The organism is Natrarchaeobius chitinivorans (assembly GCF_003841505.1).
Classification (GTDB): domain Archaea; phylum Halobacteriota; class Halobacteria; order Halobacteriales; family Natrialbaceae; genus Natrarchaeobius; species Natrarchaeobius chitinivorans.
In genome coordinates this window covers 1-54,998 of record NZ_REGA01000023.1, presented here as the reverse complement: position 1 = coordinate 54,998, position 54,998 = coordinate 1, and the positions used below count along the sequence as shown (strand labels likewise).

The 54,998-nt window shown below is 55.7% G+C and carries 56 protein-coding genes and 12 pseudogenes (1 of these 68 running past the window's edge); 25 read left to right on the top strand and 43 right to left on the bottom strand.

Going from position 1 to position 54,998, the window contains the following annotated elements:
* Both EA473_RS19595 and EA473_RS19590 read right to left on the bottom strand, forming a co-directional pair.
* Positions 1-755, bottom strand: partial view of a homing endonuclease associated repeat-containing protein gene (locus EA473_RS19595; protein ID WP_165875339.1) — the 5' portion only. 208 nt of this gene lie to the left of the window's left edge; only the first 755 of its 963 coding nucleotides appear in the window; the start codon lies at positions 753-755; its stop codon lies off the left edge, out of view.
* Between the two features lie 224 nt (positions 756-979).
* The gene (locus EA473_RS19590) at positions 980-1,846 is read right to left on the bottom strand and encodes a DNA-binding protein (RefSeq protein WP_124197316.1); all 867 of its coding nucleotides are present in this window, start codon (positions 1,844-1,846) and stop codon (positions 980-982) included.
* Positions 1,847-2,520: 674 nt separating this feature from the next.
* Here EA473_RS19590 and EA473_RS19585 point away from each other — a divergent pair.
* Together EA473_RS19585 and EA473_RS19580 are read left to right on the top strand one after the other, a co-directional pair.
* Positions 2,521-3,695: pseudogene (locus tag EA473_RS19585) on the top strand (type B DNA-directed DNA polymerase); the annotation flags it as partial.
* A gap of 834 nt (positions 3,696-4,529) precedes the next feature.
* Entirely contained in the window at positions 4,530-6,029 is a 1,500-nt protein-coding gene (locus EA473_RS19580) for a Cdc6/Cdc18 family protein (RefSeq protein ID WP_243645322.1), read from the top strand.
* Positions 6,030-6,322: 293 nt separating this feature from the next.
* Here the strand turns inward: EA473_RS19580 and EA473_RS19575 are convergent, their stop codons facing one another.
* Positions 6,323-6,646: a hypothetical protein gene (locus tag EA473_RS19575; RefSeq protein ID WP_124197315.1), complete on the bottom strand. Its 324-nt coding sequence runs from the start codon at positions 6,644-6,646 to the stop codon at positions 6,323-6,325.
* A gap of 140 nt (positions 6,647-6,786) precedes the next feature.
* Between EA473_RS19575 and EA473_RS19570 the strand changes: the two are divergent.
* Positions 6,787-7,709: pseudogene (locus EA473_RS19570) on the top strand (transcriptional regulator TrmB).
* Positions 7,710-7,746: 37 nt separating this feature from the next.
* On the opposite strand, the gene EA473_RS19565 reads toward EA473_RS19570, so the two are convergent.
* The 8 genes and pseudogenes from EA473_RS19565 to EA473_RS23125 all read right to left on the bottom strand — a co-directional run bounded on the left by EA473_RS19565 (position 7,747) and on the right by EA473_RS23125 (position 12,642).
* Complete coding sequence (locus EA473_RS19565) at positions 7,747-8,181, bottom strand: PIN domain-containing protein (protein ID WP_124197314.1); 435 nt, start codon at positions 8,179-8,181, stop codon at positions 7,747-7,749.
* Positions 8,182-8,433 carry an AbrB/MazE/SpoVT family DNA-binding domain-containing protein gene (locus tag EA473_RS19560; protein WP_006432873.1) on the bottom strand — a complete coding sequence of 84 codons (252 nt, stop codon included), beginning with the start codon at positions 8,431-8,433 and terminating at the stop codon, positions 8,182-8,184. It lies immediately after the preceding gene.
* 91 nt (positions 8,434-8,524) lie between these two features.
* A pseudogene (locus tag EA473_RS19555) lies at positions 8,525-9,335 on the bottom strand (hypothetical protein).
* A 97-nt stretch (positions 9,336-9,432) separates the two neighbouring features.
* A pseudogene (locus EA473_RS22905) lies at positions 9,433-9,797 on the bottom strand (DUF955 domain-containing protein); the annotation flags it as partial.
* Positions 9,798-10,016: 219 nt separating this feature from the next.
* Positions 10,017-11,114, bottom strand: coding sequence for a transposase (locus EA473_RS19545; RefSeq protein ID WP_243645321.1), 1,098 nt, complete (start codon positions 11,112-11,114; stop codon positions 10,017-10,019).
* Between the two features lie 330 nt (positions 11,115-11,444).
* Entirely contained in the window at positions 11,445-11,840 is a 396-nt protein-coding gene (locus EA473_RS19540; RefSeq protein WP_124197313.1) for a hypothetical protein, read from the bottom strand.
* The gene (locus EA473_RS19535) at positions 11,837-12,349 is read right to left on the bottom strand and encodes a winged helix-turn-helix domain-containing protein (RefSeq protein WP_124197312.1); all 513 of its coding nucleotides are present in this window, start codon (positions 12,347-12,349) and stop codon (positions 11,837-11,839) included. The genes EA473_RS19540 and EA473_RS19535 overlap by 4 nt, the downstream gene beginning before the upstream one ends.
* A 161-nt stretch (positions 12,350-12,510) precedes the next feature.
* Entirely contained in the window at positions 12,511-12,642 is a 132-nt protein-coding gene (locus tag EA473_RS23125) for a hypothetical protein (protein ID WP_279387678.1), read from the bottom strand.
* A gap of 53 nt (positions 12,643-12,695) precedes the next feature.
* On the opposite strand from EA473_RS23125, the gene EA473_RS19530 reads away from it, so the two are divergent.
* Positions 12,696-13,970, top strand: coding sequence for an RNA-guided endonuclease InsQ/TnpB family protein (locus EA473_RS19530; protein ID WP_124197311.1), 1,275 nt, complete (start codon positions 12,696-12,698; stop codon positions 13,968-13,970).
* A 32-nt stretch (positions 13,971-14,002) separates the two neighbouring features.
* Here the strand turns inward: EA473_RS19530 and EA473_RS19525 are convergent, their stop codons facing one another.
* Positions 14,003-14,941 carry a transcription initiation factor IIB gene (locus EA473_RS19525; protein WP_124197310.1) on the bottom strand — a complete coding sequence of 313 codons (939 nt, stop codon included), beginning with the start codon at positions 14,939-14,941 and terminating at the stop codon, positions 14,003-14,005.
* 151 nt (positions 14,942-15,092) lie between these two features.
* Between EA473_RS19525 and EA473_RS19520 the strand changes: the two are divergent.
* Positions 15,093-15,318, top strand: a pseudogene (locus tag EA473_RS19520) (IS6 family transposase); the annotation flags it as partial.
* A gap of 74 nt (positions 15,319-15,392) precedes the next feature.
* On the opposite strand, the gene EA473_RS19515 reads toward EA473_RS19520, so the two are convergent.
* The gene (locus EA473_RS19515) at positions 15,393-15,992 is read right to left on the bottom strand and encodes a DUF7437 domain-containing protein (RefSeq protein WP_124197309.1); all 600 of its coding nucleotides are present in this window, start codon (positions 15,990-15,992) and stop codon (positions 15,393-15,395) included.
* A 44-nt stretch (positions 15,993-16,036) separates the two neighbouring features.
* Here EA473_RS19515 and EA473_RS23285 point away from each other — a divergent pair, with 44 nt between their 5' ends.
* Positions 16,037-16,549 carry an outer membrane protein assembly factor BamB family protein gene (locus EA473_RS23285; protein WP_165875338.1) on the top strand — a complete coding sequence of 171 codons (513 nt, stop codon included), beginning with the start codon at positions 16,037-16,039 and terminating at the stop codon, positions 16,547-16,549.
* Between the two features lie 10 nt (positions 16,550-16,559).
* On the opposite strand, the gene EA473_RS19505 is transcribed toward EA473_RS23285, so the two are convergent.
* The 6 genes and pseudogenes from EA473_RS19505 to EA473_RS23280 all read right to left on the bottom strand — a co-directional run bounded on the left by EA473_RS19505 (position 16,560) and on the right by EA473_RS23280 (position 19,200).
* Entirely contained in the window at positions 16,560-16,901 is a 342-nt protein-coding gene (locus tag EA473_RS19505) for a type II toxin-antitoxin system PemK/MazF family toxin (protein WP_124197308.1), read from the bottom strand.
* The gene (locus EA473_RS19500) at positions 16,898-17,257 is read right to left on the bottom strand and encodes a MarR family transcriptional regulator (RefSeq protein WP_124197307.1); all 360 of its coding nucleotides are present in this window, start codon (positions 17,255-17,257) and stop codon (positions 16,898-16,900) included. Before EA473_RS19500 ends, EA473_RS19505 begins: the two co-directional genes overlap by 4 nt.
* An 83-nt stretch (positions 17,258-17,340) precedes the next feature.
* Positions 17,341-17,676: a DUF7558 family protein gene (locus EA473_RS19495; protein WP_124197306.1), complete on the bottom strand. Its 336-nt coding sequence runs from the start codon at positions 17,674-17,676 to the stop codon at positions 17,341-17,343.
* Positions 17,676-17,966 (bottom strand): hypothetical protein, encoded by a 291-nt coding sequence (locus EA473_RS19490; protein WP_124197305.1) that lies wholly within the window; start codon positions 17,964-17,966, stop codon positions 17,676-17,678. Before EA473_RS19490 ends, EA473_RS19495 begins: the two co-directional genes overlap by 1 nt.
* A 73-nt stretch (positions 17,967-18,039) precedes the next feature.
* On the bottom strand, positions 18,040-18,585 hold the full coding sequence (locus EA473_RS19485; RefSeq protein WP_124197304.1) for a hypothetical protein: 546 nt from the start codon (positions 18,583-18,585) through the stop codon (positions 18,040-18,042).
* Positions 18,586-18,757: 172 nt separating this feature from the next.
* Positions 18,758-19,200 (bottom strand): annotated as a pseudogene (locus tag EA473_RS23280) (hypothetical protein).
* Between the two features lie 122 nt (positions 19,201-19,322).
* On the opposite strand from EA473_RS23280, the gene EA473_RS22900 reads away from it, so the two are divergent.
* Complete coding sequence (locus tag EA473_RS22900) at positions 19,323-19,538, top strand: hypothetical protein (protein ID WP_124197303.1); 216 nt, start codon at positions 19,323-19,325, stop codon at positions 19,536-19,538.
* A 524-nt stretch (positions 19,539-20,062) separates the two neighbouring features.
* Here the strand turns inward: EA473_RS22900 and EA473_RS19465 are convergent.
* The 4 genes from EA473_RS19465 to EA473_RS19455 form a co-directional block, all read right to left on the bottom strand.
* A complete protein-coding gene (locus EA473_RS19465) occupies positions 20,063-20,290 on the bottom strand; it encodes a hypothetical protein (protein ID WP_124197301.1) in 228 nt (75 codons plus the stop codon).
* A gap of 166 nt (positions 20,291-20,456) precedes the next feature.
* Positions 20,457-20,609, bottom strand: coding sequence for a DUF7837 family putative zinc-binding protein (locus tag EA473_RS23420; RefSeq protein WP_449289220.1), 153 nt, complete (start codon positions 20,607-20,609; stop codon positions 20,457-20,459).
* A gap of 215 nt (positions 20,610-20,824) precedes the next feature.
* Positions 20,825-21,133: a hypothetical protein gene (locus EA473_RS19460; protein WP_124197300.1), complete on the bottom strand. Its 309-nt coding sequence runs from the start codon at positions 21,131-21,133 to the stop codon at positions 20,825-20,827.
* Between the two features lie 92 nt (positions 21,134-21,225).
* Entirely contained in the window at positions 21,226-21,501 is a 276-nt protein-coding gene (locus tag EA473_RS19455) for a PadR family transcriptional regulator (protein ID WP_124197299.1), read from the bottom strand.
* A gap of 290 nt (positions 21,502-21,791) precedes the next feature.
* On the opposite strand from EA473_RS19455, the gene EA473_RS19450 reads away from it, so the two are divergent.
* A complete protein-coding gene (locus EA473_RS19450; RefSeq protein ID WP_165875337.1) occupies positions 21,792-22,106 on the top strand; it encodes a HalOD1 output domain-containing protein in 315 nt (104 codons plus the stop codon).
* 126 nt (positions 22,107-22,232) lie between these two features.
* Positions 22,233-22,511, top strand: coding sequence for a hypothetical protein (locus EA473_RS19445; RefSeq protein ID WP_124197298.1), 279 nt, complete (start codon positions 22,233-22,235; stop codon positions 22,509-22,511).
* 379 nt (positions 22,512-22,890) lie between these two features.
* Here EA473_RS19445 and EA473_RS19440 read toward each other — a convergent pair whose 3' ends face one another.
* Entirely contained in the window at positions 22,891-23,163 is a 273-nt protein-coding gene (locus EA473_RS19440) for a DUF7344 domain-containing protein (protein WP_243645320.1), read from the bottom strand.
* A 283-nt stretch (positions 23,164-23,446) separates the two neighbouring features.
* Positions 23,447-23,797, bottom strand: a complete 351-nt coding sequence (locus tag EA473_RS19435; protein WP_124197297.1) for a winged helix-turn-helix domain-containing protein — start codon at positions 23,795-23,797, stop codon at positions 23,447-23,449.
* Positions 23,798-24,057: 260 nt separating this feature from the next.
* On the opposite strand from EA473_RS19435, the pseudogene EA473_RS22895 reads away from it, so the two are divergent.
* Positions 24,058-24,280: pseudogene (locus tag EA473_RS22895) on the top strand (hypothetical protein).
* Between the two features lie 70 nt (positions 24,281-24,350).
* Here EA473_RS22895 and EA473_RS19425 read toward each other — a convergent pair.
* Complete coding sequence (locus EA473_RS19425; RefSeq protein ID WP_124197296.1) at positions 24,351-24,629, bottom strand: PadR family transcriptional regulator; 279 nt, start codon at positions 24,627-24,629, stop codon at positions 24,351-24,353.
* Between the two features lie 385 nt (positions 24,630-25,014).
* Between EA473_RS19425 and EA473_RS19420 the strand changes: the two genes are divergently transcribed.
* From EA473_RS19420 to EA473_RS19400, 5 genes are all read left to right on the top strand, one after another.
* Complete coding sequence (locus EA473_RS19420) at positions 25,015-26,418, top strand: DUF1565 domain-containing protein (protein WP_124197295.1); 1,404 nt, start codon at positions 25,015-25,017, stop codon at positions 26,416-26,418.
* A 3-nt stretch (positions 26,419-26,421) separates the two neighbouring features.
* Positions 26,422-27,342, top strand: a complete 921-nt coding sequence (locus EA473_RS19415) for an ABC transporter ATP-binding protein (protein ID WP_124197294.1) — start codon at positions 26,422-26,424, stop codon at positions 27,340-27,342.
* Position 27,343: 1 nt separating this feature from the next.
* On the top strand, positions 27,344-28,255 hold the full coding sequence (locus EA473_RS19410) for an ABC transporter permease (protein WP_124197293.1): 912 nt from the start codon (positions 27,344-27,346) through the stop codon (positions 28,253-28,255).
* 262 nt (positions 28,256-28,517) lie between these two features.
* Complete coding sequence (locus EA473_RS19405) at positions 28,518-29,645, top strand: ComEC/Rec2 family competence protein (protein ID WP_124197292.1); 1,128 nt, start codon at positions 28,518-28,520, stop codon at positions 29,643-29,645.
* Positions 29,645-29,920, top strand: a complete 276-nt coding sequence (locus EA473_RS19400; RefSeq protein WP_124197291.1) for a DUF3006 domain-containing protein — start codon at positions 29,645-29,647, stop codon at positions 29,918-29,920. Before EA473_RS19405 ends, EA473_RS19400 begins: the two co-directional genes overlap by 1 nt.
* 13 nt (positions 29,921-29,933) lie before the next feature.
* Here the strand turns inward: EA473_RS19400 and EA473_RS19395 are convergent, their stop codons facing one another.
* From EA473_RS19395 to EA473_RS19380, 4 genes and pseudogenes are all read right to left on the bottom strand, one after another.
* On the bottom strand, positions 29,934-30,464 hold the full coding sequence (locus EA473_RS19395) for a hypothetical protein (protein WP_124197290.1): 531 nt from the start codon (positions 30,462-30,464) through the stop codon (positions 29,934-29,936).
* A gap of 9 nt (positions 30,465-30,473) precedes the next feature.
* Positions 30,474-31,196: a DUF7437 domain-containing protein gene (locus EA473_RS19390; RefSeq protein ID WP_124197289.1), complete on the bottom strand. Its 723-nt coding sequence runs from the start codon at positions 31,194-31,196 to the stop codon at positions 30,474-30,476.
* A 585-nt stretch (positions 31,197-31,781) separates the two neighbouring features.
* Entirely contained in the window at positions 31,782-33,062 is a 1,281-nt protein-coding gene (locus EA473_RS19385) for an RNA-guided endonuclease InsQ/TnpB family protein (protein ID WP_124197288.1), read from the bottom strand.
* A gap of 52 nt (positions 33,063-33,114) precedes the next feature.
* A pseudogene (locus EA473_RS19380) lies at positions 33,115-34,113 on the bottom strand (transposase).
* A gap of 191 nt (positions 34,114-34,304) precedes the next feature.
* Between EA473_RS19380 and EA473_RS19370 the strand changes: the two are divergent.
* A complete protein-coding gene (locus tag EA473_RS19370) occupies positions 34,305-34,553 on the top strand; it encodes a hypothetical protein (protein ID WP_124197286.1) in 249 nt (82 codons plus the stop codon).
* A gap of 65 nt (positions 34,554-34,618) precedes the next feature.
* Here EA473_RS19370 and EA473_RS19365 read toward each other — a convergent pair whose 3' ends face one another.
* The 3 genes and pseudogenes from EA473_RS19365 to EA473_RS19355 all read right to left on the bottom strand — a co-directional run.
* Positions 34,619-34,957 carry a DUF7344 domain-containing protein gene (locus EA473_RS19365; protein WP_124197285.1) on the bottom strand — a complete coding sequence of 113 codons (339 nt, stop codon included), beginning with the start codon at positions 34,955-34,957 and terminating at the stop codon, positions 34,619-34,621.
* A 141-nt stretch (positions 34,958-35,098) separates the two neighbouring features.
* Entirely contained in the window at positions 35,099-35,767 is a 669-nt protein-coding gene (locus EA473_RS19360) for a helix-turn-helix domain-containing protein (protein WP_124197284.1), read from the bottom strand.
* A 246-nt stretch (positions 35,768-36,013) separates the two neighbouring features.
* Positions 36,014-36,187, bottom strand: a pseudogene (locus EA473_RS19355) (ATP-binding protein); the annotation flags it as partial.
* 84 nt (positions 36,188-36,271) lie between these two features.
* Between EA473_RS19355 and EA473_RS19350 the strand changes: the two are divergent.
* Entirely contained in the window at positions 36,272-37,156 is an 885-nt protein-coding gene (locus EA473_RS19350; protein WP_124197283.1) for an IS1595 family transposase, read from the top strand.
* A gap of 387 nt (positions 37,157-37,543) precedes the next feature.
* On the opposite strand, the gene EA473_RS19345 is transcribed toward EA473_RS19350, so the two are convergent.
* Entirely contained in the window at positions 37,544-37,846 is a 303-nt protein-coding gene (locus tag EA473_RS19345) for a DUF7344 domain-containing protein (protein ID WP_124197282.1), read from the bottom strand.
* A 124-nt stretch (positions 37,847-37,970) separates the two neighbouring features.
* Complete coding sequence (locus tag EA473_RS19340; protein ID WP_124197281.1) at positions 37,971-38,657, bottom strand: helix-turn-helix domain-containing protein; 687 nt, start codon at positions 38,655-38,657, stop codon at positions 37,971-37,973.
* A gap of 222 nt (positions 38,658-38,879) precedes the next feature.
* On the opposite strand from EA473_RS19340, the gene EA473_RS19335 reads away from it, so the two are divergent.
* Positions 38,880-39,080, top strand: a complete 201-nt coding sequence (locus EA473_RS19335; RefSeq protein WP_124197280.1) for a hypothetical protein — start codon at positions 38,880-38,882, stop codon at positions 39,078-39,080.
* Positions 39,081-39,115: 35 nt separating this feature from the next.
* On the top strand, positions 39,116-39,316 hold the full coding sequence (locus tag EA473_RS19330; protein WP_279387677.1) for a HalOD1 output domain-containing protein: 201 nt from the start codon (positions 39,116-39,118) through the stop codon (positions 39,314-39,316).
* Positions 39,317-39,660: 344 nt separating this feature from the next.
* Here the strand turns inward: EA473_RS19330 and EA473_RS19325 are convergent, their stop codons facing one another.
* Positions 39,661-40,038 (bottom strand): response regulator, encoded by a 378-nt coding sequence (locus EA473_RS19325; RefSeq protein WP_124197279.1) that lies wholly within the window; start codon positions 40,036-40,038, stop codon positions 39,661-39,663.
* A gap of 222 nt (positions 40,039-40,260) precedes the next feature.
* Between EA473_RS19325 and EA473_RS19320 the strand changes: the two genes are divergently transcribed.
* The gene (locus tag EA473_RS19320) at positions 40,261-40,743 is read left to right on the top strand and encodes an Lrp/AsnC family transcriptional regulator (RefSeq protein ID WP_124197278.1); all 483 of its coding nucleotides are present in this window, start codon (positions 40,261-40,263) and stop codon (positions 40,741-40,743) included.
* Between the two features lie 99 nt (positions 40,744-40,842).
* The gene (locus EA473_RS19315; RefSeq protein ID WP_124197277.1) at positions 40,843-41,094 is read left to right on the top strand and encodes a HalOD1 output domain-containing protein; all 252 of its coding nucleotides are present in this window, start codon (positions 40,843-40,845) and stop codon (positions 41,092-41,094) included.
* Positions 41,095-41,223: 129 nt separating this feature from the next.
* Here the strand turns inward: EA473_RS19315 and EA473_RS19310 are convergent, their stop codons facing one another.
* Positions 41,224-41,460, bottom strand: a complete 237-nt coding sequence (locus EA473_RS19310; RefSeq protein ID WP_124197276.1) for a hypothetical protein — start codon at positions 41,458-41,460, stop codon at positions 41,224-41,226.
* 288 nt (positions 41,461-41,748) lie between these two features.
* Between EA473_RS19310 and EA473_RS19305 the strand changes: the two are divergent.
* Positions 41,749-42,408, top strand: a pseudogene (locus EA473_RS19305) (IS4 family transposase); the annotation flags it as partial.
* A 44-nt stretch (positions 42,409-42,452) separates the two neighbouring features.
* Positions 42,453-43,553, top strand: a pseudogene (locus EA473_RS19300) (IS630 family transposase); the annotation flags it as partial.
* Here EA473_RS19300 and EA473_RS19295 read toward each other — a convergent pair.
* From EA473_RS19295 to EA473_RS19275, 4 genes are all read right to left on the bottom strand, one after another.
* Positions 43,548-44,798 (bottom strand): RNA-guided endonuclease InsQ/TnpB family protein, encoded by a 1,251-nt coding sequence (locus EA473_RS19295; protein ID WP_124197275.1) that lies wholly within the window; start codon positions 44,796-44,798, stop codon positions 43,548-43,550. The pseudogene EA473_RS19300 and the gene EA473_RS19295 overlap by 6 nt on opposite strands.
* Positions 44,799-45,331: 533 nt before the next feature.
* The gene (locus EA473_RS19285; protein WP_124197274.1) at positions 45,332-47,134 is read right to left on the bottom strand and encodes a hydantoinase B/oxoprolinase family protein; all 1,803 of its coding nucleotides are present in this window, start codon (positions 47,132-47,134) and stop codon (positions 45,332-45,334) included.
* Positions 47,127-49,208 (bottom strand): hydantoinase/oxoprolinase family protein, encoded by a 2,082-nt coding sequence (locus EA473_RS19280; RefSeq protein WP_124197273.1) that lies wholly within the window; start codon positions 49,206-49,208, stop codon positions 47,127-47,129. The genes EA473_RS19285 and EA473_RS19280 overlap by 8 nt, the downstream gene beginning before the upstream one ends.
* The gene (locus EA473_RS19275; RefSeq protein WP_279387676.1) at positions 49,205-50,410 is read right to left on the bottom strand and encodes a Xaa-Pro peptidase family protein; all 1,206 of its coding nucleotides are present in this window, start codon (positions 50,408-50,410) and stop codon (positions 49,205-49,207) included. The genes EA473_RS19280 and EA473_RS19275 overlap by 4 nt, the downstream gene beginning before the upstream one ends.
* Before the next feature lie 155 nt (positions 50,411-50,565).
* On the opposite strand from EA473_RS19275, the gene EA473_RS19270 reads away from it, so the two are divergent.
* Both EA473_RS19270 and EA473_RS22890 read left to right on the top strand, forming a co-directional pair.
* A complete protein-coding gene (locus tag EA473_RS19270) occupies positions 50,566-51,708 on the top strand; it encodes a Cdc6/Cdc18 family protein (RefSeq protein WP_124197271.1) in 1,143 nt (380 codons plus the stop codon).
* 59 nt (positions 51,709-51,767) lie between these two features.
* A pseudogene (locus tag EA473_RS22890) lies at positions 51,768-52,033 on the top strand (DUF3006 domain-containing protein).
* 457 nt (positions 52,034-52,490) lie between these two features.
* Here EA473_RS22890 and EA473_RS19255 read toward each other — a convergent pair.
* Together EA473_RS19255 and EA473_RS19245 are read right to left on the bottom strand one after the other, a co-directional pair.
* Positions 52,491-53,045: a DUF4208 domain-containing protein gene (locus tag EA473_RS19255; protein ID WP_243645319.1), complete on the bottom strand. Its 555-nt coding sequence runs from the start codon at positions 53,043-53,045 to the stop codon at positions 52,491-52,493.
* Positions 53,046-54,800: 1,755 nt separating this feature from the next.
* A partial coding sequence (locus tag EA473_RS19245) for a transposase (RefSeq protein ID WP_133306931.1) occupies positions 54,801-54,998 on the bottom strand: 198 nt, incomplete at its 5' end.

Here is a 54,998-nt window from a genome sequence, read left to right as displayed (position 1 = left end):
GGCGTTTGACAGGTAAAATCGTCGTGTTTGAGGGCCTTCAACCGTTGCACCCTCCAGTTATCACCGTACCCACGCCATTCATGTGCCGATTGTTCTTTCCATTTATGATTCTCTGGACCAGAGGGGTAACCGACTGGTTCGTACTCTGCTGCTTGAATAGCAGCCTGCCAACTGTCCCACCGCCGGAAATAGGGACGGTGCGAATATTGGCCGTGATCCCTCATCTCTTGGGCAGTCGGTACTTTGTCTAACTCGTCGACAAGCCGACGAATTTCTTCAAATAATGCCTCATCGGAGATTCGATGCCGATGGTGAGGGTCGTATCCGGCGGCTTGCAACGCTTTATTCCAACTACCAAAATGGTTCTGGGCGAGTTTAACCGAATACTTTCCTTTCGATCGCATTTCAGAAGCCGTCGGTGGCTTCCCGAGTGCATCTGCTAAGCTGGCTATATCGTCAAGGATTGCTTCTTTGGAAACACGATATTTTTGGATTGGTTCATACCCCACCAACTGGAGCGCGTTTGTCCAGCTGTTAAAATGGTCTTTGTATGTACCTGCTGCGTAGGCCCCCAATTCGTCCATCTCACTGATTGTTGGTGAACGACTCAACTCATCGCCGAGACGCTCAAGTTCAGCCAGTAACTGTTTGTCTGATATTCTACGACGATGTCCACTGACGTGACCTCCTAATGCATTCTTTGTCTCAAAGCGGTCTCCGCAAACATCACAGATAAAATCGGCGTCATATGTCATTTGTTGCATCTCAGGCGCTCATGCGCCCGCACCCCTCTGGGGGCTGGATAAACCTGCTCGGGCCGCGTACCGATTCACCCAGTTCACCGGATAAATCTTACATAGGTAAGTGAGGTCGTGGCTGCGCGCACAGCGAACGCAGAGAGCGAGCACGGAGCGGAGGGTGGGGCGGTGGGGTTCGGGTTGGTCCGGCACACAGCAAAAATGAGGGGGAGACACGTTGGCTACGCTTCCCACCAGCGGCCGCGATCCGGGAAGTAGATCGTAGTCCACCCGGTGATTGCCAGTGAGACGCGTCCCTGGTACCAGTTTTTCGCTGCCCCGCGAATGCGCAGGTACTCGCCTTCTTCGATCCACGGTGCCTGAGAGGCCTCCCAACTCGTCAGCTTTGTCTTCCCGCTATCGTCTTCGATCAACCCAACCTGCTGAATCGCCGGATTCGAGGCGTCCCACAGTTCGATTACGCGACCCTCGACACTGACCTCGCCACGATTGATCTCCTCGAGTTTGCCGATCGGGACGATCGTCCCTGCTTCGTGGAGCAGCTCTTCTTTCGTCTCCATCACAGCCTCGAACAACTCCGTTCTCTCGAGGACGCGACTCGCGATCCGCTTTGCGATGACTGCCTGACTGTAGCCACCTTGGACATCGTCGGCCAACCGCTGTGCCTGCTGATTGACCGCTGCTAACTGCTCGCGCTCGAGCGTTTCACGGGGATCGATCCGCCGTTCTGACCGCCGCTGTTCACGACGCACCGACTTGATTGTCTTCCGAGTTCGTCGTGCCCGTCCCTTCTGCTGACCGAACTCGGCCTGGGCACTGATGCGCTCGAGCTCGTCTTCTCTGGCTCGAATGCGTTCTTCCTGGGCCAGGGTCGCGCCATGGATTCGTTCATCGCTCGTATCGACGATTCCGTCAGGGTGGTTCGCATCCACCTTTGCCTGGATCTCCATCTCGACTGTTGCCCGGAACTCCGGGGTTTCGTCGACGGCGTACTCCGCATCGGGGTCGCGCTCCGCTCGAGTGTCCGCCTGTTCGTATGCCTGTTCATCGACCGAAACGACCTTACTGACTGAATTCTTACTAGACATTGGTGTGTTAGCACCTGAAGGCGCTCACTCGGCGTCTTCTTCCGACTCCACGACTCTCCAGCCGTGGCTCTCGACGTCGACCGACTCATCCAACACACGCGCTCTCGCTCGCGCCTTCGCTCGCGTCCCCCTGGGGCGCGAGCGAGAGCGCCTCTGAAGAAGGATCAACCAGTACCGCGCGTCGTTCTGCTGAGGGAAGCGAGGCAGAACTCGAGGCGCGAACGGAGTGAGCGACTCGGCGACCCGCCCGGAGCGAGCGGCCAGCACACAAGCCGGTTTCGTGTCCGTCGAGCGAGCGCAGGAGCGAGTGAGACGCAACCGAAAGCGCGCTTGGTGCTGGCGTCGAAACCAGATGCCCGGCAGGACCCGCACCCACTGGAGCGGAAGCCCGCCCGGAATGGTCGGTCGCGAGCGAAGCGAGGCGCGACCACCGGGAGCGACTCGAGGCGAACGGTGAACGGAGTGAGCCGTGAGCAAGCGGAGGGCGGTAGCGACGAGCGGGGCGGGCCGCTACGAACCACCTGACCAACGGCTTTCACCGCTCGGCACAACAACTACCGCCCTGGTGGATTCAGAAAGGGCGAGGCTGTCTCGCTGTCCCTCGATCCAGCAAGCACCGCAGGCACGAGGAGCACAGCGGGGTTCCCGTGAGCGGAGCGAACGGGAGCAAGCGAGACTTCGTCTTCGCACCTGAGGTCGGCCTCCACGAGGCCGTCCACGAACTCGTCTTCTCGAGTCTTTATCGAAACATTATCTGTACCCTGAACGGCTCACTGGACGTTATCCGGTGTGACTGCCACAGCGACCGCGACGACGTTCCCGCCCCCGGGTACTCATCTGCGACGACCGGGGCTACCTCGTCAACGTGCTGCAGCCGCTCATCGACGCTCGCGACGAGATCAAGGCGGCCATCCGTCACGAGAAGGATCGGGACGGCCCCGACGAGGACCGACTGGCGGAACTCGAGGGGCGGTCGGGAGCGCTGAAGTGGATCCTCGTCGCCTGCTTCGGCTATCAAGGGTTCAGCAACACGAAGTCCGGCCGCATCGAGTGCCACGAGGCAATCAACGCGTTCGCTCGCGAAATTCTGCTGACGGCGAAACAGCGACTGGAAGCCGGCGGCTGGCGGGTCGTCCACGGCATCGTCGACTCCATCTTGATGACCCCAGACCCCGACGTCAACGACGATGACCGCGAGGAGCTCGAGATGCTCGCGACGGAGATTACCGAGCGCGTCGAGATCGGGCTCGAATACGAGGCACACTACGACTGGGTCGCGTTCGTCCCGCAACGCGAGAGCGACGCCAGCGCGTTGACGAAGTACTTCGGGAAGGTCGCCGGCGACGACGATTTCAAGATACGCGGTATCGAAGCCCGGCAGCGTTCGACCCCACCGTTCATCGAGGACGTCCAGCGGTCATGTCTCGAAAAATTCGACACAACTCGTTCTCCAGAGGTTGTTCTTCGGCGTCTCGAGAAGGCAATCGAGAGACTTCACGCGGAAGAGGTCCCGGTAAAGGAGCTCGTCGAACGGAATCGGGTTTCCAAACCACTCGAATCCTATACGCAGAACACACGAAACGTGGCGGCACTGAAACGTGCCCGTGCCCAGGACCTTATGGTCCATCCAGGACAGGATATTGAGTACGTGGTCATTGACGATGAGAAGTCTTCGCGGAATTGTGTTGCCCTCGCTCATGAAGGGGTCGAGACCTACGACGCCTCGTACTACGAGACGCAGCTCGTCCGAGCTGTCGAAAGCATACTCTCTCCTTTTAGTTGGGATCGCAAGGACATTCGACGAAAGCTCAATGGAACACGTGGAGTCGGTATCACGGACTGGACCTGACGAACCCCCTCCCCCCTTTTTCGAGTTGTAAACTCGTGACGGTGGGGAGGGGTGAACAGCAAAAGGGGTAATCAAACAACCGATTGTACCGGATACACGAAATAGAAGGTCTGAAAACCTGGTTCTACAATATACATATTTGAATACGAAAGTTTATATCGTATATCTGCTAACCATAACCGTACTAGATCATAGAAAATAGATCACCTAACCAAGCTAGATGATCGAGATCTTAGAGGGAACGCGGACTCTCTAATCTTGTTCGTGGTCTTTTCTCGTGTATCTTGATGTTTCAGTGCCTCTCCGTCCATTTTCAATTTCTCGACTTTCATTCCTTCCCCTCTTGAGAGGTCTGTGCCAGCGACTTACAACTCGAAAAAGGGGGGAGGGGGTAGAACACTCGAGATCAACAAACCGCTCTATGATTATCGTGTTCGTAGGTCGGTATTACTGTCACTCGTGAACTGGTGCCGCAAGCGTTGTCCCTTCTCAACAATCCTGGTTCTTACAACTCGAAAACGGGGGGTGTGAGACGAATCCTCTCGTCCAGAACATCATTCACAAAATCCAAATTATGTAGATTTTGTCTTCATACTCGATTCGATCCACTTGCACTTACAACTCGAAAATGGGGGGTCTAGTCACGAATGGATTCCGATAACGAAGATCCTCGAGGATCCGTTACAACTCGACAACGGAGGGTGATAGATTCCGAAGACGGTATCTGATTCACTTCGAAAATGCACGACTGTGGTTGTTAGATCGTCTGATTTCGCCCGGTTACAACTCCACAAGGGTCCACATTTTTATACCCGGAGTTCGAGGGGTTTCATAATGGGACGAGAGGGACGTAGAGCAGAATCGGATCATCCGGAAGATGAGATGGATCATGATTCCTCATCTGTTGATTCTGAAAATCTTGAACCGACGGGCCAAGATGCAGATTACGCCGATACGTCACAAATGACGTTCGGGAATAACTCGGATCCCACTGATTCGTCTCAAGAAGCTACGAACGGCGACAGTGGCGGCATCTCAATTCGAGAGCGACTACAAACCGAGTCATCCGGTGGAGTCTTCGCGAACAAAGACCTCGTCCGGTCAGATACCATCATCGACGAGGATCGTATCGTCGGTCGTGATGACCAGCTAGGTCGCGTTGTCGACAATCTAAAACCAGTGCTTCAGAACGACGGCATCCCGGATATGCTCCTGAGCGGCCCATCTGGAACTGGGAAGTCACTCATTATTCATGCGGTCTGTAAACAGATCGTCGAGCTGTGTGAATCACAAGGCAAGACCTTCGGGGTTCTCTCTATCAATTGTGAGGGGCCGAAGACTGCAGATCGGGCTGTTTATCGTTTAGTTAGAGCTGCTGCCGACGATCTCGACGTTGATCCTGGTGTCCCCCAAACCGGCGTTTCAACGGATCAGAAGCTCGAGCGACTGTATGAACTGATGCGCGAGTACTACGACGGTGTCATCTTCATCCTCGATGAGATCGATATACTTGAAGGACCGTATCAGGAGGCAGAGTACAATTCTCTTATCTACCAGCTTTCACGGGCTCGAAAACTCGCCGACTTTGATGGCCCGATCTCACTTACGGCTATCACGAACTATGCCGATTTTATGAAGGATCTCAACAGCCGCGCACAGAGTTCTTACAATCCTGACGACATCTTCTTCGACGATTACGATGCGAACCAACTCCGTAGTATTCTCCACAACCGACGAGACGCCTTCAAGCCAGAATCACTCGCAGATGACGTCGTTCCGCTTGTTGCCGCGTTCGGATCCCAAACGCATGGTGATGCACGGAAAGCGATTGATCTCCTCAGGTGGGCTGGCGAATTAGCCGAGCGACGTGGTGCTGACACGGTTACCGAGTCGGATGTCCGTAAAGCCCAGGAGAAATACACCGAAAATCGCAAACTCCGACACATTAGTGGGATCTCGACTCAAAAGAAACTCTCCATCTACGCTGTGGCGGCTACAGCCCATTACGCAAGAGAACATCCTGAGTGGATACCCGCTGGACCTACGTTCAAAACGTACCAATTCATTGCTGATACGATGGGCGCGGATCAGTACAGTCGCGAGACGTTCGTAAACCACGTAACTGAGCAGAGTACGTACGGTGTGTTGGACTACGAGCGCCGAGGCAAGGGTCGAGGCCGAGGAGTGCATATGTATTTCTCCCTCTCTGAAGATCCGGAAACGATCATGGAGACGATTCGTGAGGATTCGCGGTTCGAAGATTTAGCTCACGAAGATGCGACTATCAGTGCGGTTGTCCGCGAGCGGCTGAAGCAGTTCCGCAACAAGAACTAATCTTGCCCTGATTCTCCCTGCACTTACTACTCGAAAACGGGGGGTGTTAGGGTTCTGGAGGCGTCTTACAACTCGAAAATGGTGGGTGTCATTCATCGGAATTTCTCGTTACTACTCGAAAACGGGGGGTGGGGAGCTAAGGATTCGATGTCCCTTTGGATATGATGTGCCATTTCATCGCATTCTCCCATTTACTACTCGAAAACGGGGGGTGTGGCCTCCGATTTTCTCGCTGACAGTTCCATCGATGAGAATGTTGTAAAGAAACGACGGAAAAGGGCTGCGAATCGAGTTCACTTATCTGGATTGACCGGCCCCTTGTACTTCGATTTGATTTTTTCGCCCTCCCGCCACTGCCAGTAGTAGTAGCGATTATCGTTGATCTCTTTGATCGTGATCGTTGCCTTCGTTGGAACGTCGTCTGGGAGGTCGTCAGGTCGCTTTTCGATCTCGTCCTCCGTTGTCTCTTCCTCAAGACGAGCCTCGCGTTCCTTGTGTTCGGCTAGCTCTTCGGCGTACGTGGCAATGTCACGGAGACGCTCCGGAGTGGACTCGTTGAGCGTATTGACCAAATCCGTCGGGAGGTTCGTCGGTGGGGTCGGGGGTTCGTAAGACATCGGCTGTTGTCTCGTGTTAACCAACACGGACTCTCAACCCATAGTTTTGTTGGTTAAGAAAGTTCGTCGACTCTGTGACCTCGCTCTCTGTAACATCACGGGCAACTCATTTATAAAACAGTTTCGTACTGTGTTACACCGTGCTCCGGCGCATCGAACTCGAGGTCCTCGCCACGGTCGACCGCGGCGACACAATCTCCGAGCTCGCGACGAAGCTCGACCACAGGGAGAGTTACCTCTCTCGTGGCGTCGCCGACCTCGTCGAGAGGGGGCTCGTCTACTCGGAACGCGCGGGCGGCGAAAACGAGTCGTTCCGTCGGATGCTCGCGCCGTCGAACTCTATCAGGACCTCGTCCGCCAGCACTCCCACATCGACTTCCCCGAACTGTTGACCGGCAAGGCACTCGAAGTGCTGTACTACCTCGACCAGCCGCAAACCGTCTCCGAGATCGCCGATCGAAGCGACAACTACCGCAACACAGTTAACCGCGTCCTCAAGCGGTTTCGTGACCGTGGTCTCGTCGGGACGGCCGACAGCCGCTATGACTTCAACGCCGACTTCGACCGCCTCCACGAGTTCGCCCGTGAACTCGCACATCATCTCCATCGCCATCGCCTCGAAGCCGTTGCCCCGAAGGGCACGATTCTCTGGGAGGACTACGACGAATTCCTCGCCCAGGCCGAGACGGAAATCGACGCGGCGGCGTTCCACGAAACCGGCCTTGCTCGGTTCGCGGCGTTTGATCTCCAGTTCCTGCTCACCGGCCACCGCTACTACGTCTACTCCGAGGAACTCGACGCAGTCTCGCCGGCGGAGCTGTGTTGGCACACGCTGCTGATCGACAACGGTAGCCGCTACCGTTCGTACTGTCTCCTCCTGCTCAGCCACGTCGACGTCGACGAGGCGGACCTCCGAGAGCAGGCGGCGAAGTATGGCCTCGAAGACGACATCGACGCTTTGCTCCGCTACCTCGAGACGCACGGAAAGGTCGACGACGACCGGCTCTCGGAGTGGAACGCGTTCCAGGAGCTGGCGGCTGACTACGAGGTGCGACCATTCTGAGACCGAACGTCGTCGCCAGCCGTAGCGTCTGCCAGCGTCAGTTCGGATCGTAGGGATTCGTTGCTGTATCGAGCCGATAGACATCCTCGACAGCGTCAAAATCGTCGTCAAACGCATACAGGTAGCCGAGCCCCTCGGTTTGCATATACGCGACAATACAGGCATCGACGAAGGAGAGGGGTTCGTGTTGGCGAAAGAGGGCCTTCCCTGTCGCGAGGGCGTCGGTGGTGAGTGAGTCGATGTGGAAGCGGGCGTTTTCTTCGATGCGATCGAGGAGATCGACGGCTGCGTCGTGGCCGGCGTGGGTTGTGAGGCCGTTGAGTGTTTCCGCGAGAACGTAGTCGAGGACGACTGCCTCTGGGAGCGTTCCATTGTCGATGCCGTGGAGCACGGGAAGCGCGGCATCGTGGGATCCATCCCGTCGGTATGCGGCTGCAAAGAGGACTGTCGTATCGATGAGTGCACGAGGCATTTACTCAACGTCGACGCCCCAGGCGTCGTGATCGCTCGTGACATCGGTCGGCTCCTCACCAGCGTAGCCGTCGAAGTCGGCGAACGTGCCCGTTTGCTGTTGGATGACTTGGACCCGTATGCTCCCGTCGTCTTCGAGATGCCAACGGAGCTGATCACCATCGTCGATATTGAGTTCACGCCGAATCCGGGCGGGGATGTTTGCCTGGTTTCCAGACACCTTGCTTTCGGCGTCGATTCTGTCGCTGCTCATACCTCACTGTATGTGACCGGCCGTGAAAAGCCTAGTGTGTCGCCACACTACCCTGTAACAGAAGAGCGATTCCGACGAAGCGGATGGTGATCTACCCTGAGGTCGTTAGGGGCCGGCCGTCTGGTCGGGGAACACGGCCCCGTTTGATCTCGTGATCGACGCGACGAAGATGCTTGCAGCCACCCTCGGGTGAGCGCTGCTGCCAGTCGGGACAGGTACACGACTCTTCGATGACGTCGACTTCGTACCTGTTTCCGGACGCGGACTGCACCTCGTAGCGGCCACCTTTCGAGAGGAGCGAGACGTCCATCGCTTCATTGACGGCGCGCTGGGTTCGTGGCTCGAGGTCGTCCTGTGACTGTGGGTCATCGTCGTCTACCAGCCGGTCGCGGACGTCGCCCGTTCGTCCACCGTCCGTGGCGACGGCTTCCGCAGGGCCACTGAGCCGCTCGTGGAGAAGGTCCTCGACCCCGGCCAAAGGTAGTGGACTTCGCGACGATCGCGATGGTCGTAGGACCCGCACGCGGCTGCGCTGCCAGTCCAAACCCGCCAGGCACCAAGCGCGGCCATCACGTCGAAATCGTCCGTGGAACCGTCTGGTGGTCGTCCGGAAAGAACACTCGGAAGCGGGTATACGCTTCTTGTGGCGGGACGGTCTCCCACCAGTCTTCGCTGGAGCCCCAGCTGTCGCACATCGCTTCGTCGCTGCCGTAGCCGACAGTGACGCCGTCTATCGACGTCCAGCCCGTCGGTAGGTGGTCTGCCTGTCCTTCGAGCACTCGGAGGACGGCGTATCGAAGATACTCGTGCGCTTGGTTGTCCGCTGTTCGAGCGACCTGGTCATGCTGCTCGGCAACGTGCTCAGCTTCCTCGAGGACCATCGTGAGATATCGATCAGTCATGATTCGACGGAGGTCAGATTGCACCTCCGCCCCTCGGCGGGCGCTGAAAAACTCACCCAACGAGTCAGAAGGGATCATCTGTTTGTTGGTTAACAGATTAGGGAATGAGCGAGTTTTCGAGGACGTCGATGAGTTCTTCTGCCGTCCGACTGATCCGCCCGAGTCGCTCCCGAACGACCTCGGGATCGTCCGACTCCCACGAAGCTACGTAGAACGCCGACCCACTGGTGTCGAGCCCGCAGTAGCGCCCGACGACGTAGGCTACCGCCTCGGCCTCGACTTCACGTTTCGACCGTTCGGTGTCGTCGTCAACGTCGAAGTGAGCAGGGCGTGCGCATACTCGTGAATCAGCGTCCGGACAAGGTCGGCGTCGTTCTCCCGGGCACGAACCTCGACACGCGGCTGCATATCTACGAGACTGAGCTGTTCGCAAGTGCCCTTCGCTTTACCGTGCGGGGATTCACGTCCGCCCTTCACAGTAGTTGCCGATTCAACGTGGACAGCCGAATCAAACTGGTCGATCAATCGACTTGGATTGCATCGCTCCAACGATCTATGCGACACAGCGAGGAAGGAAGCGAAGAAACGCCGCTGTCGGCGGCGTTTCTGAGCGTTTCCACTCGGTTACGGCGTTCTGACTGATCATCTCGGTCGGACTGATCACCCCCTATCCGTAATCGGTCACAACAACGAATTCCCTGAAGACACGTGTCGAGATTGGTGGTTTCTCCGGGATAGCACCAGCTGAGACAAGCACATTTGCGAGGATCCACAGATTGTACATCGAAATCGCGAACAGGAAGTAGAACAGCCGCACCGAGAACGTCGTCGCCGACGTTCTCGGGAGAAAATCACCGATCTGGCGGTAGGGGTCTCAATACCCCAGCGGCGGCGGAACGCCGCTGCGTACGCTCTCGCCGCCTCAGGCTCAAGGTCGAGATTCGTCACGAACCAGACGTGCTCGTCCTCGGTTGACCGGTGTGGCACAGCAAACACAGTTACTGCAACTGAGGCGGTCGGCTTACGTTTCCGTTGCATGAGATACTCGTCAACGACCGTCTCAGCGCCGGCGCTGAGACGGGCTTTCATCCCCTTACTCGGGCGTGCACGGACAATATAATCGACGCCGAGCGGTTCGAGTTCCGCAACGACGTGAACCTGGTAGAAGCCTCTGTCGAGGTAGACGTGTCTGACCGCGACGCACTCTTGTGCCGTCTCGAGCAGCGAGCGAACGGCTTCGCGCTTTTCGCGAAAGCCGTTCGCCTCCAGTGCCAGCACGTCGAGCGTGAACCGCGTTCCTGGTGCGACGATACAGATCGTCGCAAAACAGTACGTTCGATTGGTTCCCTTATCGGGATAGGTAATCAGGACATGGTCAGTGTCTGCGTCGCCGTAAAACCGCCACTGGTGGAGGTCGATCGCAACATCGACACACTCGGGTAACAGCCGTTGTTTCCGGAGAATCTCGAAGAGATCGTCGCGGACGCCATCGAACTGGTCGTCGATGGCGTCCATCTCCATGTTCCGAAGGTGATAGAGGAGCGATTTAGCGAGTCCGTTGCGAGCCGTCGACGTGACGTCGACGGGCTCGCCGCGATCGAGCTGGCACGTTTTCCCGGCGGTATTGGCAAACTCCTGTTCGAACGCGACACGAGAGAGGACGTTCAGAAAGTCCTCTCTCGTATAGCTCCCACAGGGTTTGATATCGAAATCGAGCGCTGGATACATGACGGTGGAAGCGGCGCGACAGACCTGTTTTGCTTCGGTCGTCTCGAGCATAGCCGCCCTACCAGCAACGGCGCAAATTAGGTTCGGCGTCTACTGTTTAGCGCGGGGAGGATGTCAAGTCCATGTGCGTAGACGGTGTTCCAGCGCGAGCGGGAAAAACTGATCCGTCGATCTCGCTTTCGCTCCAGATCGGAACGTTCTCACTCTGAGAGAAGCCGCGATACTGTTGCAGTGCCGCATCAACACCACTACGGGCGCGACAGGATACCGATACGGCCGTGTCTCAATGGTGAGATCCCTTCTAGACTTTCGCGGTAGTCATCCTTACGGTGGATTTGACGCACTATTCAGCAGATCCCGGTCATCGTCCTCGTACGCTGCTCACCACATCGTATGGACTGCACGAGTGACGAGTGAGACCTCGGTCACGTCGATACAGGACGGTTCGGCTGCCGTCGTGGTGGCCTCGGGAGGAGGATGGAAATGGATTTCGGGTGAGTGTGTATTCGGGTGCCGATCGAATCGCCAATTGACGTTTTCGGTATCGACGTAATGAAACGAATACATCCCCAGTTCGCTCCACTGGATATCGAGTCGCGCAGCGTCGGCGTCTCCAAGACCGTCGCTGAGACTGATCTGCAGTTCCGTGGGTGCGACGACGTCATCGTACGAGGTTGCGTCGATTAACGGCTCAAGCTCGAGCCAGAGGTCACGAATCCGCTGAAGCGCCGGGAGATAGATCGGTCCGAACTCGCCGGCTCGGTCGTCCTCGCTCATACAGCGAGCTGGTGGCTGGCCTCGTCGTAGGCAAGTGCTGCTTGGGCGACGGCGAGATTCTGCCGCGTCGTTCGCCACGCGGTGAGGTCGTCCCAGCCCTCCGTCTCGTCGGCGTCGAGTTGCTGGCTGAGCTCTTCGGGTGACACCACGTCGTAGCGGTCCTCATAGCGCCGGATCTCGGTCTTCATTTCCTTGATGCTGTCGAGCAACTCCGGCCGAGTGACTTCCTCTCGAAGTTCGCGGATCCGGGATATCAACACCCGGTCGCTGTTTCGCTTGTACAGCGTTGTTTGGCCGTCCTGCTCCGTCTCGGCGAAGCCCGTGTTCACGAGCGCCTTGCAGTGTCGACGTGCCGTCGGTTCGCTCACGAGGGCGCGGTCAGCGATCTCGGCTGCCGACTGTCCGTCGTGGGTTTGTTCGACGATTTCGTACACCCGCTCGAACGGCGTGGTATCCTCTTTCCAGTCCGCTTTGACCTGCTCGTTGATGTTATCCCATGTCTCGGTCATACTGGGTGCTACGCACTCCATAAACAAATAATTCCCTGAGAAAACTATCCTTTCAACAGTGCTTGTACAGGAGCATCGTCAGGCTACCTGATTCAAGGAGAGAGTCCCGCTGTTCACGGCGGGCGTGAATTTGACAACTGTCGAACTGCCGCCGACACCGTTCAGTCTAGAGTATCCAAGTCTTTCGCCGCGTGGAGCAACATTCCTTCCCACGTTAGGCCATGTTCCTTCTTAATTCGGTCTAACCGCTCATGCACGTCGTCGTCAACCACCACGTGGATGTTCTTCACCATACAAACATACAAAAAATAAACATACATTAGCCTTCGGGTACAAGGAGAAGTTAATGAAGCGGACCAACACGTTCGATGTGATTCCTCAGTCCGAGAAGGACGAGGAGTTGCTTCAACGCCTGTTGGACGCTTCTGCCGCTCTCTGGAACGAAATCAACTACGAGCGCCGCGAACACTACGCCGACCCAAACGCCGACGTATGGGACATAAGCGAGTATCGCGGGCGGTACGGAGACACGCTCGGAGCTTCGACCGTTCAGCAAATCGAACGGAAGAACCGCGAAGCGTGGCGGTCGTTCTTCGCGCTCAAGAAGAAGGGCGAAGCCAACGGGAAGCCCGGATACTGGGGCAACGAACGCGAAGGACGCGAACTCCGAACGTACATCCGCAACACGTCGTACTCCGTCGAGTGGGGCGAATACTCCCGACTCGAAATTCTCGTCGGCCAAGACCTGAAAGACGAGTACGGTCTGGGACACCGCGAACGTCTCCGGCTCGAAGTCCGGGGCAACCCCAAATGGGAAGAGTACGACAAGCAGGGCCGGTTGGAGTTGTTCTGGGACGAGAACGCACAAACATTCAGGGCCTTTCAGCCAGTCACAATCGGCACTTCTCGGCTGGTACAACCACTGGCGGGCGAAACCGCCGCTCTGGATATTGGTGCGAACAACCTCGTCGCCTGTACGACCACGACCGGCACGCAACTGCTGTACGAAGGGCACGACTTGTTCGAGCGGTTTCGCGAGACGACGCGAGAAATCGCCCGGTTGCAGTCGCTCTTGGACGACGGCCGGTACAGCAGCCACCGGATACGGTCGCTATACCGACGGCGGACACGACGGCGCGACCATGCCCAAGACGCGCTCGCACGCCACCTCATCGAACGGCTGCACGGTGAAGGTGTCTCCACGGTGTACGTCGGCGCGTTAACGGACGTACTCAATACGCATTGGTCGGTCAAGGCGAACGCCAAGACGCACAACTTCTGGGCGTTCCGGCAGTTCATCGACCGACTCGCGTGTACCGCCGAGGAGTACGGTATGACGGTCGAAACTCGGTCGGAAGCGTGGACAAGCCAAGAGTGCCCACAGTGCGGTTCAACCGAGCGGACGACGCGCCACAGCGACACGCTGACGTGTCCGTGCGGCTTCGAGGGGCACGCGGACCTTACGGCAAGCGAGACGTTCCTGAGACGGCAGACGACGGTAGCACGGCCGATGGCACGGCCTGTGCGCCTCAAGTGGAACGACCACGAATGGTCAGAGTCACCACACTCTTGTTCCAACGAGGAGCGCACGAACCCGCAAGTTGCCTCCGTGGGCCGGTAAGCGATACCCCCAGCGTGAGGAAACCCCGGCGTTCACGCCGGGGAGGATGTCATCTGCTCTTCTAACGTGTCTTGATGCGACCGGATGGTCGTTGCAGTGACGCTCGCCGCCGCAGCGACTTCCGACTGCGTCAGCCATCGTCCCTCTTCACGACCCGCCTTATACAGACAGGCGGCTGCGAATCCTGATGGCTTGACACCCGACGCTACTCCTGTCGATTCCGACTGTTCAGCCAACCTTTGAGCTCGCTGTCGGATGTACGCTGGAACATCGAGTTCTGACGCGAGACGGGGGATGAATTCGCTAGGGCGAACAGGCTGGGTCGGCAGTCCGAGTTCTGTATTCAACGTCTTATAGGCATTCGTGACTCTTGATTGTTCAACGCGTGCCGCGTCGACGACGTCGTCGAGTAACCGCGAGTGGCCGTTACAGCGACAGGCTCCGTAGATGCTTGCTGCAGCTATCGCCTCGATCGATCGACCTCGTAGCAGGTCTTCGGTTTGAGCGCTCCGGAACAGTTGACACGCCTGGTCACGAACCGAATCTGAGAGCTCGAGGACGCTCGCGATTCTTCGAACTTCACCCAAGCCGTGTGCGAGGTTTCGCTCGGCTTTCGACTGGAAGCGACCACGAGTCTGTTCACGCCGCATTCGGGATAGCTGCTGGCGCTTTCGTCCGGAGAGTTCGTTCCCGTTCGCATCTTTGCAGCGACCGATCTCGGTCGAAAGCCCTCGGTCATGGCGTGTCGCAGTCAGTGGAGAGCCCGTCCGCTTTCGTTGGTCTTGATCGTGAGTTCTCCATTCAGGGCCATGGTCGATTCGTTGTTCGTCAATAACGAGCCCACAGTCCTCGCAGACTGTTTCGACCGCGTTCGTAGTGACATGCCCGTCACATTCGGGACATTGGTTAGCATTCGACTTTGCCTGAACGTCTTCATCGAACCCAGTTTCGTAGATGTCTCTAGTTGCCATCGTTCTCACCGAATTACGGGGAGCTCGCCTCAACACCAAGCCCCTCACCCATTGAGGGGCAGATAAACATCGACGCCTTGGAAGTTTCTCCAACTAGGCACTGTCTAGATGAGAGTTTGAGGAACGAGCAGGTGGTGGCGAGAAGTGGCCAATGCAACTCGCCAACCTGCTCAGAGAGACTTTAGATATGGACTGTGATGAGGTTTGGGAGAACGGGCGCACCCCGACACCGATCAGGTGTTCGGGTGCGACTGCATTCGATGGGATTGTCGGTCCGAGAGGTCATCTCAGTCTTCGAATCATTCGGTATTGACCGTTCTAACGGCGCAATTTGGAGGTGGACGCACAAACTCTCAGAGGCGCAGCGCGACCCGCCGAACAACTTGGTACCGGCTATTCGACGGCTGCCCCATCGCGACGAACAGACCGGTGTCGGCGATGTAGAGCGCGCTCACGCGTCGTCAATCGTGTCGCCGTCGTCGATGTCCAGTTTGTCGAGCCCCGCCCCAGCTTCCTCGATGTCGTAGTGCTCGTGGACGACGGGGCGGAGCGCCTGCAGAATCATCTCCGCAGCCAGCGGCGAGATATCGAGATCCTCCGCCATCAGCCGGTGGGTCACCTCACCGCGTTCGCGGGCGACCGCGTAGGTGAGCGCGGTCGCGAGGCCGGCGACGCCGTGGCGGTCGATGTAGGTGTCGATGTCGGCGTTCGTCTCGCGGCGGCCGACGGAGTCGATGAGCGCCGGCGTGATCGTGTACTCGCGGTCGTCCGCCGCCGTCGTCACGGTCAGATCGATCTCCCGGGCGGTGTATCGGCGCGGCTGTTCGTCGTCGGTAACGTTGACGACGCCGGCGTCGACGAGCCGGTTGACGTAGCTGTAGGCGGTCCCCTGAGCAAGCTCGAGGTCCTTTATCGCGTTCTGGACGGTCACCTCCCCCTCTCGGGCGAGATACGAGTACAGCTGGGCGAGCTGTGGCTCCTCGAGGAGGTTTGCGACCGAGAGGAAGTCGCGGACGATGTCGCCGTCGGCGCGGTTTGTGGTGCGTGACACGATTCGCCCCTGATTACAGTTTATAGCGAATCAGTAAAGAGTATTTGGGGTCACTCCGCCGGCGTCGCGACAACCACGCGTCTAAGAGGTGGATAGCCCAAAGGGGAACTCCCCGAGAAAGTGCGCCAGTCTACTGCCGTCGCGGACGATCGTGTGATCATCCGGCAGGGGGAGGCCTCGTCGCCGTCGACCCAACAGGCACTGAGCAATGGGTCGAGGACAAGATTGAGGTTGCGACCGAACCGGTTCTCGTTGACGGGAAGGTCCTCCTTGGTGATGGCAGGACCGTTCGAGCGATGGCAGCGGCTAATGGGACCGAGCGGTGGTCGTTTGAAACTCGCGAGCGGAACTTTGGTGGCGTCCTTCTGGGTGAGATCGATGCCGCATCGACGGTCGTGAACGGCGTCGTTCTCGTGGCGACGAACGCTGGTGATGTGTACGCACTCGGGAGCGAATGGGCCATGGTAAGAGGGAACGCCTCGAGATGGCCGAATTGCTGGGAAGCAAATACCGGTAGTCGAGGTGTCCTCTGCTCTCGGTGTCGCTATTGGCGGTAGCCAAGTCCGTTCAGGCGGAGATGTAGCCGATCAACTGGCTCGACACATCTTCGGTGCGGTCGTCGACGAGAGAGGTCAGGTAGTGTTCTACGTCTGCAGCACTGTTGAGGGTCGCGAGCGACCACGGGAGGACGTGGCTTTGTTCGCCGAGTGGGTCGCCCTCGTAGTCGTCGTCCCGAAGTGGGAGTGATTCTTCGTGATAGGTCTTCGTGGAGAGCAGGACTGTGATGAGCTGGGTACCGTGGTTCGGGAGTTGAGGGGTTCCCAGAACGAGCATCGGGCGCCCCTTCTCCGAGAGTGGGTCAGTCCCCCAAACGATGTCGCCGCGTTCCAGTTCCTCGAACGCAGTCACTGTACTTGCTCCATCTCGTCGGTCTGGAGCTCCTCAAGACGTTCCTCACCGTACTGTTCGTCTGCAGTCTCGTGGTGTCGATGAAGTCGGTAGACAGATTGGAGCCGTTCCTCGTCGTCCGTGATCGCCCAGTACGGGCGCTTGTGTCGCACGAGCCCACGTTCCTTCAGTCGGGAGAGGATAGCACTGACAGCGTCCGTATCCAGCCCGAGTCGCTCGGCGATCGTCGCCGCCTTCCACGCACGGTCGTCGTGCTCGTCGAGGAACAGCACGATCCGCTCGGTGTCATTCCGCTCCTCAAATTCGTCGGCGTCGGCGTTTTCGAACTCATCGATATCGATGGTACCGCTCGACATAGACTGGTGTTGGAACTGTTGGAATATAGCTGTTTGGCATGTTTGTTACTTGGGTTGGATAGGTTCCGTACTGAGAGATGGAGTCACTCCACTGGCGTTGCGACGAGGTGCTCCTCGAGGTCACGCGTCCAGTACGTCGCGACCCCGCCCGGACTACAACAGGCGCACAACTGCAACGGACCTTCCAGATGCCCCAGTTCGACCCGGAATCGGGTGAGCGCCGCGAGCGTGTCGACGATCAGTCCACAGCCGTCACGGGCGACGTGATCGCGCTCGTCGGGATCCGGCTCCGTCTGGATGGCACAGTCGACGCAGATCGGGTGGGTGACCCGCTCGTCCTGTCCCGAGGTGTGCGCCTCGCCAGTCTCGGTACCGGGCGGGGCGTCGCAGAACGCGCAGCCGACGAGGGTCTGTTGCATCACTCGCCCTCCGCGTCGGCGTCGCGGCCGGCCGTCCAGCCCCGATGGAAGACGGCCAGCTGCGTCGATGAGTCGAACGCGGCGCCGCTCGGTTCGTGAACCAGAACGTGGTCCTCGGGAACTGGAGTGACGACGTCCGCGTCGATGAGCTCGTTGACCAGGTTCTGAGCCGTCGTGTCGTCGACGTCTGCCGTGTCGACGCCGGCAACGTCGCGGTCCTGAGCGAGCAGTTCAGTCTCGAAATGTTCGTAGTCGGCACTCGTGTCGTCGTGAGGATCTGGATCAGTCATGGTGAGTCACGCCGCGCCCGCTGTCGTGCGCCGCACGCTTCCTGGCGCCGACAAACAGTCAGGGCGGACAGCGTCAGTCAGGCCTGGGGTCGCGATAGCCGATGACGGCGACGTCGTCGATGAACAGAACGCCCTTCATGAAGTCGAGCTTGGTCAGGCTGTGCTGGTAGAGGTTATGCCGGCCGAGATAGTTCACCGGCACCACCAGACAGCCGAACTCGATCTTCGGCTGCCCGTCCTTCTGGGTGCGGTACCCCTTCTGGAACTTGAGGAGGTCATCGCTGACGTTCTTCCGCTCACTCTTCTCGACCTCGATGGCGATGCGGGTGTCGGCGTCGTAGAGGTCGACGCTGTAGTTAAACCCCTGATGCGACCAGAGCTTGCAGTTCGGGTTGTAGCCGCCGGCGGCGTCCCCCTCGTACTCGTACTGCGAGAGGCCGTCGGCGATCGCGGCATCAAATCCACCGACCTCCGTGTGTTTCGTCGAGCCGTCGAAGACGCTGGTCGGGACGGCTTCGACGGCCGATTGAATCGACGCCAGTGCGTCGTCCGGAAACGCCTCGGACGAGATCTGGTTGCGGCGCTCGCTCAATCGGCTGATTTGCTCGACGACTACCATACTCGCTCTCGAGGAGTAGCGGCCCCATAAAACCCGTCGCGACGGCCATACGAGCCGACCGGCAGCCAGGACACACTCACTCGAGGGCCGGGTGGCGGCGGCGGTCGAGAGAGTATTCTGCTCCAGAATTAACCAACACTGTGCCGCTATCTGTCCGAAACGTTGGTTAAGACTAACCGCTATGGAGTCTGGAGTTCGCAAGTTCCACCGCGAACGTGTCTGGCTCGATAGCTGCCGCCTCACGTGGGCGCTCCGCCGGCGTCAAGGGCGACCGCGTGAGCTGGGTGATGAGCTCGTCACGAACAGTTCGTCGAGGGACAGTAGTCTCGTGCCAGCCTAACGGTCGTCGAAGTGCCGCTTCTGGAACTGTTCGCCGACGTCGTCGACGGCGACGTAATGCGTGCGCGTCGAATGCCTGACCTGCCGTGAGCCAAATACGGCACCAACGGCCTCGTGCGTGAGTTCGACGAGGGTATACTCTACGAGTGTGACGACTGACGCCTGATCCCGATCAGTCGAAACTGTTACCTCGAGATTCGCCCGCGGGGCCTCACCGTCAGGGTTGGCTGCTGCTCAATGCTCTGACCGTGTCTCGCTGGTCCGTTCCGAAGCCATAGTTGAAGCGCGCACGTGCGGCTCCCCTCGCCCCCTCGTGGGCGATAGATGCGTGGTATCTTTCCGACTCTCCCTCCCCAGCTTACTGAGATTTATATGGGATACCGAGGCCAATCTCGGTGATGTCCGCTACCAGCCACCAGAAACGCGACGACCTACTCACTGCGCTCGCACTCACCGAACTATCCGTTCACTACGAGCAAGCCAACCCAGAACTTGCGAACAGAGCTTGGCAGTTGGCGGCTGATCGTCTTATCGAGTATGACATACAACCGTCCGAGATCGCTGCCGAACTCGAGATTGGCGAGTCACTTCCCCCCGGTGAATGGCATCGCTGAGTACGTTGACCTAGACCCAATCCTCGCGATACTCAACATCGATCCGAGCATACGCATCTACAGTGGCACGGAGTTCAGTGAGTGAACTGTTAAGCGTCGGTGGATCGGGCAGTTGCTCGTCAACCGTTCTGAGTGTGCGTTCGGTCTCGAGGAGTGCTCCGTGCAGTTCGTCGCTGGGAGGTTGGCCGCTATCCACGGCGCTGCGTTCTGGACAGTTCCCTTGATTACCGTACTCGGAGTCAGGAACCGAATCGTCGACACCAAGTGCGCGATCCGATCCGGGAACGTCGTGTGGATCAGAATCACCTGGCGCCATCGCTCAAGCACCTCGATGTCAGGATTTATACCGGCTGGACCAGCGACCGCAGATGCACTCCGGCAAGCGTATCATCGCTAACTAATAGTCTACTCACGATTCTTGTAGCGCCGTGTTTTGCTGCACCCTACCGATGAATATATCCTCGATATTCATCGGGACATAGTGATTTATACCAATCCCCCAACATTTGGGTTTGGAAGGAGAGTTAGGTTTCCGGGTGGTCGTAGCGGTGGAACTGATACTTGCCTGTCCGCATTACCCAGTACCGTCCATTAAACTCGAGAAGATCGTCGTTGCCTTCCGCATTTGAAAGGAGATTCGGGATACCTGTGTCGGTGATGTCGCGATCATGTGCCAGGTCCGTGATCTCCTCGACGGTAGCTCCCGGGTTCTCCGCTACAATATCCAGAATCCGGTCGTATTCTGATGGCATGTGTTAGGAGATCCGGTGCTGGACGATCGCGTCTGATTCGCATGCTGGACAGGTTTCAGCATCGCTATCGACAGTGGTTCCGCAGCGCCGGCACTCGTAGACAACCTCTGTCTGGGTTATCTGGGCCAGCAACCGGTTCATCTCTTCAAATAGCATGGGACAGCGGTTATTGTGGAGTCACGACGTCTCGGCACTCGGGACACTCGGCGTATACTGCCGGTCCCGAGTCTGTTTCGTATTCAAGAATCACGTCGGTTCTCGTGATCTCAGCGTGGCAAAATGGGCAGGTACCGAGAGAGGGTGGATTCGTCGTGGACATGAGTTACTGCAAGTGGGTGAAAGGGGGAGCGCGTGTGACTGCGACTGGGTGTGGTGTGTCTGCCTCCTCTACAGTCAGTATCCAACCTAGAACAGTATATAAGCGACCCAACCACAGTGAAACTGAAACTACTGATGTCAGAGCTTAGGTTCCACATCTCTAGCACATCCCGAGCTAGCCGCCGCCAGTAGCTCCGTCGAGCGACCGAAAACACATCAGGTTCCGTCTCGGGCGGGTGCGCCGTAATCGATGTGGACCCCTGGTGTGCTCGGTGAGTCTGGTGCTGGTACGCCGTTCCAGTCACCGACCTGGACGTTTGCCATCTGACCGGAAAATCGGAACCGCATTACTCCGATATCGACCGCGCCCTCTGCAGCGTGGTCTGTGACGACCGTGGCTTCCTCGAGTGGATCAGCACCAATCAGTTCAATCTTGCCCTCGACGGTGATTTCGTAGTTCGAAGGGACGCCTCTGCCGACGATAGTAATGAGATGTGGCAGAGTGTCGGTAGTCTCAGCGGACATACTCCGATGACGCTATTCAGCCAGTATAAGCCTTCTCTTTGATACAACCGACGGTGCCAGTGAACGTCCGCTGTGTCCGAATGCACGTCGACTTACATATTGACGTATTGGTGCTCCCACTCCTGTCGGTCCTGGATTGCGTCCTTCCCGGCATCGGTGATGGCGTAGTAGTTCGTCCGGCGATCGAGTTGCCCCTTCTCGACTAACTCCTTGTTGACGAGCGTATCCAAGTTCGGATACAGGCGACCGTGATTGATCTCACTCTCATAGTACCTTTCAACCTCACCCTTTACTTCTTGACCTGACGGTTGCTCAATCCCAGCGATGACATAAAGCAGGTCACGTTGGAAGCCGGTCAAATCATCCATAGCCGGATCACCATGAACTGAGTAATTGTAATCATCAGGATGATCGACTTTTAGGACGTATCTACATGTGCAGGTGGTTTTTAACCCAATTTTAAAATATAAATATTCGTTTGAAAATGAGTCCAGATCTGGATACGGAATTTCACAACGAGATAGCCGTTTTTTCGGATCGTGTTACGCGACACTTCAAATGCAACCCAAAGTGACGTAGTCGCAAACAGGATAAACGATCATGATGGATCTAATATGCTTGGATAAAGATTTTATAATAGGCTCCGGAATACCGGATAATGTCACAGAGTCACACGGAGATCAAGGAAACTGACTGTGCAACTACGGCGAACGTTCTCACCGCCGCGGAATGGGGAGACGACGATGAGAACACGCCAGTCTACGCGGTTGTCTCGGCGGTTGCAAAGGTTGAAGATACTGATCCCGTTGACCTGCCACCGCTCTACAACGCAATCGATTCCGAGGCGTTGAACAACCTCTTTACGTCACGATCTGAATCCACTGTAGAACAACTTACGTTCCAGTATGCAGGCTACACTATCGTGGTCAGTGGGAGCGGCGAAGTTCACGTCAAATCCGACTCCGAAGCCTAATTTCACCGGTTTCATAGTACCAACGTAATAACGCGGCTCCTGCCGTTCAATGCCCACTCTCTTTCAATTATGGAGTACAATTAAGCGGAACGGTCTTGAATACGATAGATACAGGTTAATTGAAGCATGTCTCTGGTCGACGACCCGCGTCCGCCGCTTCCCGAGTGGATTACAGACGCATATGCTGTGCTTTTGACTCACATCACCGATTTAGAGGCCAGTAACAGGGACGACCAGGTTCCGGCGATCAGCCGTGACCAAGCAGTCGAGTTGCTCTCTGCATCTGAGACAGCGGGCCTTGAACGAGCGGACGCTGCACATGCAATTGCGCGACTGATTGATCGCGGATACCTCTACCAAGTTGATACTGAGCTTCGGGTGACGACGTCCGCTGAGGAGCGGTAACTAGTTCCTCCTTGACGAATTCGCGAGTTTTCTGACTGGAGTAAAGCTACACGGATGACGACCATTATCGTGGTGGCGCTTCGCTTACGATCACAGTGTATGCGTTAACAGTAGTCGAGTCACCGAATCCGCTCACCATGAAATCGGCGAAGAATCGGACAGATGATTTTCATGACCAAGTTCGCTGGTGTCACGTGAAAGGGTCACCACGCTGGGATCAGGGTGGAGTGGATGGATGAATCGGGCAACGGTCCCGGCCCGAATTTGGATCAGGGCGTTGAATTCCACCGTGTATTCTACCGACCCAGATAGTGAGCAAATAGGTATATTACCCGACAGGAACGGCGAGTTTTACGATGTGATCGACTTCTAGTCATCGTCAATCTTCTGCCGGCTGTTCGATCACGCGGGCGATAGAGGTGATAACGTTGAACGATGGGGGTGGGCCCTGTACTTCGACGAGACCAGAGTCGGGCTTATACTTGATGTACTCAACTTCGGTTGCTTTCGGAAGGTGGTTGTGCTCGAGTTCGATCTGTATGTGTTGTTCGGACGCATCGGTCGGTGCGGAATCGTCCCAGTCGGCGACCACGTCGGCGAGTTCATCGACGGCCACAGGCCGGTTCTGTTCTTTGAGGTAGTTACAGGGCATATCGGCGTCGCTCGTCGCTGAGCAAGTCGAACACCATGTCTAACGAGGCCATTAGCGGGAGAGACGCATAGGGTGGATATAATTGGCTCGCTGCCGGGTGCCGTCCGATCACGAGTCTCGGTTGGGAGGAGAGAAACGCCACTTGACAGAATGACCTGGATCTCTTAGTAAGAGAGTGTCCTGAACTGACCGATCACTGCCTTTTAAACTTCTCTAAACGTCGTGGCACATTCACGCTCTGTCTGCAGTACGGTTCACCTTGTGAGGGCTTCCATAGAGTCGCTCAGATGTCTTCAGTCCCGTCTTCTCCGCGAGCGAAACTCGCCTGAGGATTATCGGTCTTTTCGTCGGTAGTGGTGTTGGGTCCCTTGATTAGTTCCTCGAAGTTGTCCACTTGATCGTACTGATCCTGATAGAGAAGTACCACCTTCCCGTCAGACGTAATTTCATACAATCCGGATCGTTTGGACGGGCCGATCTTCTGAACGAGGCCGTAGTCTTCAAGCATCGGCAATCGTGTGTTGATGTTCTTGCGAGTCTTCCCCGTGTGAGAGGCTAAATTCGTCGCAACGTTCCGACCTTTGTCTTCAAGTTCCTCAAGGATAAGAAAGTCTGTTGGTTGACGGAGTTTCATGCTTAGTACCTCTCCTTACGAAAAGATAATTCTAGAGAAACTAAGGTCTTCCGGCTAACATGTCTGATACGACCTATGCTCTATATCTTGTATGGGTTTGGCCAGTTTCCGAATTGTCGTCAGAAACGGTTCTGTGGATAGAGAGAGAGTATTTTCCGGTAAAGCAGTGGTCCGCTACCACGGGAGCCTCCGGTACACACTATACATGCGTACTGACCATCAGAAGGAAAACTCATCTTGTTTTATGATGGATATCTAACATAAGTCAGAACATCATAGAGCGGAATTTCGTTGTGAGGTTCTCCTTGGCTTAGATGGGACCATGACGATGGCATTTGTCGGGGAACGGCTTGCTACAGTCCTGTTAGGATACGGTGTGCCATACGGAGAATGGACTGGTGTCGCTATCGGAGCAATCGCTGTCTTCATCGCATTTCGGCGGTGTGCACTCGCTTCGATTCAATCTACGGAGATAGACTGTAACTCTTCCTTGTTCAATTTTCGGTTTGTACATCCTGGCTGTTATACAGGGTTAAGTGTCAAAAGGATATTTTCAGTCGAGATCAACGTACTGATTTTCCCACTTCCGTCGAGCTTCGATCTCGCGAGTACCACGGCGCGTCTCTGAGTAGAAGTTCGTCCGGCGGTCTTCTTGCCCTTTCTCAACAAGGCCTTTGTCCACGAGCGTGTCGAGATTAGGATACAGCCGCCCGTGATGAATTTCCTTTTCGTAGTACTCTTCAAGTTCTTCCTTGATTGCGAGGCCGTGTGGGTCATCTTGACCGGCAATTACATACAGCAAGTCGCGCTGGAAGCCAGTGAGGTCGTACATACCCGATAATACATGTGTCATCGGATAAGTATACTCATTGCAAGTGAGTTCATTTAGTTCAAGCTCTACGGTACCTACGTGTGCGTACTGACCGCTGAGATTCATGCCATTACTCGTACGTCTTTCGAGAGCGGGGCAAAATGAAGAGCGCGAATGCAGCACGTACCTGGGATTTAAAACTAATTTAACGGTAATAAATACGACATATCTAAATTTTTATATTTGTGGCATGGCTTAATAGCGGAGTCAACACCCTTTACTTTCACTTTAATATGACTGGAAACGGACAATCGCAGTATACATTAACTCTCCAGGGATACGTCGCAAGGCCCGTCTACGGGATACTATTATATGTTTAGAATTTATTTGCGTCATACATGTGCTTATGACTGATGGAACCGTCCGCCGCCGTTCCGTTCTTGCTGGACTCTGTGGTGGGACTCTTGTCGCAGGAACTTCTACGGCAAAGGCAGCGAATGCCAAAGGATCTACTCGATTGAGCGCAGGAGAAGAACTCCGGGCTGAAAGTACCGTCATCGTTGATTCAGCAGGATCCGATGGGAATCCGGGAACTGTGGACGAGCCGATTGAGACGATCGGTGAAGCGGTCGAACGAGTCCAACCTGGAGAAACGATCTACGTCACTCCCGGTGAGTATCGAGAGTTAGTTGTCATAGAGCAGAGTGGCACTCCAGAAAACCCGATCGAGTTGACGGGACCACCTGAAGCGGTGCTTCGGTGGAATCCGGACACACAAGCTCCAGCCGCGCTCGTGATCCTTGGCGATCATGTTCATGTGACTGGCCTCACAATTGACGGGCTTGCAGATCCGGATCATCCAGAAGATCCCGATGCATACGGTGACGGTCCCTTGGTTCATCTTACGGGTAGCGGCTTCGAACTCGAAGACTACGTAGAAGGTGCAGTCATCGCACCTCATGGAGTAGGGAACTCTGGACGACAGCTCGTGAATCTGAACTTCGTGAAGGATGCCGAGATAGGCCCATTCAGAGTGACGGGACGAGCCGGTGCCAAGTGGCAACTGACCGACGAAGAGAACCACAACGGCGAGATCGTCTATATCGGAACGGCCAGAACAAATATCGAGCAAATAGATGATTTCGATGGCTGGGATCGAACGCAAAACATTCACGTTCACCACATTGACAACTCCGCTGGCCATTCGCACTCGCAGCTTGTTGATGTGAAAGCAGGGGCGGAGGATGTGACGATCGAGTACTGCACAGACGGTGGGGGCTCACAGAACGATCAGGACTGGGCCGTCTCGGCCGTGAAGCTTTCAGGCTACAGTTGTACCTTGCGGTGGTGTCTCATTCAGGACGGGGACGGAAACGGGGTCAACGTTGGGACAGAGATTTCTGAGGATTCACCCAATGACAAGATTGCTGAACGAGTCGGCACCGAGAATGCAATCTACGGGAACGAAATCAGTGGCTTTGAGGACGGATGGGGACTTGCGTTTTTCCCGGGGTCGGATGCCGGGCAGGGCCCCGAGCACCAGGCGATCCTCTGTGGCAACAGTATCGAGGGACGAACCGCTGGCGATCCGGAGACCGAATGTCCTGAGGATGTCCCTGTCGGAGAGGGTGTCGGGCACACAGGTGGAGATCCTGAAGCGAGTCGGGCTGCCATCTCCAATTTCGAACTATCGGAGGTGGAATCAGCTGATCAGTCATCATCCGCAGACTCACTGCTCTATGCTGCTACCGCGCTCGCCACAGGGTCACTGTTCGTTCCCTATGCACTACGCAGATTCAGGAGGCGATAAGAGATGGCCGCGATCGAAGCGACGAACTTGACCAAACACTACGGCGACATCAAGGCGGTCCGTGGTATCGACTTGACGGTGGAGGAGGGAAGTATTCACGGATTTGTCGGTCCGAATGGAGCGGGTAAATCAACGACCATGGGAATGCTTGTCGGCGTTGTTACCCCAACAGTTGGTGAGGCGACGATTGGGGGAGAGCCTGTGGGATCGCACGCCGCTCTCGAACAACTCGGCTATGCGCCGCAAAAGCCAGTGTTCTATGAGTCGATGACGGCACGATCGTACCTTCAGTATATCGGGAAAGTAGCTGGACTGGACGGTAATCTCTCTGGACGCGTTGATGAACTGTTGGTCTGGCTTGACCTCGCGGATGCTGCTGATCAACCGATCAATGGTTATAGCGGTGGCATGAAGCGTCGCCTCGGTCTCGCACAGGCGATGGTGCATGATCCCGACTTACTCATTCTCGATGAGCCGACGGCTGAACTTGATCCACAGGGACGGGCATCGATCATCAAGACGCTACGGAACCTCACCGATCAAGGAAAAACGGTCTTCGTGAGCAGTCATGTTCTGGCCGAACTCGAACAGTTTATCGAAAGAGTGACCATCATTAACGACGGGCAGGTCGTCATGTCTGGTCCGCTGTCAGAAATCACTGCAGGACTCTTGGAAACGTATACTGTCAAATCCACGAACGACCAACAACTTCAGGATTTATTGAATAACTGCTCGTCAGTCGAGAGCGTTGAAGTTAATAATGAGGCAGGTCTGACGGTCTTCGTTGAGGATCAAGATGCATTCCCCATCGATCTTACGACAATCGCAGGCGACGCTGGAATCGGTCTTCGATCCGTGTCCCGAGAAGACGGGTTAGAAACCGCATTTCTTGAGATGATCAATCAAGAAACGGGGGAGACGTGAGATGGGTGTCATCGCCGTCTATCGCAAAACATTTGCCGATCTTTCGAACCCGAAATTGTTACTGGCCTATTTCATCCCGTTTCTCGGCGTCTCGATTTTCCTCGCGCTTGGAATCGCACCGACATTGGAAGGTGAAGCAATCGGCCACACGGTGGCTCAACAGGAAGCATGGCTCCACGAGAACTTTATTCTCATGTCGATCTTTTTGGGAGTTGCTATCCCACTCTTGGCACTCTGTGCGGTATTCTGTGGACTCACGCTCGGTACGGAATGCGAACGGGGGTCTCTGCGAATCCTTCTCAGTAAACCGGTCAAACGATGGGAAGTGCTCCTGGGCACCTTCCTCGGCATTGTCAGCTTTGCGCTGATCGTCGCGCTGGCAAACCTTCTGCTGACCGCAGTAATGCTCATTCAATTCGCCGACATTCGTGCGTCAGCGATTCCTGGGAGTGTCTTTGTGCTTCTGCCCGGAACAATGATGTTTGCCTTGCTCGGAGCGTCGGTTGTTACTGCGGTCGGTCTCGCGCTCGCAGTGGTTACCAAGGATCGTTTGCAGACCACGCTCGGCGCGCTGGTTATCCCTGTGCTCTATTTCATATACATTCCTGTGCGGATTTTCGCTTGGGACACCTACGAAACGTACCACCTGTATCTGTTCGACGTGAGTCACCACTTCGGGCACGCGTTCGTTGTTATCCATCGAACGATTGGCACCGCGATTCCGAGCGAATCACGGGAGCCGTTACAGTTGTGGACTGGAATTTACAGGTTTCCTGACGAATCGAACGGTTCCCCAGGGTCATTGGAAGTTACTGGTTTTGTTCCGATGGAAATATCTGTTCTTTTGTTGTTGGTAATTCTGGTAGGCTCATTTACCGTGGCAATACGCCAATTTAGTCTGATGGATGTATAAATCAAATCCATATAAGCACATTTTACTCATTATTTATCTGTAGTATATTAAGTGGAACAAATGAGAATGTTTGTACAGGATGTCTCCTCTATATACAGCGGATGGTTTTAACATATTCGGGATAGATCGATTGTGGCTTCGGTAACTGCTTCACCTGTACTTACCGTGAATGTCACGCCCCACTCCGAATAATCCAATCTCACCACTATTGACTGATAAAGAATCCCGAACGATCATGTGATAGCAGTCGAATCACACACTAATGAAACGACTTCTCTTGGTCGTTCTTGTCGCAGCGATGCTCGCTCTTGCGGGCTGTGCTGACGGAACTGGGACAGGGACCGATGATCCGACAGTCGACGCAGATGACGACCTCGAGGAGACCGATCCAGACGCTACTGACGACGATTCAGAAACCGATGAAGCGAAACCTGATTCAGACGAATCCGACGATGCCGAAACGAACGACTCTGACTCGGGTGATGATCCCAATATCGACGGCGAACTCGAGATTCACCACATAGATGTCGGCCAGGCTGATGCCACGCTCCTAATCGAACCATCCGGTGAGACGATGCTCATCGACTCCGGCGACTGGCGGCAGGGTGGCTCCGAGGTGATCGCGTACCTCGAGGACCAGAATGTCAATCGGATCGATCATCTCGTCGCAACCCACGGTCACGCTGACCACATTGGTGGCCACGATGCAATCATCGAACACTACGAAACCGAACGTAACGGTATCGGCGCAGCCTATGACTCTGGTGTTGCACACACGAGTCAGACGTACGAGCGATATCTCGACGCGATTGACGAACACAACGTTGAACTATTGATCGTCGAAGAGGGAGATCACATCGAGTTCGGAGATGCAAACGTCGATGTTCTCAACCCACCGACGGGTGACTCGGGTTCAGACCTTCACTACAACAGCGTAACACTCGCGATCGAATTTGGTGAGTTCTCTTATCTTACGACCGGCGATGTGGAAGCTGATGCAGAACAACGGATGGTCGACGAACACGATGACAGCCTCGAGGCAGACGCGTATCAAGCAGGACATCATGGTTCGTCGACGTCCTCGACAACGCCGTTCATGAATGAAGTCACACCAGCGATAGCGATTATCTCGAGTGCATACGACTCCCAGTACGGGCATCCACACGACGAAGTTCTCGAGGACTACGCTGATCGGGGAATCGAGACCTACTGGACTGCCGTCCACGGCGACGTCGTGCTCACCACCGACGGGACCGATGTTGAACTCGAGACAGAACACGAGTTCTCGACTGAGGCCGCGGATCTTCTCGAAGAGAAACCAGCTGATGACGACACACAAGCGTCGGTCACCCACCTGATTGACGTGGCTCCAGCACCACTAGACGGCTAATGACTGAGACCTACATTGCGACGGTCGATCGGATCGTTGACGGACAAACAGCGGTGCTCTTACTCGAGGACGACGACGAAACTGTCGACCAGTTCGACGTCGACGTAACGAGACTACCGGCGGAAGGGCAACACGAGAGGGCAGTTCTCGAGATCACTGTCGAAGCAAGCGAGCTCTGCGAAGCCGAATACCTTCCTGAAATCACACAGTCTCGCAAGGAGTCTGCACAGGAGCGCCTCAATCGTCTCTCGACGGAATTGTCCGAGAGAGACTGAGTCGTTGCGATACTCAGATCAATCGCATTGAGTCACTGGAATCGTCTCCAATGATATCTGCTAGACCGTAGACGGAGATTACATTAGTATAGCCCTGTGCGGTGACTGCATTTTCGATTCCTTTTCGAGCTGGCTTATCATCGGTCAGTACGACCACGCCCGTTGTTGAGTGGTCTCTGACATACTGGATGGCCAGTCCCGCGAGGATTGCATCTGTTTTTTCGACCTCGTGTTCTGGCTTGCCGGTTTCGTTCGCGATCGTTCTCGTGGCGATATCACTTGCTGCAACAGCATCTCCATCTGTCGGCGATGATGCATCGATGATTTCGGCCCATCCTTCATCAAGAGCCGCCTGTACGCGATCCGTCTTTGGCCCACCAAGCTCTCCAATAACACGCTGAGGGAGTTTGCACACGACACCAGCGTTCCGGACAGCACTCCGGAAGCGTGCGTATTTCGGATTCGATGGGTGACCGATCGCAAAGAAGACGTTTGCGTCGACGACGACGTCTTGTTCGGAAGAGAGTAGATTGTCTCGGCTCATCCAACGTCCTCACTCGTGGGAATTTGACTCTGCTGGGGCTCCATCTACCTCGTCAAGAGACGGAAGATCCATCTGATCGTGGACATCCGGAAACAGATGCTCGAAGAACGGATCATGGGTTCGGCCAACAGTCAGTGCTGGCTCGAGTGCGTAGATGATCATCATCGCTTCGGTCTCACGAACGTCGATATCGGTCGCGACCATCCGCTGAGTCGTCTTCCCCGCGAAGTGTAATCCTGCACCCCGCAGCGCAGCGATGAGTTTGCCAGCACCGTAGCGGTCCATGAAGTACTCGACGTCCTCGTCAACTTCCTCCAGCGCAAGTGCGTGCAAGACCGTCGGCGTGATAACGATGGGGACGTACTGCTCGACGATGATGATCGGATCTGCGGTCAACTGCTGCGGACGCGTTGAGTCATCTTGATCGATGAGACCGAGGTCGACCAATTGATCGACGTACTCGTAGGTCGTCGACTTCGACAGCTCGAGGTCGTCCATGATTTCCGGCGGCGAAACCGGACCCCAGTAGCAGACGTAAACATACACACGTGCCAACGCCGGCTGATTGAGGAGTTGAACGACTGTTTCGAGCCTGGGCGCGTTCTGTGCAAGCCTTGCTGGCTCGAGCGTCTCTTCGTCCATGATGTCCGTCGGTGGTGGATCTAAGACGTCGATCCCACCGTCAGGACGAATGCGATTCGTATCATCCATACTCCCTTGTTCGGAGTCCATGTACTTCAGACTACCGCCAACTCTTCTCGATTTTTCTCTACTCCTGGATGTCAATTCGAATTCTGCTGTTAGCGAAGTTATCTGATCGGTTTGAGCACGAAACGGTCACATCGACACGGTGCATCGAGATCCGGATCTGATGTCTCTGGACGAGATCGTGCCAACCTGTTCACGAGCTCTGTTCGAAGTTCCTCCCGACCGAGTGTCTCGATATGCCAACCAAGTCGAGCATCGTAGTGATGTTTTAAGAAGACCTCTCCTCGAGAGTTCTCTGCGGTATACTGTGTGCGTTTGATGCCCCAGAGATGTGACGACCGGTACTCGGCAGCGAGGCTATCATGTGTGAGTTCGATCAGAATCCACTCCACGTACGAGACGATCGAGACTCTGCTACGATCGTTTGGAACAGAGAGGTGTCGACGAGTCACCCGTGACGTGGCCGTTATCTCTCGAGGCGTCTTGTAGCCGACTCCCAGTTTCGGTGTTGGTGGTTCAGAATTGACATCCTCCACACGACTGAAGTCGTGGGGTTCCTCGCGTTGGGGGTCTGGCATCAGCACCAGCCTCCACGGAGGCAACTTTCTCCTACGCCGACCGTAGGATACTCTGGTCTGTATGCTCCTCGTTGGGACGGTGAGCGCGTGGTGACGCCGACCATCGGTGGTCGTCCCACTTGAGGCATACGGGCCGTGCCATCGGCCGTGGTACGTCTGCTGCGTGGCGTCGGAGGAACGTCTCCGACGCGGAGAGGTCCGCGTGTCCCTCGAAGCCACACGAACAGGTGAGCGTGTCCTGATGCCGAGTCGTGCGGTCGGTCGAACCGCAGTTCGGGCACGTCTGGCTTGTCCACGCTTCGGGGCGGACTTCGACGGTGATGCCGAACTCCTCGGCGGTACACGTCAGGCGGTCGATGAATGCGCGGAACGCCCAGAAGTTGTGCGTTTTCTGGTTCGCCCGCACCGACCAGTGCGTTTCCAGTACGTCGGTTAAGTCGCCGACGTACACCGTCGAAACGCTCTCCTCGTACAGTCGCTCGAAGAGGTCGCGAGCCAGCGCGTCCATGGCGTGGTCGCGCCGCCGCGTCCGTCGGCGGTACAGGCGTCGAATCCGATTCGACGTGTACCGCCCCTCTTCTCGCTTCACCTTCGATTGGTGTTCCGCAATCGTTCGAGTCGTCTCGCGGAACCGCTCGAAGAGGTCGCGCCCTTCGTACAGGTACTGCTGACCGGTCGTGGTTGTACAGGCGACGATGTTGTTTGCACCAATATCCAAAGCGGCGGTTTCGTCCGCCAGTGGTGAATCCTGTCGAGAATTGTCCGTTGTGACAGGCTGAATGGCTCTGAATCGGTCGTCCAACTCGTCGTAGTACAGTTCCAACCGACCGGGCTTGCCGTCCCACTTGGGACGGCCGCGCACTTCGAGGCGCAGCCGTTCGGTGTGGCCGAGTCCGAACTCGTCCTTGAGTTCCTTCCCGACCGGGATTTCGAGACGGGAGCGGTCACCGAGTTCCAGCGTGTACTGGTCGCACCGACCGTACCAGCGAAGGGTGCGGCCGTCCTCCTCGTTGCCCCAGTACCCCGGCGGCCCTGCGGGTTCCCCTTTCTCCTTGGCCGCGAAGAACGAGCGCCACGCTTCGTCGTTTTTGTGCTTCATTTCCTTCGCGGCAGCCGATCCGAGAACGCCTATGTACCGGCCGTGGACGCGCGGGGTGTCCCAGACGCTTCCGTCAAGCTCGCCGAAAAATCGCTGACGGCGTTCGTACGTGAGTTCGTTCCACAGACAGGCCGAAGCGTCCAACACGCGAGACAGAAGCTCCTCGTCCTGCGGCGAACGGGGCGCTACGTCGAACGTGTTGGATCGTTTCACTGTCCTGTTTGGGATTCGATGTACGCTTCAAGAGCGTGTCATAGAATCCAACTCATAGCTTGAGTATTTCACGTCCCGGATCGTGTCCTCGCTCGTAGTTGGTGATTGCAATGACGATCCGAAGACACAGAGCAACGAACACTTCTGTTCATGCATGGACGCGGCCTCGGGCGCGAACGTGCCCGAGGCCGCAGTCCTTGACTGCATCGTTGGTTCGTTCGACTCCTGTTCGGTTGTTGTACGTCTCGTCCAGAATAGATTGTTTCAGCTGAACGTCCTCGCTGTGTTCCTCGATTCGGTCTTCGGCCCTGTACTCGATGTTTTTCGGATCGTCAGAGTTTCGTGGATTGTATGGGGCGATTGGCACGACCCCTGCGGCCAGCAGGTGGTCGTGCCAATCGAGGATGTCGTAGGCGCTGTCTCCAAGCATCCAGATCGGTGTATCGACGGCGAGCGCGTCACGGGTGACGCGCATCGCCGTCTCTTGGTCTGCATGTTTGGCTTGGGTGAACTCCGCCGCGATCGGGATCTTTGCGCCGGTTGAGACGATCGTACAACCGAAGCCGTAGTAGTACTCTTCGGCTGTTGGATCGTAGTTCCATGAGGCAGCGTCGTTGTACTGGATCGCTTCGACGTGGGTCGAATCGATGGAGTACGTCGAGTCGAGCAGGCCGCGGGCGGCGGCCTGCTCGACGAGTCTGTCGAAGACATCGTCGATGACGTGTTCGAGGTCAGTGAGAAACCGATCAATCGTGTCTCTCGATGGCGGTTTCTCAAGTCCGCAGTAGTACCAAGCGAGGCCGTGCTGGAGTTCTCGTGCAACCGGTCGTGTGCCGTAGATATCCTTGTAGTAGCAGTGGAGAAAGCCGCGAAAGAGGTCTGGTGGCTGGTGGACTCGTGTTCGCCCCCTCGAATCGGGGGCGAACACGTCGTACTCCAGCAGAAACTCGAACTCAAGGTGCTCGAACAGCGGTACTGTCTCGGTAGCCGCGACATTCAAGAAGTCGTCTACCGAAGCTACGTCTTGCAGGGTTGCGCTGGTGCTGGACACACTTTCCGCACCCTGCTGCTTCGTACGTGACGCTTTCTATGACACGCTCTACTACCCTACTCGACAAATTGACGTCCTGCTTGAAAGGATCCAATCGTGTTCCATCGGATTTTTATTCGGGGAGTTCAAGATTACAGTGATTGCACAGGGGTGGGTAGAGATGAAAAAACAGTCACTAGGCACGGATACAGATGAGTAATTCTGACGATCTACCCAGTATCGGAGCTGACACAGTCATTGAACGCGAGAAGACGTATCAACACGAGACGTACGGCTTAGTAGAGGTCGCGGGAATTTGGAAAGGCATCCAGGGCGTCGATTCGACCCGTGAAGCGAACGAGAAGGACGTCTTTATCGTCCGGTATTCTACGAAAGAAGACGGAGAGCAAATCGATGAACTCACGGACACGTTAGACGAGTTCCTCGATTCTATCGAATAGGTCTAAACAACCTAAGCTTTCTCGGGTGTTCGCAGCTTCGGGATAGGCGACGTAGAATTACCGTTTCACGCCCCAAAGTCTTGGTTGAACTGGATTAGTTCTGAAACCCGTGGTAGCTTTTTGATTCCGTTCTCGTTCAGGGCTACCTTGGACGATTCGTGTGAGTACTGTACCAGATCGGTGTCGACAAGTTTCGGAAGGTGAACGTGACATAGAACTATTCTAATCTCCTCCACCGTTTTCCTTCTATAGCCGCTGTCGAAATCAGCCCGTTTTTTGATTCGAGACGCAAGTTCGTGCACACTCAGCGTATTCTCTTTGTACAGGATTGAGAGCGTGTGGCGTCTGTACTCGTTTGTAAGCGTTTCCAGCAACGAATCTACCGATGGTTTTTCACGGGTCATGGGAATTCCTGTGATCGCCGCATATGGGCATTGACTGCTAGCGGGAGAGTAACAGGGGCTGTACTATCACATCTTTAAATCAGGGTGCGTATGTTCACAGGGAGTCGAGGCGAATGCCACGGGGTTTGGCTCCGAGGCGGTTCACAGCTGCGCGTTTGAAGAGTCTGATTCGATGATCAACGTGTTACCGATCAGGGAGTGATGGGCTCGGCTCAATCGTTTAGATAGCGATTGTTGGGTGATATCCAGTTCATCAGCTACCTCTTCAAGTGAGGATTCACGCGGCGTTTCGAAGTATTCTTTGTGCCATGCTGTCACCAGGGCCTCCTGTTGTTTCGGGGTCAAACCGTATTGTCCGCCGGTTTTCGGCTGTGAAAGATCGTACAGCTGTTGCAGGTTAAACGCGATTCCGTTATCCTCGCAGTAGTCCTGAAATTTGTCGAGTTGTTCTCTGTCGTCAAACCGAATTCGGAGCTCCCACCGTTCGTCAGTTCCGGTGGCTTCGAGAACGACGGCTTTGATCTCAGTGTAGATGTAAACGACTGATTCGATATGACTAGTCCACTCGGCACGGTATAGCGCAGACTCCTCGAACTGATCCAGTTGCTCCAGGTTTTGGATGGACGGATCGTCAGCGACTGCGTTTTCGAACCGCGTTGGATGCCTTCCTGAAACCCAGAAGTACGGTGTAAGCACTTCTTCAGTAGCAACGACGCGTTCGATTTCGATCACCATATCGGAGACGGTGTCCAGTGTTTCGTGCAGTGCAAATGCGTTCGATGGAACGAAGAATTCACCGAAAACGCTCATACAGACTGCAGAGGGTTTGCGGATAAAAGTGGTGAGATTGATCAAACAAACCGACAACCCAGCGCACCGATCCATTATCATATAGACCCCTCACGAAGATAACTCCAGATAGTAGGATATGAATGAGTTGCGTAGTGCGAGTCTACGTGAGACGACTCGATCAGCTTATATATGTAAGCTGTATGGATAAATAATGTATAGTTCCAACTCTGTTATACGGTATTTCTGCACAGTACTCGCGCAAAGTCACGGATCGACTGCCGAGAGTGTAAACGAGAAGGTTGCTCCATCGTCTGGTCCAGACTCGACCCAGATCGTGCCATCGTGACGCTCGACGATCCGTCGACAGAGTGCGAGCCCAGCTCCTGTTCCAGCGTGTTCTTCACGTGTATGCGGCCGTTGGAATACTTCGAACGCTCTTCTGTAGAAGATTGTTGATACTGCTCAGCTATCGCTGTGGAATCGAAGAGAGCAAGGACACCGCGTCAGCGGTGTCCGTTAGGCATGATTCCGCTCGATGTGTTTGGCTCGGAATCGGTCGCAGCGGACCTGTTGGAGCAGGTTCGCTGGCGTAACGGTGTTACTTGCCCTCGCTGCCGTTCTGACCTGACGGTCAAGAACGGCAGCTATGGGCACTTTCAGCGCTATCTCTGTAAGAATTGCGACCGCACGTTCAACGACAAGACCGGCACGATCTTTGCCCATTCGAAAGTTGCGCTCAGGAAGTGGCTGTTCTCGATTTACGCGTTTCTCCGGTTTAACACGAGTCTTCGCCAACTCCAGCTAGAAATCGACGTCCAGTACAAAACGATCTACCAGCGCGTCGAGCGCTTCACGAAGGCGCTCGACGCACCTTCGCTCGACCTCGTTGGTCTGGTCGAAATCGACGAAGTCTACGTTTCTGCAGGGCTGAAAGGCCGCGAGCGCGACCAAGAGTCGCGCTCGCGTGGCCTGTCCACGCGTGGGCGAGGATCGTACGATCAAGACAAACCGCCGGTGTTCACGATCGTCGATCGTGGCACCGGCGATCGATACGTGATCCCAGCGAAATCAGCCGACGAATCGACGATTCGGCTCCTTCTCGCAAACCGCGAGAAGGAGCCACTGACCGTCTACACCGACGGATTTCGTGACTACGATCCACTCAATGAGGACGACGCATTCGACCGCGAATACGTCGTCCACGGCGACGGCGAATATGCGGACGACGACGTTCACGTCAATACCTGCGAGAGCCACGGATCGCTGCTGCGACCGTGGCTCTCGCCTCATCGAGGCATCTCTAAGGACAAGCTCACACAGTATCTCCGAGCGTTCCAACTTCGACGAAAGCTACTGCGGAAACCAGGAAGAGAGGCGCTCAAACACGCCATCAAAGCCACGTTGTGAAATCAACAAAGTGCTACACAAGAGCGTACTTCGAAAATGCGGTCTTGGTCGTCCGGGTCGATAGCGGAATCATCAAAGAGTTCTGGTTCAAGTACGTATAGCTCCCGCCTATTCCCTTCATTTGCGATTTGTATATCAAATACATACCCCTCACTTTCTGAACTATCTGCCTGAGACGCCGATACGAGTGTAGCTATTTACCATCCATAGGATGGTGTCATAGAACGATTCTCATGCCGTTTCTTTCGCCCCATCCAAACTGAACTATCCGTTCACTACGCCTGCGTAGTTAGTGCCCTGAGTCCTATCAAATCTGGATGATGTATTCGGCCGTGCAGGATACACAGCACGGGTTCAGCAGCAGACAAATAGTTATTTTTGAGAGTATTAGAACGTGTCGTTGGGGATTTGGTCCCTGTTGTCGCTGAGTAATCGAACCACCGGTTCGATCTCTTCCCAATTTGGCCCCTTTACGATAGTCCCGTGGTCCCTATCCCACACAATGTAGCCCATGTCATCGAGTTTTGGGAGATGCGTGTGAGTAAGCTGCAGCTCCCGTACCTCGGCCTCTTGCACATTATCCTTCGTCATCACCTCTGGTTGGTCCACCGGATTGTGATCCAGAAGTTCCACAAGCACCTGCCGCCGCGCTCGACCCCCAAGGGCTTCGGTTATGTCATCAAACCCCATGTGTAGTCTCACGTACCTATACAGGCGTCCCAAACGGTTCCTTTCGCTGCATGGTGGACAAGGTTGTTATTCAATAACACCCGGGCCAGTAGTCCTCTCGCCCGAGTTGAGAGGGTTGTGGCGATCAGGATTCTTGGGGCTGTTCGAACTCTTCGGCGAGCTCCTCTTCCATTGCGATGAGCGTGTTTTCGGTGAGCGTTTCGATCGCCCGGCGCAGTCGTTCTGTGACGGCCTGATCGGAGATCCCGAGATCATCGGCCAGATCCTGCGTGGACATTCGCCGTGGAATGGAGTAGTACCCACCCTGAACAGCGCGCATCAGCGTTTCACGCTGGGCTTCTGTCACCCCGTACCACATGCCGGTTCCCGGACGGACGGGATTGTAGATGCGTCCGACTTCGAGGTGAATGTGGGCGTTCGAGCAGTATTCCTGAAACTCACTGAGCGCCTCGTGCGTGGGAAACCGAATCTCGAACTCCCACGTATTGAGCGTTCCAGTAGCACTCAGGAGCTGTCCCTGTAGATCGATAATCCCCTGTAAGAACACGTCGCGGCCGATGTTCCAGTCCAGCGAATACAGCCGCTCGTCGTCGTGGCGCGTCACTTCTATGATGCGTTCGACCGACGGGTGATTCTCGACGTTTTGCTCGAACGATTCTCGGACTGCGTCACTCACTGAGAAGAACGGAACGGCTTTCTCCCCCAGCGGGACCATGTTTTCGAGTTCGATCGTCCCGGTTTCTTCCAGTTCGAGGATCCGGCCGAGTTCGAACGAGTCGGCCGGGATCCGAAGATGCGCGATGACTGCCATTCCTTGCTAGTCGTTGGAGTTCGAGACGTGTAAAGATAGGCAGCATGGTCTACCAGCCCTGAGTATATAGCATGGTGTGCCATGCAAAACGGCAGAGATATGGGTGTGGCGTCCCTTGGCGAAGAGGGACCGAACGCCCTGCGCGAAGTGTGACCCAGTTGTGTGGATGTGGTCGTGGGTTTGCTTCCATATCTTCGGGTCAAGGATCGTGGCCCACCTATCATGACACGAGATCAACCCGGTGACGGTTCGATTACCAGCGCCGACGACTTCGAGGCCGCTCTCGCCGAGGTGGTCGAGAAGGCCGTCGAGGCTGATGTGGACGTGCGCGGTGCCTGGGAGTTTCGAACGCGAGGGTCAACCCACGAGTGGGAAGTAGAGATAATCGAACTGGCCAGATACGACGATCAAGAAGAGGGATGACCAGTGTGTACAGATCCAATAGAGTCAGTTGATCTGTGAGTCTTGCAGTCGTGATGGCTGTCGCACAGCGAAAGGGAACCCCCGTCGAGGAGTTGCGACCGCTGCACGACGTTGTCGATCCGGACGCGCTTGACGCTTTGTGTACCGCCGCGGAAGTTTCGGTCACGTTCTCGTACGACGGCTATATAGTCACCATCAACGGCGATGAATCGGTTCATCTCGAAGAACACTCCTGACTCGGTCGCACAGTCGAAGTTCGTCCTGTAGCAAAGCCGTGCTCCCAGCCGGTCCACCACTGATGATGAAATAGCCGCTATATTTAGACCCCGATTCGTAGCAGAATCCATCTACATTGCTGTCAAGGATGTCAAATAGTATCTCTACCCTGGTGTTTTTAACCTGGTTGACTCTGAAGGAAATGCTGGGCGATATATCCTCTAACCTCTATAGTTAGCAGGCAACTTTTGACAGATACTAAAGAGTTCGGCGATTGCTCAGGTGACTGCTTCCCCTGCACCTATTGTTCGTCGGGTAGTCGTAGAGAGGATATACGAACGTTCTATGACATCCTCAACGTGTATCAAGCAGACGTCGGTGGAATGCGTGCTTTGTCGAACCAGAAGTCTTCAACTGAGCGTATGAGCGAATCGAATTCACCTGGCCCAGTTGGCTTCGTCAGGTACGCGTTGGCGGCCAGTTTGTAGCTTTTGACGATATCCTCTTCAGCTTCTGAACTCGTGAGCACGAGTACTGAGAGGGCGGAAAGGCCTGGCTGGTCTTTCAGTTCCGCGAGCACGTCAAATCCGCTTACTCGGGGCAAATTCAGATCCAAAAGCACAATGTCCGGATACGGATGTTCCTCGGACGAGGATTGATCTCTCAGCACGGTTAGCGCCTCATCACCATCGCTGACACCGACTCCTGATTGATCCTCCCCCTTTTCTGTATAGGAAACCATACTGTAGAAGCGGGCTACGAATCAATTGCCCAACTACGATTCGTTGGCCCGGATTTCCCCATAGCACTGTGCCAATCAGTATTTTCTCTGTACTTACCGTTGTTGGGTAGTCATAGGGTGGGTGTGCGAACTGTTCTATGACACCCTCATCCATAGTCCTCCTTTCGCTGAAGACGACGTGTCCAACCGGGTTTGATAGTGTTCGACCGGGTGAGTACGGGCATGGCTCAGGACGGACTCGAACTGGACGAGACCGACAAAGGAATTCTCCAACTACTCCAGCACGATGCGCGAAATTATACGACGAAGGAGATCGGTGACGCTGTCGGCGTTTCCGACACAACTGTGAGCAATCGGATCGCTGCTCTCGAATCGGAAGGTGTCATCGAAGGATATACGGTCGAACTCGACTTCGAACGGATCGGCGTTAATCCGAAAATGCTTCTCGTGTGTACCGCACCGGCGTCGGAACGGGAAGCGTTAGCGGAGAAAGCAATCGAGATGGACGGTGTAACAGAGGTCCGGACCGTACTGGCCGGCGAGCGAAACCTTCACGTCACGACCGTCGGGCGCAGTATCGCGGAACTCTCCGAGATTTCACAGCGACTCGAAGGGATCGGACTGGATCTCCTCGACTCGGGTGTTGTAAAAAGTGCGCACCGGTGTCCGTTCGATCATTTGGGCGACGATGCGGTGAACCCGTGATCGTTTCTTTGGCTCCCGCCGGAAACGATGTTTCTTAATTCTGTTCGTCAATGCACAGCTCCCAAACATTAACCCGCACCCGGACGGTACGAGGCGTCGATGCCGCTCACTACGGAGACATCACCCAGCGTTGCCATCGTCACCGAAATCGCGCGACACGAAGGCGTGTCACCCGAAGCCCTGCAACCACCACTCTGGAAGGTAATCGATCCTGAGGCCCTCGATCGATTATTCGAGCGGACAGAGCAAGTCGGAACGGTTCGGTTCCACTATCTCGATTATGGCATCGAGTTCGATTCTGACTCGGGCGTCGAAGTTACGCCGATTGAGGAACCAGCGACTACGAGCTAATTGACGCCGTCCTCCGACACATCGTCCACGTTGAGATATCTCTCGATTCGAGAGGTGATCATCCGGTTCTATCTTCACGGACGGCGTCTATGAACTCGGTAACTGGTTCAATATACGTCTCACCATCGACTAGGTATTGAACATATCATAATATTGAAACTTGGCGGCTATAAGAGAAGAATATATTTGAATCACGAACAAAGCCGGAATCTCGGAATAGATGCCCTTCATGCCCAATCCTCTGCCGAAGAAGGGGCCACCACCGTTCTTCCAGAGGAAGTAAAGGACGGAACCGACGTCATCTGTCCATCCTGTGGCGGAACGATGCGACCACGGGGTCCATTTGATGATGGTCGCGCCCGCCATTTCTATCACGTCACCGCGGGCTCAGGGACTCCGACGATCAATTGCTCCGGAGGAGAGTCGGACCCGCATCGGAAGATGAAATCTCTCGCAGTATCGGCGCTGCGACAGCGGTTTGACCAATACGTTCGCTGCGAGCCCGAGGTCACCGTCGACGTTTCCAATACGCCGACGCTTATCCGTCTTTAGCTAAGCGAAGAACCACGTGACAGCGGCGGCTTATCGAGACATCTTTTCGAGAGGAATGAGGAGGCAACGGCTGTGTCCACCAATGCCTCCTCATCTCGGATTATGCGTCGGCTCACTACACTGTTTCCCTCTGAGTTCCTCGAAGAGCACGCCGAGGAACTCGGCGTGATCGAACGCGACCGCAAGCTCCAGATCCCTGCCTTCGTCTGGGCATTCGTGTTCGGCTTCGCCGCAGGCGAAAGCCGAACACTCGCTGGCTTCAGACGCAGCTACAACTCGACAGCTGATGAGACGATCTCTCCCGGCGGCTTCTATCACCGGTTGACGCCGTCTCTTGCAGAGTACTTCCGCTACCTCGTCGAGCACGGTCTCGACGAGGTCGCTGTCCCTGACACTGTTGACGCCGATATCGACCGATTCAGGGACGTGATGATTGCTGATGGAACGGTATTGCGGTTACACGAGTTCCTCACCGATGAGTTCCAAGCCCGCCACGAAGAGCAGGCTGGAGCGAAGCTCCACCTGCTCCACAATGCCACTGAGCAGACGATAGAACGGCTCGACGTGACTGACGAGAAAACGCACGACAGCACGTTGTTTAACATAGGGTCGTGGCTCGAAGATCGGCTCGTTCTGTTCGACCGAGCCTACTTCAAGTATCGCCGCTTCGCGTTGATCGATGAGAACGACGGCTACTTCGTGAGTCGGCTGAAAGAGAACGCAAACCCGGTCGTAACGGAGGAATTACGGGAATGGCGCGGTAATGAGTGATGGAAGTTATGGGCATGGGCTGAGATGGGCGAGTAATGGGAGGCGACCGGCGAGGCGATCTCGTTCGTCATCTGAGTGAGGAGGAGTTGGATCGTCTGCTGGACGAAGCAGACGATCCAAAGGTCATCAAGCGGCTCACCTTTGTCAAACGCCTCTACAAGGGCGCAACGTATGAGGAAGCAGCCGATGACGTTGGCAAATCTGCGTCGACTGGAAGTCGCTGGGCACGTCGATGGAACAATGGTGGACTTGGGCAGCTGACACCGAACTTCGGGGGCGGAAGGCCCCCGAAGCTCGGTGACGAGGAACAAGAGCGTCTGTTAGAACTTCTCCGGGAGGGACAGCCCTGGAAAGCACAGGAAGTTCATCAACTCTTGGACGAAGAGTTCGATGTAGAGTACCATCCGGATTATCTCGGCCGATTCCTCCGGAACCTCGGACTGTCCTACGCGAAACCTCGTCCAAAACGTCCCTCTCGGCCAGAAAACGCTGATGAAATCCTCGAAGAACGCGTCGCAGACGCGTTCGACGAGGACACAGAGACAGCGCATAACAAACGCCCTGAGGATGAAGACGAAGGCTGGGTCCTCGATGACGATATTTGTACGGATGGGGGTACTGTCGTCGGTTTTTGTGACGCTTCTCATCCGCAACCATACGACAATTCGCATCGACTGTGGTACGTCGATGATCCGACACTCGAACGACCGCTGGTGAAGCTTGACGAACCAGCGGTCGGGTGCTACACACTCAACGGTGAAAGCGTCCTGACGTTCCCTGAAGACCAATCGAAAGAGAACATCTGTGCGCTATTGGAGCAGGTCCGCGAGCAGAATCCGCGTTCCCGGATTCTGCTCGTCTTGGATAACTTCTCGTCTCACATCTGTGAACACACGCGCAAGCGCGCACATCAACTCGGTATCGATCTCGTCTTTCTTCCGGTTGGCTCACCGCATCTCAACCCAATCGAGCAGGTCTGGAAAGTGCTCAAACGCAATGCTTCGCCAATCGTCGTGGCGAGCGAGAGCGCGTTCCGCACTCTCGCTCGCCGTCTCTTCAACACCCTCACCGATCGACTTGGATTCGCTAAGTCCTGGATCGACCAGTTCCTCAGCCCGTATTTGCAAAAGTTATCTTATCATTACAGCGGCTTCGCTGAAGGTGGGGCTTCCTGTTTCGATGACGCGCTTTGCAGACACCGAATGGGTGTCCGTAGGGAGTGCAGTCTCCACAGGCGTGTCTTCGGGCCATCCCAGCCCTAACTCAGAAAAGCCGCGCTCCAAGACATTTACCGCCGCGTTCGCGTCCCGAGCACACTCGAACCCACACGACGGACACGAGTGTTCTCGAACCCAGATGGGTTTCGCCGTCTCCACATTACACTTCGCGCACTCTTTCGTCGTCCCAGCGGCTTCCACCTGAACGACGTGACAGCCGTACAAGTCTGCCTTATATTCAAGGAGGGAGATGAACTGTCGCCACGCTGCACCCTGTTTGTTCCGAGCGTTGTGCGACTGTTCCAACATCCCCTTCACATCCAAGTCCTCGACAAACACGGCGTCGTATTCGCAGACGAGCCACGTCGTCAACTTGTGCTGGTAGTCCAGCACCTTCCGACGGATGTGACGCTTGACCTTCGCCACTTCTCGGCGTTGCTTCTCGTAGTTGTTCGCCCCTTCTTCTTTCCGCGACAACTTGCGTTGTTCACGGCGGAGGAGGGCGTATTCGTCTTCGAGGTCGAGCCAGTCCACGATCTTGTCGTCACTAGTGTGGATGTAGTTCAGAATGCCGAGATCAACACCGACGCTGTTGCTCGTGTCGAGTGAATCTACGTCAGGTTTCTCGGGTAGATCGGCTTCATCGGTTTCGAGGCCGAAGGAGACGAACCAGTCACCAGTTGTCTCCTTCTTGATGATGACTTCTTTGATGGCTGCTTCGTCTGGGATTTCGCGGTGGTAGCGGATCGGGAAGTCGCCGATTTTGGAGAGCCAGAGCGTCGCACGTCGGCCACTCGTGTTTTTGAGTTCGAAGCCGGACTGCGAGTACGTCATACTCTGGAACTCACTCGGGGACTTCCACTTGAGTTTCCCGACCTTTCGACCGTTTTGCTTCTGCTCGGAGAGTCCATCGAGGTTCTGGTAGAACCGCGTAACGGTTCGTTGCAGAGCCTTCGAGTTGACTTCCGAGAAGACGGGGAACTCTTCTTTCCAGTCGGGGAGTCGGTAGTGGTGTTTGTACGCGGAGCCGATGTCGTCGGCGTCTACATTCTCGTACTCGTAGAGGGTGTAGTTGTACGCTTGGCGATGAATGTCGATGTGATGTTGCAGTTCAGCCGCTCCCTCTTTTGTCGGGTATGCAGGGTAGCGGTGACTGTATTCCATCGCTTCCTACTGGTTTGGGTTGTGTTTACTTAATGGCTTGTACTGTCGTGCGGCGATTCATCCCCTCCCTACTCGCTCGCAATACTCGCTCCTTGAGGAAGGGGCATTCTCGCCTCAATTCTGGTAAACACGCGGTTGCGAGCTGCTTCCGCAAGGATTGCGTCGCGGACGCGGTCGAACTGGTCGTCGACCGCGTCCGCGTCGAGTCCACGCAAATGGTAGAGGAGCGCCCGTGCAAGCGGGCTTCGAGCGGCTGCATCAATGGCAATATCGTCGCCACGGGCAAGCTGATAGGCTTCGCGCCAGTGTTAGCGAACTCATTGTCGAAGGCGATCCGAGCGAGGACTCGCTGGAAGTCCTCGCTCGGATATGTGTCGTTTGCACCGATCCCAAATTCTAGTTCCGGAAACAGCAGTGACGAAGCCGCGCGAGTCACCTGTGTTGCCTCGGTTGTCTCGACCATATCGAGACAACGACCCCGACGACAATCGTCGCTTGGCTACTTCAGCAACTACTATGAAGTCGTGGGTAGCTCAAGAATCCGCGTCGACAACCTCGAGGTCCGTGGGGGCAAGTTCACGTCGCAACTGCTCAGTCTGGTCGGTATTCACCGTTCCGTCCTTCGTTACTACAACCCCGTACTCCGATTTGGCTGCCTCAGGAGAAATCAGCCCGTTGCGAACGTCTTCGGCAACCGTCTCGACGGGGCGTTCGAGGGGATTCCCGTAGCCGCCGCCACCGCCTGCGACCTGTTTCCACGTCGTCCCCTTGGGGATACCCCCGACGAGCTCCTTTAGCTCCGGTTCGTAGGTGTCTCCGTCTGGGTATTCAAGTTCGAGCGCGTTCGGACTGCCCCGAAGGCCGTCAAAGAGACCGGGTGCCGCCGTCTCTGTGGAATCGCCGTCGCCGAAGATACTGGCCTCGACGCCATCGGCGAGGAATTCGAATTCGGTGCGAACACCAAGTCCGCCGCGCCAGCGACCTGCCCCAGCGGAATCTTGTTCGAACTCGTAGTGATGTAGGAAGTGGGGGTCTTGAATTTCGAACATTTCTGGATCCTGTGCGGCGATTGCTCCGCCCGAGGCGATGAGGCCGATGTGATCGTAACCGTCAGCGTTGTACGTGCCGCCGCTACCACCTTTCGTTCCGTTGAGGATGAGGTCGACGTATGGTTCATCGATCCGCGGATCGATACCGCTGACAAGTCCGCACAGGAGTGGGTTCCAGCCGGCGGTTACGCGCTTGGGAACTGCGTCTGCGAGTGCGTCCATGATCACTGTGCAAATCTGGTCACTGAGGTGATTACCGAACGCCGATGCCGCCGGAAAGTCCGGATTAAGCATCGACCCACTGGGGATGTCGATATCGACACACCGAAGGATGCCGTCGTTATGCGGGATGTGTTCCTCGAGGATCATGAATATGGTAATCATGACGGAACTCATTGTCACCGCTCGCGGTGCGTTAACGTAGCCTGGCGTCTGATCAGTAGTTCCGGCGAAGTCGAAGGACATCGTCTCGCCAGCGACCTCGATCGTGACGGCGATGGTCATTTCCCGTTCGTGATCGAATCCGTCGTCAACGACGGGTACCTCGCTTTCATAGGTCCCATCAGGAATCTCTTGAATGCCTTCACGGACCATCTTCTCTGTCGAATCGAGCAGTTCACTCTTGTGGCGATGGAACGTCTCGACGTCGTATCGCTCGAGGAGCTCGTGAAGGTTGCGCTCCCCAACCGTACAGCCGCCGATCATCGCGCGGACGTCGTCAGAGACGACGTCTAACCGAACGTTGCCGAAGATGAGTTCCCAGACATCGTCGCGACGCTCACCGCCGTCATAGAGTTTGACCGGCGGGATGCGTAGCGCCTCCTGCCAGATCTCCGTGGCGTCAGGATTGTACGATCCGGGAACGGAGCCGCCGACGTCGGCCTGGTGGGCGTTGATCACCGTCCACGCCACGAGTTCGTCCTCAACGAAGACGGGTTTGAGGACCTTCCAGTCGGAGGGCTGATTCCCGCCGGTGAACACGTCGTTGTGAAGCATGACGTCGCCCTCGTTGATATCTCCCTCGAAGGCGTCGATAACCTGCTGGACGCCAGGCGCCGTTGCGTACCCGAGGATTGGGATGTACTCTGTCTGGTGGATCAGGACGCCGTTGGCGTCATAGATTCCTACAGAGAAGTCTCGGCCCTCAACCAGCAGCGGCGACCGAGCGCTGCGTTCGATCGTCGTCCCCATCTTTCGGCCGATCCCCTCCAACCGAGACGCAATGACCGAGGTCACCACAGGGTCGAGCGAGTCGTCACGACCGGATTTACGTTCGTTTTCACTCATTGGAACCACCTCCTGCGTTCAAGACGAAGCTCCCGCGTTGGTCTGATTCACAGGTAAACGTTGACGGGACAACGATCGCCGTTGACGGCGACTCGATAACGGCTGGTCCCGGTATCGATTCGTCCGGATCCATCGTTGCTCCTTCGTATATTGTTGCTTCTACGGAGTCTTTCGAGACTGGGTCGCGGATTGTCCGCACTCCCGTTCGCGTGACGTCGCCGGTGATCTCCTCATCGTTGAGAACGCCCTCGCGGATGCCTTCCGCAGTGACGCGAAGTGAGAGGACTTCGAGCGGTTCTCCTTCCATTGCGTAGCCGTAGAGACTCTCGTGCTTTTCGTCGAAGCGATCGGGAACTCGATCCAGTTCACCTCGTTCGATCTCATCCATTGGTACGTCGATCGTTAGTTCGTGATGTTGGCCGCGATAGCGCAGGTCGATCGCGGGCTGCATGCGCTGGTGTTCGCGGGCAACGCCCTCATCATCAAGGGCCTCCCGTCCTTCCCCGACCATCTCATAGATCGTTTCGCGAATGGTCGGCGCATCGATGTCTGCCCACTGGTCGTGGAAACCGCGGACGTAGTCATGTCGAAGGTCAGCCGTTAGCATGCCAAACGCTGCAAGAACTGGTGATATTTGGGGAATAATAATGGTCTCAATGTCCAGTTCGTGTGCAATACCAGCCGCGTGGATAGGTCCGGCTCCGCCGCCAATCGCGAGTGGGAACTCGCGCGGATCGTAGCCGGCCGAGAGTGTAATGTCCTCGATAGCCCTAGCCATGCTGAGATTGATGATGTCGAAGATGCCGGAGGCGGCTTCGTTGAGGTCGTAGCCAAGTTCGTCCGCGACGGACGCGACCGCCGTCTCGGCGGCTTCAACATCAAACGTCCCGTCGACGAATTTTTCCGGGTTAAGGTAGCCAAGCAAGAGATCGGCGTCGGTGCAGGTAGGTTGCTCACCGCCACGACCGTAACACGCTGGTCCGGGATCGGCGCCGGCGCTGTCGGGCCCGATCCGGAGCAAGCCACCGTCGTCGACCCAGGCAATCGAGCCGCCGCCAGCACCGATCGTATTCACGTCACACATCGGTAACGAGACGGGTTGGCGGTTAATTTCTCCGTCGGTCGTCACGTTTACGCTACCGTCGCTGACGAGCGAGACGTCGAAACTCGTCCCGCCCATATCGGCCACGACCGCCCGGTCGAACCCGAGGTCCTCCGCGAACTGGTTTGCACCAACTGGCGCCCCCGCAGGTCCCGATAAGACAGTGGTCGCTGGCCGTTTGATGACTGAACCCGGTGGGGCAATCCCGCCGTTGGATTGCATGATCTGGAGCGACCCGCTGAACCCGTTCGTTTCGAGGCGCTCCTCAAGCGCGTTCAGATAGCGCTCGACGACCGGGCCGACGTAGGCGTTCATTGCCGTAGTACTCACCCGAGAGTAGTGGCCTGCCTCCGGGAGGACGTCACTCGAAACGGTTACGAACGCGTCGTCGACGGTCTCTTCAATGAAGGTCTCAGCCTGCGTCTCGTGCTCGCCGTTAGCGTAACTGTGCATGAAACAAATGGCGACTGCGTCGACGTCATCGAAGCCCTCAGCCGCTGTTTCGAGAGAGTCAGTATCCAATGGCGTGACGACATCGCCGTCTGCGTTGACTCGCTCGGTTACGCCCACACGCCGGTGACGTGGGACGAGCGGTTCCGGGGGTTCGTACTTATTATTATAAAGGTTCTCCCGGCTTCGGATGCCCCGTCGCATTTCGAGAACGTCGCGAAATCCTTCGGTCGTGAGGAGGCCCGTTGTCGCACCGTCCCCTGTGAGCACTGCGTTGGTGGCGATCGTCGTCCCATGGACGATCAGTCGGGTGCGATTCAATAGTGACTCCCGGGAGATCCCGAACCGATCTGCGAGTTCACTGATTCCGGTAAGTACAGCGTCAGATGGATTCGCTGGGGTCGAGCGTGTCTTGTGTTCGTACAGTGCGTCGGCCGTTTCGTCATAGGCGGTAAAGTCGGTGTATGTGCCACCAACGTCGATACCTAGGACAAGCTGATCGATCGGTATTGTCTCTGTCATCTGTCTGGTTTGATCGTTCGGAATGTTCGTGGGAGGCTGCTCAGTCGCTCGTAACCATCATCAGTTATTGCGTACGTGTCAGCCACAGAAGCCCCAATCCCCGATGATTCATCGCTGAAGTTCGGATGGACGCTAATCACCATGCCCGCCTCGAGCGTTGTGTCATTATTCACGCCGATTACCGGCTGGTCGTGATCGACACCAACACCGTGGCCGTGCCAAATTCCGGTCTCGACATCAACCTCAGTCGCAACTGCCTCGATCGCCTGGGCGACATCTGCAGCCGTGTTACCTGGATGCAACGCATCCTCTGCGGCTGAGAGAGCGTCGTAACACGCCTCGCCGACCTGCTGTTTCCGCTCGGACACATCGCCGACGGCACAGGTGATCGCCCGTTCGGTCCAGTAGTCGTTAGGACCGACGACCTCGGAGTAAACCGTCAGCAGGTCTCCCGGTTCGATCGGGTCTGCAGTCGGCCGATGAAGGAAGTATGGCCCCTGACCGACGAACGTCAGTACCTCCTTGGCGCCCCGTGATTGTGTCACGTGTTCCATCTCGCCACGGAGTTCCCAACCAGTCATGCCGAGGTCGGCGATTTCAAGAAATCGCTTAATCGCTGCGTCACCAATGTCAGCACTCTCCCTGACCATCGGGAGTTCAGCGGGTTCTTTGATCGTCTTGAGTCTGCCGACTGTGTCTGTAGCGTCAATCAGTTCGACATCCGGTAACCGGTCGACGAGGTGGCGGTAATCCTCGACGTTCATGATCTGGTTCATACCTGCGATACCGACGCGGCTGACATCGTGCTCGTCGGCAGTCAGTCGGGCAACGAGTTCCTGTCCGAGTGCGGGTTCGCCGGCGATTACGTCGCCTGTTCCTGCCTGGACAGTTTCGAGTCCCGTTCGGTTCTCTGCAAGATACGCGTCCGCCCGCGTCGGCAGAATGAGTGTCGGCGGTTCTTCTGGGAAGATCACGGCGTACGCGGAGCGCAACACCGTGAAGTACTCCGCGAAGTACGTCAGGTACCCGTATTCGGTGATCATGCCCTGGTGCGCGAGGACTAGCGCATCGTAGTCGTGATCTTCCATCATCGTCCAGGCTCGCTCCCACCTTCCTCGGCGTAGTTCCGTCCGATCCGGTGGTCCCGTGCCCTCTGCTGTGTTTATCTCGGTCGTTGTCTCGTGGTTGCTATCTGTTCCCATGCCACAATATGGAATTGATGGGTATATGCAAAAGTAGGGCGTTTCCGGCCACGTTCTCCCCGAATTCACGTGAATCTTCGAATTTCTCTCGATTCTCATCATTCACACGAAGCAACTCCCAAAATACTTATATATGGTATGGTTGAGGAATAAGTATGCGGTGGATGGATTACGATCGGGCGGTCCCTGACTCGCTCGACGGCAATTCCGTAATGTCGTCCACCGCCCAGTTACGAACGAGGGAACGCAACCGAATCGAGTCTGCACTTGAGCCGAATGTGGCAGGAGAAGTGCTAGGATCGGTACTTATCTTCGGGCGGGCCGGCTCAGGAAAAACGGTCACGACTCGTCAGGCGATTGACGGCGTCAGGCGACGCAGCTCTGGCCAGGTCGGAATGACATGGGTTGACGTATCGGATGGCGAGACGTCCTATCAACTCGCTATCCGACTCCTACAAATGCTCGAGATGGATAATACCCTTATTCCCGTCAATCGGCATGATCGTGAGACAATCAAAACACGGCTCCGGAAGAAAATCTCAGAGATCAAAACGCCACAAATCCTCGTGATCGACGGTCTCGACGCCATCACGGATCCGATGGTGATCCACGACTGGATCTGCAGATCTCCGCGCCACAAGGCGGCGCCCGGCCCGCCGCTTAGTCTCGTGGAGATCGTCGATCACGAACGCGGACTCGAAGTTTTCATTGGATCGGTCGATGACCGATCATACGACCAGCGGATTGAATTCGAACCGTTCTCGCGAACTGGTCTGATGGAAATCCTTGACACATGGATTGACCGGAAAGGCTGGGCACAATCGATAGAGTACGGTGTGGTCGACATGTGTGCCGCTCTTATTGCGCAGGATCAGTCGAACGCGAGACGAGCACTGGCTCTCCTCAATCTGACTCGAACTGTCGCAATGGAAGAGGGGACGGAGTCCGTTACGACCACACATGTCACGAGGGCATATGACCGTCTCCAATGTATCGAAGTCGATATCCTTGTCGCTGATCTCTCCGTTCAGCGACGACTTGTCCTACTCTCACTCATCACGGTAGATGAGCGGCGTATGACGGCCATCTACGATCGGTACCGGTCGTTGGCTCGCGAGTACGGTCGACCTGTCCTTACTGAACGGGCCGTCCATGATCACCTCACAGAACTTGAGCGCGATGGTGTCCTCACCACTAGCGAAAATCGAACCGGATCCCCCGGGAACTATCACACATACGAATTACTACCCGATGAACCGCGCTTGAAGCGGAGACTTGAAATTAATGTCGACGGGTAAAGCTGAGCGTGTAGATGAAGCTACGACGTCACTGCGGTTAGAAGTGGTTCAATTCCTGAATCGAATCATCGCAATGCTGCTTGCAAGGCTGTACTGCACCCCGTGTTCTCCTACTCGAGGAGGGCTGCGAAACTATCGATCAGCTCGACATCGACGTAACGAGACTACCGTCGGAAAGCCAGCATGAAGGGCAGTTCTTGAGATTGCTGTTGAAGCGAGCGAACTCCGCGAAGCCGAATATCTTCCTGAAGTCACACAGTCTCGAAAAGAGTCTGCACAGGAGCGCCTCGATCGTTTCTCAACGAAGTTATCGGATCGGGAGTAACCAAGTTCAGTCCGTAATTGTCTCCTCAAGCTTTGCAGGGAGTCGCTGCAGGCAAATCTCCAGGAAACTCAGCGGTGCTTCCGCCTCGAGGTGTCCCGGTTCGTGGACTAGGTCCTCATCAGTCTTGATCTGGAAATGAGTTGTCCCAAGGTCTTCGTGGTCGTTATCTTTGTGCCATCCCAGACTGACTGCATCGTCGGCCCACTGCACACGCTGGACATCAGTGCCAGCACGGGGACGCCAGGCAACCTCAAAAGTAGCCTGCTGCCGCCGGAATCTTCTCCCGAGGAACATCTCCGTATCGACGTCAGCAGCAACAGACCGGGGACGGAGTCGTGACGGTCGATATTGGACGTTGGAAAAACCGGGTTCTTTCTCGAGGCGTTCTTTGATCCGACGAAGTCCTTCGCGCCGAGTGAACCCTCGGCCACCAGCAAGAAACAGTACCATCTGTGTGTTAGCCTTCCTGTGGAAGCGTCCCCGTACCAATCTCCCCGATACGCGGATCTGCGTCAAGCCTCGTCAGTGAACTCTGGAGGCTGATGGCAAGCTGAAGCGCTTCCCGTACCTGAATGTTGTACTCCCATTCCTCGATGGCCTCAAGGCGCTCACGTCGATCGCTGGACGATAGATCCTCACGCCCAATACTCCGGCGAAGTTCTTCGAGTGATTCGACATCGTACGTTGATTTCCACGAGTCGATTTCGTCACCGATTGCACGCAACTCGTCGGTGAGTTCATTCACAGACTGTTCTTCAGCGAGGGTGCGGACTTCGCGGAGGAATTGCGTTACGTCATCTGGCTTGTAACACGTTCCGTCAGCTGTTTCAACGATCTCAAGGTCGCCCTGATCGGCCATCCGCTCGAGATATTTGGCGGCTGTATCCCTCGAGACATTTGCCTCTTCAGCAATCCAGCCGGCATTTTGTGGCGTCGTTCGAGTCAACGCAACATGCCTGACACGGTCAGCAGCGTCCATCTCTGCTGGCCACGCATGTGAGTGATCGCTCATTGGTCCCTGTAGAGTTGCCTCGTACTAATAGTTTGGTATTCTTCCGAATTATTTCGTATCCTCCGCTGAGGAAGTCGACGGAGAGGTTTGAGAACAAAGCGGTCACACCGACACGCCACGTCACGAGGCGGATCGGATGTCTCTGGACGAGATCTCGATAATCGGCTTACGAGTCCCGTTCGGAGTTCCTCTCGGCGGAGTGTCTCTGTGTGCCAGCCAAGCCGAGCATCGTAGTGTTGCTTCAAGAAGGACTCCCCGTTGGAGTCCGCTATAGTATATTGTGTTCGCTGTTGACCCCAGAGATGTGACGACCGGTACTCAGCGACGATGTTTTCATGTGTGAGTTCAACGAGCACCCATTCGACAAATGAGATTAGTTTTGTAGTGCTTCGATCATTTGGTACGGTGAGTTGAGAACCGGCGTCAGATTCCCTGGTTAAATTATTTCGAATTGATGCAGACTCAGGACTAACTGATTGTGGTTTTTGGGACCTCATCGTTTACAGGGAGAATGATGTTACTCCCCCGCCATTCAGGGAGCAAGAAAAATCTTAACTGATATTCCTCAACATTATTATGGTGTCATATCCTGATCCGCTGCGATACGTACAGGTCAGGGTGTTACCGGACCAGCTACCAATACCTGTACAAGACCGTGCTATTGGTGATAAGTACAAACAATAGATATGTTCAAGCATATACAGTTGCATTGATGACACCGAGGGGGTTCAAATGGGGAACCAACAACCAACAGAGGGGGAAATTTGGATAGTTCCCTCGAAGAAGCAACGCAGGCAGAAGTTGATGCAGCAATGGAAGAACTGGAGCAAAACGAAAAGAACGCAGACGATATTCTGATCGGCTGAGAGTGAGACGCAGTACAGATGGGAACCAAAATGAAATCGACAACAGTCTGTTCCGATGGGGAGCATACACCCGCATGGAATCCAAAAGAGGGAACAACCGTTTGCGAAACCTGTGGGCGGACAGGTGCTGAAATTGTAAACGAGCTTGGGCACAGTCTGTATCCCTAATTTCTGATCCACGTGACCACTCGCCATTATTTCATTTGCCCAACAGTTATATACTTAGTCGTATGATTGATTATGGCGGCGAGGGACCGGCCGTCTGTCGCTGCCACTAATGAAAGACGCTCCGGACGAGACAATCACCCTCGCTACTAGCCTCAACGCATCCGATCACAGTCGGCCGCCCAAGGAATGGGGGGCTTGGACCTCAGCCGATACGCTATTTCGAGTGGGGGCTTTGCAACGCTCGAGCATCGGTATTATGAGCACGCTGGGTTAATCGAGAGGTCCCTAAGTGGCTGGGCTCGAGGATCCGTACCGACCGGTAGGCCGCTTCGACGAGATAATGAGATCGAGTTGCTCGTGTGAAAGAGCTCACGGTGAACGGATTTGTGGGGCTTGGGTGGGTGTTAGCTGTTTAGGCAGGACGATCGGCCGGATAAGGTGATCGTCATCCCCCACACTCCAACAGTTCGTGGTGTCTCGTTTGAATATACGTGGGGGGACGAGGAGTGATCGACTATTGACGAAGCCCCTTTTCCTCGTCCATTACCACACAATAAGTTCCAACCACATAATATTATATAGTATTTAACAATTATTTCTTTTGGATATTCGGATAGGAAGACCTTCGAGGAGTAAGTCCTCCGTGGTTCGATCGGGGTAATCAACAACTTGATTTCTGAATAGTGGGCCGTGGTGAATCGCTATACGGCGCTTGATTTTACTACTTGACGGCACGCTTGATGTTGTAGACGACACACATCAGGACAATTTCACGGAACTCTCGATACCAGCTTCGCGCACGCACGGCGTCGCCGAGCGTGCGCTTGATCACTGAGAAGACGGTCTCAGACAATGCTCTCTGCCCGTAGAGAGTCCCATTGATCCGCGCGTTATGCGCGTGATCGATGGGACGGAACTC

Bases quoted from the DNA above. Each gene is read 5' to 3' on its own strand.
- EA473_RS19370 (WP_124197286.1), top strand. From the start codon at position 34,305: ATGAGTAATTCTGACGATCTACCCAGTATCGGAGCTGACACAGTCATT.
- EA473_RS19310 (WP_124197276.1), bottom strand. From the start codon at position 41,460: ATGGCGGGCGCGACCATCATCAAATGGACCCCGTGGTCGCATCGTTCC.
- EA473_RS19435 (WP_124197297.1), bottom strand. From the start codon at position 23,797: ATGAAACTCCGTCAACCAACAGACTTTCTTATCCTTGAGGAACTTGAA.
- EA473_RS23125 (WP_279387678.1), bottom strand. From the start codon at position 12,642: ATGGTGAAGAACATCCACGTGGTGGTTGACGACGACGTGCATGAGCGG.
- EA473_RS19565 (WP_124197314.1), bottom strand. From the start codon at position 8,181: ATGCCTCGTGCACTCATCGATACGACAGTCCTCTTTGCAGCCGCATAC.
- EA473_RS19275 (WP_279387676.1), bottom strand. From the start codon at position 50,410: ATGGGAACAGATAGCAACCACGAGACAACGACCGAGATAAACACAGCA.
- EA473_RS19545 (WP_243645321.1), bottom strand. From the start codon at position 11,114: ATGCTCGAGACGACCGAAGCAAAACAGGTCTGTCGCGCCGCTTCCACC.
- EA473_RS19455 (WP_124197299.1), bottom strand. From the start codon at position 21,501: ATGGATGATTTGACCGGCTTCCAACGTGACCTGCTTTATGTCATCGCT.
- EA473_RS19560 (WP_006432873.1), bottom strand. From the start codon at position 8,433: ATGAGCAGCGACAGAATCGACGCCGAAAGCAAGGTGTCTGGAAACCAG.
- EA473_RS22900 (WP_124197303.1), top strand. From the start codon at position 19,323: ATGTCCGCTACCAGCCACCAGAAACGCGACGACCTACTCACTGCGCTC.
- EA473_RS19400 (WP_124197291.1), top strand. From the start codon at position 29,645: ATGACTGAGACCTACATTGCGACGGTCGATCGGATCGTTGACGGACAA.
- EA473_RS19580 (WP_243645322.1), top strand. From the start codon at position 4,530: ATGGGACGAGAGGGACGTAGAGCAGAATCGGATCATCCGGAAGATGAG.
- EA473_RS19390 (WP_124197289.1), bottom strand. From the start codon at position 31,196: ATGGACTCCGAACAAGGGAGTATGGATGATACGAATCGCATTCGTCCT.
- EA473_RS19410 (WP_124197293.1), top strand. From the start codon at position 27,344: ATGGGTGTCATCGCCGTCTATCGCAAAACATTTGCCGATCTTTCGAAC.
- EA473_RS19325 (WP_124197279.1), bottom strand. From the start codon at position 40,038: ATGGTTTCCTATACAGAAAAGGGGGAGGATCAATCAGGAGTCGGTGTC.
- EA473_RS19295 (WP_124197275.1), bottom strand. From the start codon at position 44,798: ATGGAATACAGTCACCGCTACCCTGCATACCCGACAAAAGAGGGAGCG.
- EA473_RS19525 (WP_124197310.1), bottom strand. From the start codon at position 14,941: ATGGCAACTAGAGACATCTACGAAACTGGGTTCGATGAAGACGTTCAG.
- EA473_RS19270 (WP_124197271.1), top strand. From the start codon at position 50,566: ATGCGGTGGATGGATTACGATCGGGCGGTCCCTGACTCGCTCGACGGC.
- EA473_RS19420 (WP_124197295.1), top strand. From the start codon at position 25,015: ATGACTGATGGAACCGTCCGCCGCCGTTCCGTTCTTGCTGGACTCTGT.
- EA473_RS19575 (WP_124197315.1), bottom strand. From the start codon at position 6,646: ATGTCTTACGAACCCCCGACCCCACCGACGAACCTCCCGACGGATTTG.
- EA473_RS19350 (WP_124197283.1), top strand. From the start codon at position 36,272: ATGATTCCGCTCGATGTGTTTGGCTCGGAATCGGTCGCAGCGGACCTG.
- EA473_RS19465 (WP_124197301.1), bottom strand. From the start codon at position 20,290: ATGCCATCAGAATACGACCGGATTCTGGATATTGTAGCGGAGAACCCG.
- EA473_RS19360 (WP_124197284.1), bottom strand. From the start codon at position 35,767: ATGAGCGTTTTCGGTGAATTCTTCGTTCCATCGAACGCATTTGCACTG.
- EA473_RS23420 (WP_449289220.1), bottom strand. From the start codon at position 20,609: ATGTCCACGACGAATCCACCCTCTCTCGGTACCTGCCCATTTTGCCAC.
- EA473_RS19530 (WP_124197311.1), top strand. From the start codon at position 12,696: ATGAAGCGGACCAACACGTTCGATGTGATTCCTCAGTCCGAGAAGGAC.
- EA473_RS19320 (WP_124197278.1), top strand. From the start codon at position 40,261: ATGGCTCAGGACGGACTCGAACTGGACGAGACCGACAAAGGAATTCTC.
- EA473_RS19425 (WP_124197296.1), bottom strand. From the start codon at position 24,629: ATGTACGACCTCACTGGCTTCCAGCGCGACTTGCTGTATGTAATTGCC.
- EA473_RS19500 (WP_124197307.1), bottom strand. From the start codon at position 17,257: ATGTCGAGCGGTACCATCGATATCGATGAGTTCGAAAACGCCGACGCC.
- EA473_RS19495 (WP_124197306.1), bottom strand. From the start codon at position 17,676: ATGCAACAGACCCTCGTCGGCTGCGCGTTCTGCGACGCCCCGCCCGGT.
- EA473_RS19365 (WP_124197285.1), bottom strand. From the start codon at position 34,957: ATGACCCGTGAAAAACCATCGGTAGATTCGTTGCTGGAAACGCTTACA.
- EA473_RS19280 (WP_124197273.1), bottom strand. From the start codon at position 49,208: ATGACAGAGACAATACCGATCGATCAGCTTGTCCTAGGTATCGACGTT.
- EA473_RS19285 (WP_124197274.1), bottom strand. From the start codon at position 47,134: ATGAGTGAAAACGAACGTAAATCCGGTCGTGACGACTCGCTCGACCCT.
- EA473_RS19450 (WP_165875337.1), top strand. From the start codon at position 21,792: ATGTCACAGAGTCACACGGAGATCAAGGAAACTGACTGTGCAACTACG.
- EA473_RS19405 (WP_124197292.1), top strand. From the start codon at position 28,518: ATGAAACGACTTCTCTTGGTCGTTCTTGTCGCAGCGATGCTCGCTCTT.
- EA473_RS19315 (WP_124197277.1), top strand. From the start codon at position 40,843: ATGCCGCTCACTACGGAGACATCACCCAGCGTTGCCATCGTCACCGAA.
- EA473_RS19535 (WP_124197312.1), bottom strand. From the start codon at position 12,349: ATGACCGAGACATGGGATAACATCAACGAGCAGGTCAAAGCGGACTGG.
- EA473_RS19345 (WP_124197282.1), bottom strand. From the start codon at position 37,846: ATGGGGTTTGATGACATAACCGAAGCCCTTGGGGGTCGAGCGCGGCGG.
- EA473_RS19415 (WP_124197294.1), top strand. From the start codon at position 26,422: ATGGCCGCGATCGAAGCGACGAACTTGACCAAACACTACGGCGACATC.
- EA473_RS19590 (WP_124197316.1), bottom strand. From the start codon at position 1,846: ATGTCTAGTAAGAATTCAGTCAGTAAGGTCGTTTCGGTCGATGAACAG.
- EA473_RS19335 (WP_124197280.1), top strand. From the start codon at position 38,880: ATGACACGAGATCAACCCGGTGACGGTTCGATTACCAGCGCCGACGAC.
- EA473_RS19255 (WP_243645319.1), bottom strand. From the start codon at position 53,045: ATGAGCGATCACTCACATGCGTGGCCAGCAGAGATGGACGCTGCTGAC.
- EA473_RS19490 (WP_124197305.1), bottom strand. From the start codon at position 17,966: ATGACTGATCCAGATCCTCACGACGACACGAGTGCCGACTACGAACAT.
- EA473_RS19460 (WP_124197300.1), bottom strand. From the start codon at position 21,133: ATGTCCGCTGAGACTACCGACACTCTGCCACATCTCATTACTATCGTC.
- EA473_RS19445 (WP_124197298.1), top strand. From the start codon at position 22,233: ATGTCTCTGGTCGACGACCCGCGTCCGCCGCTTCCCGAGTGGATTACA.
- EA473_RS19485 (WP_124197304.1), bottom strand. From the start codon at position 18,585: ATGGTAGTCGTCGAGCAAATCAGCCGATTGAGCGAGCGCCGCAACCAG.
- EA473_RS19440 (WP_243645320.1), bottom strand. From the start codon at position 23,163: ATGCCCTGTAACTACCTCAAAGAACAGAACCGGCCTGTGGCCGTCGAT.
- EA473_RS19340 (WP_124197281.1), bottom strand. From the start codon at position 38,657: ATGGCAGTCATCGCGCATCTTCGGATCCCGGCCGACTCGTTCGAACTC.
- EA473_RS19395 (WP_124197290.1), bottom strand. From the start codon at position 30,464: ATGAGCCGAGACAATCTACTCTCTTCCGAACAAGACGTCGTCGTCGAC.
- EA473_RS19540 (WP_124197313.1), bottom strand. From the start codon at position 11,840: ATGAGCGAGGACGACCGAGCCGGCGAGTTCGGACCGATCTATCTCCCG.